At 59.1% G+C, this 57,671-nt stretch carries 41 protein-coding genes and 25 pseudogenes (1 of these 66 running past the window's edge); 14 read left to right on the forward strand and 52 right to left on the reverse strand.

Annotated elements, in window-relative coordinates; all coding sequences use genetic code 11:
• Positions 1-119, forward strand: a pseudogene (locus ACTG27_RS21935) (MCP four helix bundle domain-containing protein); the annotation flags it as partial.
• A gap of 309 nt (positions 120-428) precedes the next feature.
• On the opposite strand, the pseudogene ACTG27_RS21940 reads toward ACTG27_RS21935, so the two are convergent.
• The 8 genes and pseudogenes from ACTG27_RS21940 to ampD form a co-directional block, all read right to left on the reverse strand.
• A pseudogene (locus ACTG27_RS21940) lies at positions 429-1,378 on the reverse strand (diguanylate cyclase domain-containing protein).
• Between the two features lie 122 nt (positions 1,379-1,500).
• Complete coding sequence (locus ACTG27_RS21945; protein ID WP_439980563.1) at positions 1,501-1,686, reverse strand: hypothetical protein; 186 nt, start codon at positions 1,684-1,686, stop codon at positions 1,501-1,503.
• A complete protein-coding gene (locus ACTG27_RS21950) occupies positions 1,667-2,086 on the reverse strand; it encodes an FAD-dependent oxidoreductase (RefSeq protein ID WP_439980618.1) in 420 nt (139 codons plus the stop codon). Before ACTG27_RS21950 ends, ACTG27_RS21945 begins: the two co-directional genes overlap by 20 nt.
• Positions 1,983-2,921 (reverse strand): dihydrolipoyl dehydrogenase family protein, encoded by a 939-nt coding sequence (locus tag ACTG27_RS21955; RefSeq protein WP_439980564.1) that lies wholly within the window; start codon positions 2,919-2,921, stop codon positions 1,983-1,985. The genes ACTG27_RS21950 and ACTG27_RS21955 overlap by 104 nt, the downstream gene beginning before the upstream one ends.
• Positions 2,922-3,066: 145 nt before the next feature.
• The gene (gene aceF / locus ACTG27_RS21960; RefSeq protein ID WP_052814469.1) at positions 3,067-4,962 is read right to left on the reverse strand and encodes a pyruvate dehydrogenase complex dihydrolipoyllysine-residue acetyltransferase; all 1,896 of its coding nucleotides are present in this window, start codon (positions 4,960-4,962) and stop codon (positions 3,067-3,069) included.
• A gap of 120 nt (positions 4,963-5,082) precedes the next feature.
• On the reverse strand, positions 5,083-7,743 hold the full coding sequence (gene aceE / locus ACTG27_RS21965) for a pyruvate dehydrogenase (acetyl-transferring), homodimeric type (RefSeq protein WP_439980566.1): 2,661 nt from the start codon (positions 7,741-7,743) through the stop codon (positions 5,083-5,085).
• Positions 7,744-7,825: 82 nt separating this feature from the next.
• The gene (gene pdhR, locus ACTG27_RS21970; RefSeq protein ID WP_439980620.1) at positions 7,826-8,584 is read right to left on the reverse strand and encodes a pyruvate dehydrogenase complex transcriptional repressor PdhR; all 759 of its coding nucleotides are present in this window, start codon (positions 8,582-8,584) and stop codon (positions 7,826-7,828) included.
• A gap of 282 nt (positions 8,585-8,866) precedes the next feature.
• Positions 8,867-9,439: a 1,6-anhydro-N-acetylmuramyl-L-alanine amidase AmpD gene (ampD, locus tag ACTG27_RS21975; RefSeq protein WP_439980568.1), complete on the reverse strand. Its 573-nt coding sequence runs from the start codon at positions 9,437-9,439 to the stop codon at positions 8,867-8,869.
• A gap of 147 nt (positions 9,440-9,586) precedes the next feature.
• Between ampD and ACTG27_RS21980 the strand changes: the two genes are divergently transcribed.
• The 9 genes and pseudogenes from ACTG27_RS21980 to yacG all read left to right on the forward strand — a co-directional run bounded on the left by ACTG27_RS21980 (position 9,587) and on the right by yacG (position 17,228).
• The gene (locus ACTG27_RS21980) at positions 9,587-10,057 is read left to right on the forward strand and encodes a retropepsin-like aspartic protease family protein (protein WP_024944772.1); all 471 of its coding nucleotides are present in this window, start codon (positions 9,587-9,589) and stop codon (positions 10,055-10,057) included.
• A 5-nt stretch (positions 10,058-10,062) separates the two neighbouring features.
• Positions 10,063-10,920: a carboxylating nicotinate-nucleotide diphosphorylase gene (gene nadC / locus ACTG27_RS21985; RefSeq protein WP_439980570.1), complete on the forward strand. Its 858-nt coding sequence runs from the start codon at positions 10,063-10,065 to the stop codon at positions 10,918-10,920.
• A 320-nt stretch (positions 10,921-11,240) separates the two neighbouring features.
• Positions 11,241-11,672 (forward strand): pilin, encoded by a 432-nt coding sequence (locus ACTG27_RS21990; RefSeq protein WP_041213550.1) that lies wholly within the window; start codon positions 11,241-11,243, stop codon positions 11,670-11,672.
• A 3-nt stretch (positions 11,673-11,675) separates the two neighbouring features.
• Complete coding sequence (gene tapB, locus ACTG27_RS21995; RefSeq protein WP_439980572.1) at positions 11,676-13,379, forward strand: PilB family type IVa pilus assembly ATPase TapB; 1,704 nt, start codon at positions 11,676-11,678, stop codon at positions 13,377-13,379.
• A 115-nt stretch (positions 13,380-13,494) separates the two neighbouring features.
• The gene (locus ACTG27_RS22000) at positions 13,495-14,736 is read left to right on the forward strand and encodes a type II secretion system F family protein (protein WP_439977108.1); all 1,242 of its coding nucleotides are present in this window, start codon (positions 13,495-13,497) and stop codon (positions 14,734-14,736) included.
• 22 nt (positions 14,737-14,758) lie between these two features.
• Positions 14,759-15,631: a prepilin peptidase gene (locus ACTG27_RS22005; protein WP_286041690.1), complete on the forward strand. Its 873-nt coding sequence runs from the start codon at positions 14,759-14,761 to the stop codon at positions 15,629-15,631.
• A gap of 19 nt (positions 15,632-15,650) precedes the next feature.
• On the forward strand, positions 15,651-16,265 hold the full coding sequence (coaE, locus tag ACTG27_RS22010; RefSeq protein WP_286041691.1) for a dephospho-CoA kinase: 615 nt from the start codon (positions 15,651-15,653) through the stop codon (positions 16,263-16,265).
• 37 nt (positions 16,266-16,302) lie between these two features.
• Positions 16,303-17,024, forward strand: a pseudogene (gene zapD / locus ACTG27_RS22015) (cell division protein ZapD).
• Between the two features lie 9 nt (positions 17,025-17,033).
• Positions 17,034-17,228 (forward strand): DNA gyrase inhibitor YacG, encoded by a 195-nt coding sequence (gene yacG / locus ACTG27_RS22020; RefSeq protein WP_005305661.1) that lies wholly within the window; start codon positions 17,034-17,036, stop codon positions 17,226-17,228.
• A 60-nt stretch (positions 17,229-17,288) separates the two neighbouring features.
• Here yacG and mutT read toward each other — a convergent pair whose 3' ends face one another.
• The 21 genes and pseudogenes from mutT to ACTG27_RS22125 form a co-directional block, all read right to left on the reverse strand.
• Entirely contained in the window at positions 17,289-17,702 is a 414-nt protein-coding gene (gene mutT, locus ACTG27_RS22025) for an 8-oxo-dGTP diphosphatase MutT (protein WP_016352173.1), read from the reverse strand.
• A gap of 8 nt (positions 17,703-17,710) precedes the next feature.
• Positions 17,711-18,894, reverse strand: a pseudogene (locus ACTG27_RS22030) (tetratricopeptide repeat protein).
• 74 nt (positions 18,895-18,968) lie between these two features.
• The gene (gene secA / locus ACTG27_RS22035; RefSeq protein ID WP_011707576.1) at positions 18,969-21,689 is read right to left on the reverse strand and encodes a preprotein translocase subunit SecA; all 2,721 of its coding nucleotides are present in this window, start codon (positions 21,687-21,689) and stop codon (positions 18,969-18,971) included.
• Positions 21,690-21,746: 57 nt separating this feature from the next.
• Positions 21,747-22,652: a peptidoglycan DD-metalloendopeptidase family protein gene (locus ACTG27_RS22040; protein WP_439980574.1), complete on the reverse strand. Its 906-nt coding sequence runs from the start codon at positions 22,650-22,652 to the stop codon at positions 21,747-21,749.
• Between the two features lie 140 nt (positions 22,653-22,792).
• Positions 22,793-23,719, reverse strand: coding sequence for a UDP-3-O-acyl-N-acetylglucosamine deacetylase (lpxC, locus tag ACTG27_RS22045; protein ID WP_439980576.1), 927 nt, complete (start codon positions 23,717-23,719; stop codon positions 22,793-22,795).
• 101 nt (positions 23,720-23,820) lie between these two features.
• Positions 23,821-24,973 (reverse strand): annotated as a pseudogene (ftsZ, locus tag ACTG27_RS22050) (cell division protein FtsZ).
• A gap of 40 nt (positions 24,974-25,013) precedes the next feature.
• Positions 25,014-26,273 (reverse strand): cell division protein FtsA, encoded by a 1,260-nt coding sequence (ftsA, locus tag ACTG27_RS22055; RefSeq protein WP_005305690.1) that lies wholly within the window; start codon positions 26,271-26,273, stop codon positions 25,014-25,016.
• Positions 26,254-26,726, reverse strand: a pseudogene (locus ACTG27_RS22060) (cell division protein FtsQ/DivIB). Before ACTG27_RS22060 ends, ftsA begins: the two are co-directional and overlap by 20 nt.
• Positions 26,724-26,936: pseudogene (locus tag ACTG27_RS22065) on the reverse strand (FtsQ-type POTRA domain-containing protein); the annotation flags it as partial. The pseudogenes ACTG27_RS22060 and ACTG27_RS22065, both read right to left, overlap by 3 nt.
• A 166-nt stretch (positions 26,937-27,102) precedes the next feature.
• Positions 27,103-28,558, reverse strand: a pseudogene (gene murC, locus ACTG27_RS22070) (UDP-N-acetylmuramate--L-alanine ligase).
• Positions 28,559-28,564: 6 nt separating this feature from the next.
• Positions 28,565-29,643 (reverse strand): annotated as a pseudogene (murG, locus tag ACTG27_RS22075) (undecaprenyldiphospho-muramoylpentapeptide beta-N-acetylglucosaminyltransferase); the annotation flags it as partial.
• Positions 29,643-30,822 (reverse strand): annotated as a pseudogene (ftsW, locus tag ACTG27_RS22080) (cell division protein FtsW). The pseudogenes murG and ftsW, both read right to left, overlap by 1 nt.
• A 3-nt stretch (positions 30,823-30,825) precedes the next feature.
• Positions 30,826-32,100: pseudogene (murD, locus tag ACTG27_RS22085) on the reverse strand (UDP-N-acetylmuramoyl-L-alanine--D-glutamate ligase); the annotation flags it as partial.
• 4 nt (positions 32,101-32,104) lie between these two features.
• Entirely contained in the window at positions 32,105-33,187 is a 1,083-nt protein-coding gene (gene mraY, locus ACTG27_RS22090) for a phospho-N-acetylmuramoyl-pentapeptide-transferase (RefSeq protein ID WP_005355120.1), read from the reverse strand.
• Positions 33,181-34,536 carry a UDP-N-acetylmuramoyl-tripeptide--D-alanyl-D-alanine ligase gene (locus ACTG27_RS22095; RefSeq protein WP_439980174.1) on the reverse strand — a complete coding sequence of 452 codons (1,356 nt, stop codon included), beginning with the start codon at positions 34,534-34,536 and terminating at the stop codon, positions 33,181-33,183. Before ACTG27_RS22095 ends, mraY begins: the two co-directional genes overlap by 7 nt.
• Positions 34,533-36,017, reverse strand: a pseudogene (gene murE / locus ACTG27_RS22100) (UDP-N-acetylmuramoyl-L-alanyl-D-glutamate--2,6-diaminopimelate ligase). The gene ACTG27_RS22095 and the pseudogene murE overlap by 4 nt, the downstream one beginning before the upstream one ends.
• Positions 35,998-37,677: pseudogene (locus ACTG27_RS22105) on the reverse strand (penicillin-binding transpeptidase domain-containing protein). The pseudogenes murE and ACTG27_RS22105 overlap by 20 nt, the downstream one beginning before the upstream one ends.
• 76 nt (positions 37,678-37,753) lie before the next feature.
• Positions 37,754-38,069, reverse strand: a pseudogene (ftsL, locus tag ACTG27_RS22110) (cell division protein FtsL).
• 3 nt (positions 38,070-38,072) lie between these two features.
• A pseudogene (gene rsmH, locus ACTG27_RS22115) lies at positions 38,073-39,012 on the reverse strand (16S rRNA (cytosine(1402)-N(4))-methyltransferase RsmH).
• Entirely contained in the window at positions 39,013-39,471 is a 459-nt protein-coding gene (gene mraZ, locus ACTG27_RS22120) for a division/cell wall cluster transcriptional repressor MraZ (RefSeq protein WP_005305730.1), read from the reverse strand. It abuts the pseudogene before it with no gap.
• 239 nt (positions 39,472-39,710) lie between these two features.
• Positions 39,711-40,007, reverse strand: coding sequence for a hypothetical protein (locus ACTG27_RS22125; protein WP_017409426.1), 297 nt, complete (start codon positions 40,005-40,007; stop codon positions 39,711-39,713).
• Positions 40,008-40,362: 355 nt separating this feature from the next.
• Between ACTG27_RS22125 and ACTG27_RS22130 the strand changes: the two are divergent.
• The 3 genes and pseudogenes from ACTG27_RS22130 to ACTG27_RS22140 form a co-directional block, all read left to right on the forward strand.
• Positions 40,363-40,440: pseudogene (locus ACTG27_RS22130) on the forward strand (hypothetical protein); the annotation flags it as partial.
• 74 nt (positions 40,441-40,514) lie between these two features.
• Complete coding sequence (locus ACTG27_RS22135; RefSeq protein WP_439980622.1) at positions 40,515-40,730, forward strand: transglycosylase SLT domain-containing protein; 216 nt, start codon at positions 40,515-40,517, stop codon at positions 40,728-40,730.
• Positions 40,731-40,845: 115 nt separating this feature from the next.
• Entirely contained in the window at positions 40,846-41,007 is a 162-nt protein-coding gene (locus ACTG27_RS22140) for a hypothetical protein (RefSeq protein ID WP_439980578.1), read from the forward strand.
• A gap of 499 nt (positions 41,008-41,506) precedes the next feature.
• On the opposite strand, the gene lafU is transcribed toward ACTG27_RS22140, so the two are convergent.
• The 14 genes and pseudogenes from lafU to lafA form a co-directional block, all read right to left on the reverse strand.
• On the reverse strand, positions 41,507-42,454 hold the full coding sequence (lafU, locus tag ACTG27_RS22145) for a lateral flagellar motor protein LafU (RefSeq protein ID WP_439980170.1): 948 nt from the start codon (positions 42,452-42,454) through the stop codon (positions 41,507-41,509).
• A pseudogene (lafT, locus tag ACTG27_RS22150) lies at positions 42,454-43,312 on the reverse strand (lateral flagellar motor stator protein LafT). The gene lafU and the pseudogene lafT overlap by 1 nt, the downstream one beginning before the upstream one ends.
• 50 nt (positions 43,313-43,362) lie before the next feature.
• Positions 43,363-44,077: pseudogene (gene lafS / locus ACTG27_RS22155) on the reverse strand (lateral flagellar system RNA polymerase sigma factor LafS).
• Positions 44,078-44,084: 7 nt separating this feature from the next.
• Positions 44,085-44,543, reverse strand: a pseudogene (gene lafF, locus ACTG27_RS22160) (lateral flagellar basal body-associated protein LafF).
• 29 nt (positions 44,544-44,572) lie between these two features.
• Positions 44,573-44,818 (reverse strand): annotated as a pseudogene (locus ACTG27_RS22165) (hypothetical protein); the annotation flags it as partial.
• Complete coding sequence (locus ACTG27_RS22170; RefSeq protein WP_439980580.1) at positions 44,806-45,000, reverse strand: flagellar hook-length control protein FliK; 195 nt, start codon at positions 44,998-45,000, stop codon at positions 44,806-44,808. The pseudogene ACTG27_RS22165 and the gene ACTG27_RS22170, both read right to left, overlap by 13 nt.
• Positions 45,001-45,076: 76 nt before the next feature.
• Positions 45,077-45,307 (reverse strand): hypothetical protein, encoded by a 231-nt coding sequence (locus ACTG27_RS22175; RefSeq protein ID WP_439980582.1) that lies wholly within the window; start codon positions 45,305-45,307, stop codon positions 45,077-45,079.
• Between the two features lie 80 nt (positions 45,308-45,387).
• Entirely contained in the window at positions 45,388-45,654 is a 267-nt protein-coding gene (locus tag ACTG27_RS22180; protein ID WP_439980584.1) for a hypothetical protein, read from the reverse strand.
• 22 nt (positions 45,655-45,676) lie between these two features.
• The gene (locus ACTG27_RS22185; RefSeq protein WP_439980586.1) at positions 45,677-45,982 is read right to left on the reverse strand and encodes a LafX; all 306 of its coding nucleotides are present in this window, start codon (positions 45,980-45,982) and stop codon (positions 45,677-45,679) included.
• A 123-nt stretch (positions 45,983-46,105) separates the two neighbouring features.
• Positions 46,106-46,499: pseudogene (gene lafC, locus ACTG27_RS22190) on the reverse strand (lateral flagellar export chaperone LafC).
• A gap of 46 nt (positions 46,500-46,545) precedes the next feature.
• Positions 46,546-47,829, reverse strand: a pseudogene (gene lafB / locus ACTG27_RS22195) (lateral flagellar capping protein LafB).
• 114 nt (positions 47,830-47,943) lie between these two features.
• On the reverse strand, positions 47,944-48,204 hold the full coding sequence (locus tag ACTG27_RS22200; RefSeq protein WP_439980588.1) for a flagellin: 261 nt from the start codon (positions 48,202-48,204) through the stop codon (positions 47,944-47,946).
• A gap of 121 nt (positions 48,205-48,325) precedes the next feature.
• Positions 48,326-48,802 (reverse strand): flagellin N-terminal helical domain-containing protein, encoded by a 477-nt coding sequence (locus tag ACTG27_RS22205; RefSeq protein ID WP_439980590.1) that lies wholly within the window; start codon positions 48,800-48,802, stop codon positions 48,326-48,328.
• 195 nt (positions 48,803-48,997) lie between these two features.
• Positions 48,998-49,861, reverse strand: a complete 864-nt coding sequence (lafA, locus tag ACTG27_RS22210) for a lateral flagellin LafA (protein ID WP_019444804.1) — start codon at positions 49,859-49,861, stop codon at positions 48,998-49,000.
• A gap of 162 nt (positions 49,862-50,023) precedes the next feature.
• Between lafA and fliB the strand changes: the two genes are divergently transcribed.
• A complete protein-coding gene (gene fliB / locus ACTG27_RS22215) occupies positions 50,024-50,758 on the forward strand; it encodes a flagellin lysine-N-methylase (protein ID WP_439980593.1) in 735 nt (244 codons plus the stop codon).
• 535 nt (positions 50,759-51,293) lie between these two features.
• On the opposite strand, the gene ACTG27_RS22220 is transcribed toward fliB, so the two are convergent.
• From ACTG27_RS22220 to lfgF, 9 genes and pseudogenes are all read right to left on the reverse strand, one after another.
• Positions 51,294-51,593 carry a hypothetical protein gene (locus tag ACTG27_RS22220; protein WP_439980595.1) on the reverse strand — a complete coding sequence of 100 codons (300 nt, stop codon included), beginning with the start codon at positions 51,591-51,593 and terminating at the stop codon, positions 51,294-51,296.
• Positions 51,594-51,953: 360 nt separating this feature from the next.
• Positions 51,954-52,298 carry a hypothetical protein gene (locus tag ACTG27_RS22225; RefSeq protein ID WP_439980597.1) on the reverse strand — a complete coding sequence of 115 codons (345 nt, stop codon included), beginning with the start codon at positions 52,296-52,298 and terminating at the stop codon, positions 51,954-51,956.
• Positions 52,299-52,316: 18 nt separating this feature from the next.
• Positions 52,317-53,234, reverse strand: coding sequence for a lateral flagellar hook-associated protein LfgL (gene lfgL / locus ACTG27_RS22230; protein WP_021231865.1), 918 nt, complete (start codon positions 53,232-53,234; stop codon positions 52,317-52,319).
• Positions 53,235-53,244: 10 nt separating this feature from the next.
• A pseudogene (gene lfgK / locus ACTG27_RS22235) lies at positions 53,245-54,563 on the reverse strand (lateral flagellar hook-associated protein LfgK).
• Positions 54,563-54,961 (reverse strand): rod-binding protein, encoded by a 399-nt coding sequence (locus ACTG27_RS22240; RefSeq protein WP_439980599.1) that lies wholly within the window; start codon positions 54,959-54,961, stop codon positions 54,563-54,565. The pseudogene lfgK and the gene ACTG27_RS22240 overlap by 1 nt, the downstream one beginning before the upstream one ends.
• An 8-nt stretch (positions 54,962-54,969) precedes the next feature.
• Positions 54,970-56,075 (reverse strand): annotated as a pseudogene (gene fgIL / locus ACTG27_RS22245) (lateral flagellar basal body P-ring FlgIL).
• 7 nt (positions 56,076-56,082) lie between these two features.
• Positions 56,083-56,751 (reverse strand): flagellar basal body L-ring protein FlgH, encoded by a 669-nt coding sequence (gene flgH / locus ACTG27_RS22250; protein WP_439980601.1) that lies wholly within the window; start codon positions 56,749-56,751, stop codon positions 56,083-56,085.
• Entirely contained in the window at positions 56,751-57,536 is a 786-nt protein-coding gene (gene lfgG / locus ACTG27_RS22255) for a lateral flagellar basal-body rod protein LfgG (protein ID WP_005336212.1), read from the reverse strand. Before lfgG ends, flgH begins: the two co-directional genes overlap by 1 nt.
• 78 nt (positions 57,537-57,614) lie before the next feature.
• Positions 57,615-57,671 (reverse strand): annotated as a pseudogene (gene lfgF / locus ACTG27_RS22260) (lateral flagellar basal-body rod protein LfgF) (it continues 677 nt past the right edge of the window).

Here is a 57,671-nt window from a genome sequence, read left to right on the forward strand (position 1 = left end):
ACATCAACCAGCTCACCATGGAAACTGCTGACATTGCCCACCAGCTGACCGATGCCAGTCGCGGCCTGCAGCAGCTCTCCGGCGAGCTGGACAAGCTGGTCGGCCACTTCCGCCTGTAGATAGCATTGACGGCCTGATGACTCCCCCAGAGGGCGCTGCTGTCGCCACTCACGGCAGGCCGCTACGCAGGGCTTTTTGTGCTGCCTCCACCCGCTGCTGAAAATGCCCCATAATCAGGAAAATGAGAGGAGAAGTTATGGGCAAGCTGGTAGTGATGATGTCCTCGCCGAAGCCGTTCAGCGCCGCACAGCGGGTGAACGGTACACGGCGCCGATGAGCGTGGACGATACCCGGATCCGGGTCAGCGACGGGGATCGAGGGGGTTACGGTACCTTCTGTCCACCGGGACAAGCCAAGAAAGGGCGCTGCTAGCGCCCTTTTTTACAGTCATACATCTTCTGGTCCGCCTGCTGCAGCAGCTGTTCCAGCGCAGGCGGCGAGCGTCCGTCATAATGTCCCACGCCGATCGAGCAGGCCAGCTGATAGGGTTTGCCACCCTCCTGATCGAAGACAGTCAGAGCCTCGGCAAAACGGGCCAATACCCTTGTTATCTCAAGAGGCCCTGAACCCAGCAGCAGCACCGCAAATTCATCGCCCCCCAGCCGGGCAAAAATATCCGCCTCCCCAAACCCGGCACATCAGACCGGCCATCTGTTGCAAGGCATCGTCACCCACATCGTGCCCAAGCTGGTCGTTGATCTCCTTGAAACGGTTGAGATCGATGAACAGCAGGGTAGCCTCCCGCTCCTGCCGGTGAACCAGTTGCAGACATTTTTGTGCCAGCAGCATGAAGCCGCGTCGATTGGTAATACCGGTCAGTTCATCGAGCGTAGCCAGCTGGATCGCGGCCAGCTCGCGCTCCACCATGCCGGCCAGATCCGTCAGCAAGCCCTGTTGGCGCGAATCCAGCAGTCGCGGCTTGCGGTCAATGATGCACAGAGTGCCCAGCTTGTAGCCTTCGCCAATCTGTAACGGACAGCCTGCATAGAAGCGGATATGGGGTTCACCGGATACCAGCGGATTATCGGCAAGCGCAGATTCTGCTGTATCCTCCACCACGAACAGACCATCACCGAGAATGGCATGCCCGCAGAAAGAGACGTCGCGCGGTGTCTCCTGCACCGGGCAACCACAGACGTTCTACCACTGCCGGTTTTCATCCACCAGCGACACCAACGAGATGGGCACATCAAACATGCTGCGCGCCATCCTGGTGATCCGATTGAAACGCTCTTCGCCGGAACTGTCGAGAATGGGATATTTGGCGCAATGCGTCGAGGCGCAATCTTTCATTGTCAGGGATAGCCGGTGTTTGCATGGCTGACTCCAGCAAGTGATATGGAAGTCATTAGCATAGCAGTTAGTCCCGAACAAATCTCAGCCATATACAAAAACAAAAAAGCCGCTCGATTGAGCGGCTTTTTTACAGGCAGAAGCGAATTACTTCTTCTTCTTGGCCTTGGCGTTCGGCAGGTCGGTGATGGAGCCTTCGAACACTTCGGCAGCCAGACCCACGGACTCGTGCAGAGTCGGGTGAGCGTGGATGGTCAGCGCGATGTCTTCGGTTGCACCGATCTCGATGGCCAGACCGATTTCACCCAGCAGTTCACCACCGTCGGTACCCACGATGGCACCACCGATGACGCGGCCGCTCTCCTTGTCGAAAGATCAGCTTGGTCATGCCGTCGGAGCAGTCGGACGCGATGGCGCGACCGGAGGCCGCCCACGGGAAGGTGGCCACTTCGAAGTTCAGCCCTGTTGCTTGGCTTCCTTCTCGGTCAGACCCACCCAGGCCATCTCCGGTGTAGGCGATGGACGGGATCACTTTCGGATCGAAGTAGTGCTTCTTGCCGGCGATGACTTCGGCAGCCACGTGGCCTTCATGTACACCCTTGTGGGCCAGCATCGGCTGACCAACGATGTCACCGATGGCGTGGATGTGGGCCACGTTGGTGCGCAGCTGCTTGTCCACCTCGATGAAACCGCGCTCGGTGACGGCAACACCGGCCTTCTCGGCATCCAGCATCTTGCCGTTCGGCACACGACCTACGGCAACCAGCACGTTGTCGTAGCGAACCGGCTCGGCCGGCGTGCTCGCCTTCATAGGAGACGTACAGACCGTCTTCACGGGCTTCAACGGCGGTGACCTTGGTCTCCAGCATGATGTTGAATTTCTTGGCAACGCGCTTGGTGTAGATCTTGACGATGTCTTTGTCGGCAGCCGGAACCAGCTGGTCGGCAAATTCCACCACGTCGATTCTGGAGCCCAGGGAGGAGTACACGGTACCCATCTCCAGACCGATGATGCCGCCACCGATGACCAGCAGCTTGCCCGGAACGGTAGTCAGTTCCAGCGCATCGGTAGAGTCCCATACGCGCGGGTCGTCATGGGGGATGAACGGCAGTTTCACCGGACGGGAACCGGCGGCGATGATGGCGTTGTCGAAGGTGACGGTGGTCTTGCCGTCGGCGCCTTCCACTTCCAGGGTGTTCGGACCGGTGAACTTGCCGAAACCGTTAACAACCTGGACTTTACGCATCTTGGCCATGCCAGCCAGACCGCCGGTCAGCTGGTTGATGACCTTCTCTTTCCACAGACGCACCTTGTCGATGTCGGTCTGCGGGGCACCGAAGACGATGCCGTGCTCGGCCAGCGCCTTGGCTTCTTCAATGACTTTGGCGACGTGCAGCAGTGCCTTGGACGGGATGCAACCCACGTTCAGGCAGACGCCACCCAGGGTGGAGTAACGCTCGACGATAATGGTATCCAGACCCAAGTCAGCCGCACGGAAGGCAGCGGAATAACCGGCAGGGCCAGCACCCAGTACTACGACCTGGGTTTTGATTTCTTTACTCATCATGACCTCTTTGTCGTTCTTATATCCCCGGACAGCACAGTCTTATGCCAAACAAGGCCGCTGCAGCCGTGAAAAAAACGGGGCAAGTTTACAATCCTGTTAACGAAATGAGAAGCAAAAAGGGCGGGCTCTGGGCCCGCCCTCTCACTTACAGGACCAGTCGACGAATGTCGGACAACACACCACTCAGGGTGGTGATGAAGCGGGCACCGTCGGCGCCATCGATGACGCGGTGGTCGTAGCTCAGAGCCAGCGGCAGCATCAGGCGCGGCACGAACTCTTTACCGTTCCACTTCGGCTTCATCTCGGACTTGGAGACGCCCAGGATGGCCACTTCCGGCGCGTTGACGATCGGGGTAAAGCTGGTACCGCCGATGCCACCCAGGCTGGAGATGGTGAAGCAACCGCCCTGCATGTCGGCAGCGGTCAGCTTGCCGGCACGGGCCTTCTTGGAGATCTCGGCCAGATCGCGGGACAGCTCGTGGATGCCCTTCTTGTTGACGTCGCGCACCACCGGAACCACCAGGCCGTTGGGGGTATCCACCGCCACACCGATGTGGATGTACTTCTTCATGATCAGCTTGCTGCCGTCTTCGGACAGGGCGCTGCAGAAGCGCGGATGGGCTTCCAGGGCCTTGGCGGCCGCCTTCAGGATGAACACCAGCGGGGTGATCTTCACGTCCAGCTTCTGCTTCTCGGCCAGGATGTTCTGCTCTTTGCGGAACGCTTCCAGATCCGTGGTATCGGCTTCGTCGAACTGGGTGACGTGGGGGATCATGGCCCAGTTGCGGTGCAGGGCAGGACCGGAGATCTTCTGGATCCGGGTCAGTTCCAGCTCTTCGACAGGGCCGAACTTGCTGAAATCAACCTTCGGCCAGGCCACGACGCTCATGCCGTTGCCAGTGCCGGTGCCGGCAGCCGGAGCGGACTCGGCGCGCTTGACCGCATCCTTCACGTAAGCCTGCACGTCTTCTTTGACGATGCGACCCTTGCGACCGGAGGCTTTCACCTTGGCCAGGTTGACGCCGAACTCGCGCGCCAGACGGCGTACTGCCGGGGAGGCGTGAACGTAGGCGTCGTTGGCCACGAAATCGGAGGCGGCAGCAGCCTGGGCAACCGGCGCAGGAGCGGCGGCAGCCGGCGCGGCAGCAACGGGCGCTGCGGCAGGAGCCGGAGCAGCCACGGCAGCCGGAGCGGCACCCGCCACTTCGAATACCATGATCAGGGAACCGGTGGAGACCTTGTCACCCGCCTTCACCTTGATCTCCTTGACCACGCCGGCGAACGGCGCAGGCACTTCCATGGAGGCCTTGTCGCCTTCCACGGTGATCAGGGACTGGTCGGCTTCAACCTTGTCACCCACGGCGACCATGATTTCGGTCACTTCCACTTCGTCACCACCGATGTCCGGCACGTTGACGTCTTTGGCACCGGCGGCAACCGGAGCAGCGGCAGCCACGGGGGCAGCAGCAGGAGCCGGCGCGGCAACAGCTGCCGGGGCAGCGCCCGCCACTTCGAAGACCATCACCAGGGAGCCGGTGGAAACCTTGGCGCCGGCGGCGACCTTGATCTCGACCACGCGGCCCGCGAACGGTGCCGGCACTTCCATGGAGGCCTTGTCACCTTCCACGGCGATGATGGACTGGTCGGCTTCAACCATGTCGCCCACGGCAACCATGATTTCAGTCACTTCGACTTCGTCACCACCGATGTCCGGCACGTTGACGTCCTGACGAGCGGCAGCGGCAGGGGCGGCGGCCGGTGCGGCAGCAACCGGGGCAGCAGCCTGGGCCGGAGCCGGTGCGGCAGCGCCCTCGGCTTCGAAGACCATGATCTGGGAACCGGTGGCAACCTTGTCGCCCACCTTGATCAGGATCTCTTTGACGATACCGGCGGCGGGGGCCGGGACTTCCATGGAGGCCTTGTCACCTTCCACGGCAATCAGGGACTGGTCCAGTTCGACCTTGTCACCCACGGCCACCATGATCTCGGTGACTTCAACTTCATCGGCACCGATATCCGGCACCATAATCTGTTTGGACATTGCGCTTTATCCTCTTGCGTGCATCCGCGTGGCTGCCTGAGCATCACCACGCGCATCCCGCGTTATCCGTTTAAACCCAGGCAAGGTCGCGCCGGATACCCGGCGCGACACTCAATCCTCTTACGCGTACAGCGGGTTGACCTTGTCGGCATCGATGCCGTACTTGGCGATGGCCTCAGCCACAACCTGCTTGTCTACCTCGCCGCGCTTGGCCAGTTCGGTCAGGGCAGCAACCACTACGTAGAACTCGTTCACTTCGAAGTGACGACGCAGGTTGGCACGGCTGTCGGAGCGGCCGTAACCGTCGGTACCCAGTACACGGTAGTTCTCGGTCGGAACGAAGGCACGCACCTGATCGGCGAAGGACTTCATGTAGTCGGTCGCGGCGATGGTGGCTTCGGAACCCAGTACCTGAGCGATGTAGGGCACACGCGCTTCGGCGGTCGGGTGCAGCATGTTCCAGCGATCCGCGTCCTGACCGTCACGAGCCAGTTCGTTGAAGGAGGTGACGCTGAACACGTCGGAACCCACGCCGTACTCGCTGGCCAGGATTTGAGCGGCAGTGCGCACGTGACCCAGGATGGAGCCACAACCCAGTAGCTGTACCTTGGCCTTGGTGCCGGCCACGGTTTCCAGCTTGTAGATACCCTTGCGGATGCCTTCCTCGGCGCCTTCCGGCATAGCCGGCATGGCATAGTTCTCGTTCAGGGTAGTGATGTAGTAGAACACGTTTTCCGGGTTCTCACCGTACATGCGGCGCAGGCCGTCCTGTACGATCACCGCCACTTCATAGGCGTAGGACGGGTCGTAGGAGATGCAGTTCGGGATGGTGTTGGCCAGGATGTGGCTGTGACCATCTTCGTGCTGCAAGCCCTCTCCGTTAAGAGTGGTACGACCGGAGGTCGCGCCCAGCAGGAAGCCACGGGCTTGCTGGTCACCGGCTGCCCACGCCATGTCGCCGATCCGCTGGAAGCCGAACATGGAGTAGTAGATGTAGAACGGGATCATCGGGCAGTCGTTGGTGCTGTAAGAGGTGGCAGCAGCCAGCCAGGAGGACATGGCGCCCAGCTCGTTGATACCGTCTTGCAGAACCTGACCCTGCTTGTCTTCCTTGTAGTAGGAGACGATGTCGCGGTCTTGCGGGGTGTACTGCTGACCGTGCGGGCTGTAGATACCAATCTGGCGGAACAGGCCTTCCATACCGAAGGTACGGGCTTCGTCAGCCAGGATCGGGACGATGCGCTTGCCGATGGACTTGTCTTTCAGCATCACGTTCAGGGAACGCACGAACGCCATGGTGGTGGAGATTTCGCGCGCCTGTTCACCCAGCAGCGGACCGAAGGCATCCAGTGCCGGAATTTCCAGCTTGGTGGTGCTCTCGCGCAGACGGGTCGGAACATAGCCCTTCAGCGCGGCACGACGGGCGTGCAGGTACTTGTGCTCTTCGGTACCCTCTTCGATCTTCAGGTACGGCAGGTTTTCCAGCTGCTCGTCGGTCACCGGCAGGTTGAAACGATCGCGCAGGTGACGCACGGAGCCCAGATCCATCTTCTTGACCTGGTGAGCGATGTTCTTGCCTTCGGCCGCTTCGCCCATGCCATAGCCCTTGATGGTCTTGGCCAGGATCACGGTCGGCTTGCCCTTGGTCTGTGCGGCTTTGGAGAAGGCGGCAAACAGTTTGCGAGGGTCGTGACCACCGCGGTTCAGGGCGAAGATCTCCTCGTCGGTCATATCTTTGACCAGCGCGGCGGTTTCCGGGTAACGGTTGAAGAAGTGCTCGCGCACGTAGCCGCCATCGCGGGACTTCATGGTCTGGTAGTCACCATCCACGGTCTCGTTCATCAGCTGGATCAGCTTGCCGGAAGTGTCTTTCTTCAGCAGCTCATCCCACTTGCGACCCCAGATAACCTTGGTGACGTCCCAGCCGGCGCCGGCGAACAGGCCTTCCAGCTCGTTGATAACCTTGCCGTTGCCGACAACCGGACCATCCAGACGCTGCAGGTTGCAGTTGACCACGAACACCAGGTTGTCGAGCTTTTCACGCACGGCAACGGTCAGGGCGCCCTTGGCTTCCGGCTCGTCCATCTCGCCGTCACCCAGGAAGGCATAAACGGTCTGCTCGGAGCAATCCTTGATGCCACGGTCGGTCAGGTACTTCAGGAAGCGAGCCTGATAGATGGCGGCGATGGGGCCCAGACCCATGGAAACGGTCGGGAACTGCCAGAAGTCCGGCATCAGTTTCGGGTGCGGGTAGGAAGGGATACCCTTGCCATCCACTTCCTGACGGAAGTTGTCCAGCTGCTCTTCGGTCAGACGACCTTCGGCGAAGGCACGGGCATAGATGCCCGGGGAGATGTGACCCTGGAAGTAGACCAAGTCGCCACCGTCCTTCTCGCTGCGAGCGCGGAAGAAGTGGTTGTAGCAGACTTCGTAGATGGTCGCGGAAGAAGCGAAGGAAGACATGTGACCACCCAGGTCCAGGTCTTTCTTGGAAGCGCGCAGCACGATCATCATGGCGTTCCAGCGGATGATGGCGCGAATGCGGCGCTCCATCTCCAGGTCGCCCGGGTAGTCCGGCTCTTCGCTGGACGGGATGGTGTTGATGTAATCGCGGTTTGCCTTGGCAGCCACGTCCACACCGCTTGCGCGGGCTTTCTCGGCCAACTGTTCAAGGATGAACTGAGCGCGTTGCGGACCCTCTTCACGCAGCAGGGATTCCAGAGAGGCAAGCCACTCCAGCGTTTCTATCGGGTCCACATCGTTCTTCAGGATATCAGACATGGCTGGTTCCTATGTTGTTGTGATTGCACGGCATTGCACGGCGAAGGGCGCAAGCATTCGACAATTAAGAAAGCCTTGTGGATTAGTTTTCCTGCTGACGGATCCGACGCATGGATCGCTGGATCCGGCTGTCTTCCCTCTGCATATCCAACAAGGTGTCCTCGATAAAGGCCAGGTGCTCATGACAAGCAGCCCTGGCCCGCTCCGGAGCCCCCGACAGGATAGCCTCGATCAGATGCGCGCGATGGCGACGGATCTTGGCGACCACTCCCGGACGGCGATTCAAAATTTCGTTATTGCGTAAAATGTTCTGCTCGAGCATGGGGCCCATGGCCCGCAGCAGATGCAGCAGCACCACGTTGTGGGACGCCTCGGCCACCGCCAGATAGAACTGGGTGACGGCAGCGGATTCGCTGACCAGCGACCCTTGCTGGCCGGCTTCCTCGATGGCGGACTGCACCTGACGGATGCGCTCGAAATCGGCGTCGGTGCCCCGCAACGCCGCATAGTAGGCGCAGATGCCTTCCAGTGCGTGGCGAAACTCCAGCAGGTCGTACTGGGCTTCCGGGTGAGTGCTGAGCAGTTCGAACAGGGGGTCGGCAATCCCCTTGCTCAAGGCGTTTTGTACGTAAGTGCCGCCGCCCTGACGACGATACAAGAGTCCTCTTGCCTCGAGGCGCTGGATGGCTTCGCGCAGCGAGGGGCGCGACACCTGAAACTGGATGGCCAGTTCCCGCTCAGGCGGCAACTTCTGGCCCGGCTGCAAACTGCCTTCCAGAATCATCTGTTCCAGCTCGGCGACAATGGCGTCGGCCAGCTTGGGTTGAGTTAATCTTGAGATAGGGCATGAGGCTGCTTTGTTAAATTGGTATTACCAATTTTATGGTTGGGGCGAAAATTAGCAGAGGGCATGGGAAAAGTCCACCCAAAAGATGATCTGAATCAAGAATCAACCTTGCCACTTAAGGGGTAAAGAGAGGGATTTATGATTTAGCTCATAGAAATTGGTCAGACCAATATTTTTGACTCGCTCACCGGCAACATTTGATCAACAGCCAGTAAAAATGGCCTGCCATAAAGGCAAGCCATTGATTCTAAAAACACAAAATTATTTTTAGAATAATTACTTAAAGTTGAGTGCCTGACGGTAGCGCGGCCATTCGAAACTGTCACCCGGATCCGTCTTGCGCCCCGGCGCTATATCGCAATGGCCGACGATGCGATCCGCCGTAATGGCGGGGTAATGGCTGGACAAGGTTCGGCTGAGCCCGACCAATGCCTCGTATTGTGCGTCGGTGTAGGGCTGCTCATCGGTCCCTTCCAGTTCGATCCCGATGGAAAAGTCGTTGCACGCCTCGCGTCCCTGCCAGCTCGAGACCCCCGCATGCCAGGCTCTGGCACCAAACGGCACATATTGCACCAGCTCACCGTCGCGCCGGATCAGGCAGTGTGCCGAGACCCGCAGCTGATGAATACCGGCAAAATAGGGATGAGCGTCGGGATCGAGTCGCCCAAGGAAAAGATCATCGATGAAGGGACCGCCAAACTCGCCAGGCGGCAGGCTGATGCCATGCACCACCAGCAGGGAGATATCCTCCGGGGTGGCCCGCTCGTTGTGGTGCGGTGATGGCACCTTGCGGGCCTGCTCACACCAACCGTCTGAATCAATGGAAAATACTATTTTTGGCTGAGTCATTGTCTACTCGCTCTGCAATGGAATGGCGCATCTGGCAACACTGGACGGGCAACAAGGCGATCCACCTCTCAGGCTCATCGCAGTCGCCTCATGACAACGGGCAACTGTGGTAGGCTGGGCCATCTTCCGCTCGACTCAGGAAAGGATATGCACCCGATGGCACGCCGCTTCTGGTTGCTGGCCTGGCTCTCCCTGATGGGATTGCTGACCCTCTATTTTCATGCCCGCGAACAACCATCAGTCACCGCCAGCGGCGACCTGCTGCTCAAGGCCGATGCCAGCGGCCACTATCGTCTGGAGGGTGCCATCAACGGTCAGCCGGTGCAACTGCTGCTCGATACCGGAGCAACCCGCATTACCGTGCCACAACAGGTCGCCGAGCGGCTTGGCCTGACCGCCCGCGGCAGCAGCCAGGTCAATACGGCAGCCGGCTTTATCCGGGTCGGCAACGGCACCATCGAAACGCTGGCGATGGGACCGCTGACCTTGTACGATCTGGCCATCTTTATCAATCCGGCAGCGGCTGGCGACGAGGTGCTGGTAGGCATGAACGCCCTCGGCCGGCTGGAGCTGGTTCAAAAGGAGCGGCAGTTGCTGCTCAGACCTTTGCAGGAATAAAAGGCATGCTACAACAGGACATCCGCCGCGCCGTGCGCGCCGCACTACTCGAAGACTTGGGCGATGCCCTCACCCCTTTGGATCAACCGGATGCCGGTGCCGACATCACGGCCCAGCTGATCCCGGCGGATCGCCTCGCCAGCGCCAGGGTCATCACCCGCGAGGCTGGCGTATTTTGCGGCCAGCCCTGGGTCGATGAGGTGTTTGTCCAGCTTGGTGGCGAAGTCAGAGTTGAATGGCTGGTACAAGATGGCGAAGTGCTCTCCCCCAATCAAGAACTGTTTCGCCTGCATGGCCCGGCCCGCGTGTTGCTGACCGGTGAGCGCAATGCCCTCAACTTCGTGCAGACCCTCTCCGGGGTAGCCACCCTGACCGCCCGCTACGTAGCCGAGCTGGCAGATACCGACTGTCGGCTGCTCGATACCCGCAAGACCCTGCCAGGGCTGCGCAGCGCCCAGAAGTACGCAGTCACCTGTGGCGGTGGCAAGAACCACAGGATCGGCCTGTTCGACGCTTACCTCATCAAGGAGAATCACATTCTCGCCTGTGGCGGCATCGCTGAAGCAATCAACGAAGCGCGCCGTCTCAACCCGGGTAAACCGGTAGAGGTAGAAGTCGAATCCCTGGTCGAGCTGGAGCAGGCATTGGCTGCAAGCGCCGACATAGTGATGCTGGATAACTTCGACATTCCCATGATGCGCGAGGCGGTTGCCCTCAATCAGGGTCGGGCCAAGCTGGAAGTCTCTGGCAATGTCACGCTGGATACCCTGGCGGACTATGCCGCCACCGGCGTCGATTTTATCTCGGTCGGCGCCCTGACCAAGCATGTCCGCGCCTTGGATCTCTCCATGCGATTCATCTAGCCGCAGAGGCATCATCCCCCCGTCTTGTCGCTAACATATAACAAGCTCGAAGGACTTGCAAAAGGCGCCACGGGCGCCTTTTCTTTAAGGCAGGATCCCTCGGCAAAGGAGTGTGAAGATGGGCCCTCCCGCCTCATGACAAGAGTCGATGGAAGCCATTTAATCTTTGATTTTATCTAAAATTTCACTAAATGACAGAAAGATTGTTAACAAAGTCCCCGGCCTCTGTTGCCAAGTCAAACAGCTCGGATAAGATACTGACGTGTGGATAGTTTTCCACCGGCACTTCCCAGGAACCAAGGACAAAAAGGATATTTGAAATGAAGAAACAATCAGGCTTTACCCTTATCGAATTGATGATCGTGGTCGCGATCGTCGCTATCCTGGCCGCCATCGCGCTGCCGGCTTATCAGACCTACACCAAACGGGCAAAATTCTCCGAAGTAATTGCCGCGGTAGGACCAGCCAAAACAGCTGTTGAGGTGTGCGTTCAGGGTTACACCGGTTCCAGCCTCGCATCAGACTGCGCCGCAGCAGGTAATGCTGCTGTCAGTGGCGCCTTCAACACTGCAATAGTCAATGCCGTTGCCGTTGACACATCTACATTAGCTATAACTGGAACAGGGCAATCTGCTGTTTTCGGTCAGGCAACAACCTATGAGCTTGCTGTATCTGGTGGTACCGTGCCCTCTGCAGGTTCCAATATAATCTGGCAAATATCTGGTTCTTGCAGAACTGATGGTCTTTGCTAACGCATGACCTCTAGCCCCAATAGCGGCCTGGCGCTAAGCCTGGCCGCCTCTTCCCTGCTCAGTGAGTCCGACTCACAACGCTATCTGAGTCAAGCCAAGGCCCAGCGCAAACCTTTTGTGACCTTTCTGATCGAAAATGAAATCCTGGACAGCAAAGCACTGGCTGACTTCTGTGAGCTGGAGTATGGGGTACCTCTGCTGGATCTTGCCGCCTTCGACCTGGCCGAGATCCCGCAGAAATACCTCAATCAAAAGCTGATTGAAAAACATCACGTCCTGCCCATCTACACCCAGGGACACACCCTCTATATCGCCATGTCAGACCCGACCAATGTGTCTGCACTGGAGGATTTTGGCTTCAGCTTCGGGTTGCATACCGAGGCGCTGCTGGTCGAAGAAAACAAGCTCACCACGGCCATCGGCAAGCTGATGGAGAGCGATCAGGATGCCCTCGGCATGGAGGACATCGACGAGTCCGAGATTTCCGAGCTGGAAGTGTCAGATGAGGGATCGCGACTCGACGAAAGTGTCAACACGGCCGACGACGACGCGCCCATCGTCAAATACATCAACAAAATCATGATGGATGCCATCAAGCGCGGAGCCTCCGACCTTCACTTCGAACCCTATGAGACCAAATATCGCATCCGCTTTCGGATAGACGGGATCCTGCATGAAATAGCGACTCCGCCAGTCAATCTGGCCAACCGCTTCTCGGCTCGCCTCAAGGTGATGGCACAGCTGACATCGCCGAGCGGCGACTACCCCAAGATGGCCGCATCAACTCAAGCTGTCGCGCAACAAGTCGATGGATATGCGGGTCAATACCCTGCCCACCATGTGGGGCGAAAAGATCGTTATCCGTCTGCTCGACTCCTCCGCCGCACGCCTCAATATCGAGCAGCTCGGTTTGACGATCGCCAGAAGGCGCAATATCTGCGAGCCCTCTCGAAGCCGCAAGGCATGATCCTGGTGACCGGCCCTACCGGTTCGGGCAAGACGGTTTCACTCTATACCGGTCTCAATATTCTCAATACCACCGAGGTCAATATCTCCACCGCCGAAGATCCGGTGGAGATCAACCTGCCCGGCGTCAATCAGGTGCAAGTCAATCCCAAGGCAGGACTGACCTTCGCCAGTGCCCTGCGTTCTTTCCTGCGACAAGACCCCGATGTGGTCATGGTGGGTGAAATCCGGGATCTGGAGACCGCCGAAATCGCCATCAAGGCCGCCCAGACCGGCCACTTGGTGCTATCAACCCTGCACACCAACTCGGCGGCGGAGACGCTGACCCGGATGATGAACATGGGGGTACCCGCCTTCAATATCGCCTCCTCGGTCACCCTGATCATGGCTCAGCGGCTGGCGCGTAAACTGTGCGATCACTGCAAAGCCCCCGAAGTGGTGCCAGAGGCTGAGCTGCTTGAGCTGGGTTTTACCCAGCAGCAGCTGGCCGCAGGTTTGCGGTTGTTCAAACCGGTTGGCTGCAAAGAGTGCTCAGGTGGGTACAAGGGCCGGGTCGGCATCTACGAAATCATGCTAATGTCTGAAAACATCGCAAAATTGATCATGCAAGGGGCCAACTCTCTGCAGATTGCCGCCATCGCCCAGAAGGAAGGCATGCGTACCTTGCGTACCTCCGGCCTTGAGAAGGCCCGCTTGGGGGTGACCAGTCTGGCAGAGATAAACCGGGTAACAACCAACTGACAGAGTCTATCGCTGAGCCGGTTCATCCAGGTGCCGCCGGCCCGATGACCTTCCATCAGGCCGAGGCTGCTTCTCCTCATGACGAGCAACCCGAGCCCCATTGCAGGACGCAGTGATGGCCACGCTAACCCAGAAACAGAATGCCCCCAAGAAAGTCTTCGCCTTTCGCTGGAGCGGGGTGAACCGCAAGGGCCAGAAGGTCTCTGGCGAATTGCAGGCCGACAGCATCAACACGGTCAAGGCAGAGCTGCGCAAACAGGGTGTCAACGTCACCAAGGTGAGCAAGAAGAGCCAGGGGCTCTTCTCCAAGGGCGGCGCCAAGATCAAGCCGATGGACATCGCCGTCGTTTCCCGCCAGATCACGACCATGCTGTCAGCCGGTGTACCTCTGGTCCAGAGCTTGCAAATCATCGCTCGCAGCCACGAGAAGGCGGCCATGCGCGAGCTCATGGGGCAGATTGCCGCCGATGTGGAGACCGGCACGCCTATGTCCGAGGCACTGCGCCGCCATCCCCGTCACTTTGACGATCTCTACTGCGATCTGGTGGAGGCTGGCGAGCAGTCCGGCGCCCTCGAGACCATCTACGATCGCATCGCTACCTATCGCGAGAAATCGGAAGCACTCAAGTCCAAGATCAAGAAAGCCATGTTCTACCCCACCATGGTCATCCTGGTGGCCATTGTTGTTACCTCCATCCTGCTGCTGTTTGTCATTCCCCAGTTCGAGGACATCTTCAAGAGCTTTGGTGCCGAGCTGCCCATCTTTACCCAGTTCGTCATCGGCATCTCCCGCTTCATGCAGCATTGGTGGTATGTGATCTTTGGCGGCATAGCGCTTTCCATCTTTCTCTACGTGCGCGCCTGGCGCGCCTCCCAGAAGGTCAAGGACAACACCGACAAGTTCATACTGACCATCCCGGTGGTTGGCATGATATTGCACAAGGCCGCCATGGCCCGTTTCGCCCGAACCCTCTCCACGACCTTCTCCGCCGGTATTCCACTGGTGGATGCCTTGGTCTCTGCGGCAGGTGCCTCCGGCAACTATGTCTATCGCACTGCCGTCATGGCCATTCGCAACGAGGTGGTGGCCGGCATGCAGATCAACGTGGCCATGCGCACCGTCGATCTGTTCCCGGACATGGTGATCCAGATGGTGATGATCGGCGAGGAGTCTGGCGCCATCGATGATATGCTCTCCAAGGTCGCCACCATCTTCGAGCAGGAGGTGGACGATCTGGTCGACGGCCTCACCAGCCTGCTGGAGCCTCTCATCATGGTGGTGCTGGGGGTTCTGGTCGGCGGCATGGTGGTCGCCATGTATCTGCCCATCTTCAAACTGGGGTCGGTGATCCACTGATCCCCGACCAATCCGAGACTCAATGTTGCTGATCACTGACGTTTTTCACAGCCTGCCCTGGCTCTATTTCTCGCTGGTATTCCTCTTTTCTCTGATGATCGGCAGTTTTCTCAACGTGGTCATCCATCGCCTGCCCATCATGCTGGAGCGGGAGTGGCAGGCCGAATATCTCGGCTATTTCAATCCAGAAACACAGCCGCAGCAGGAAGAGCGCTACAACCTGATAGTGCCGCGTTCTGCCTGTCCCCATTGCGGCCACGCCATCACGGCCATGGAGAACATCCCCCTGCTCAGCTGGCTCTGGCTCAAGGGGCGCTGCCGTGAATGCCAGGCCCCCATCTCGGCCCGTTATCCTCTGGTGGAATTGCTGACGGCCCTGCTCTCGCTGGTCGTCGCCGCAACATTCGCACCGGGCTGGGGCTTGCTGGCCGCCCTGCTGCTCACCTGGGTGCTGGTGGCACTCACTTTCATCGATCTGGACAAGATGCTGCTGCCTGACCAGCTGACCCTGCCACTGCTGTGGGGCGGTCTGCTGTTCAATTTGGCAGGGGGATTTGCACCGCTGGCCGATGCGGTGATCGGCGCTATGGCCGGCTATCTGGTGCTCTGGAGCCTCTACTGGGCCTTCAAGCTGCTGACCGGCAAGGAAGGGATGGGCTATGGCGACTTCAAGCTGCTGGCGGCGCTGGGCGCCTGGCTCGGCTGGCAGGCACTGCCCATCGTGCTGCTGCTCTCGTCGCTGGTGGGCGCTTTCATCGGGATTGGTCTCATTCTGCTGCGCAACCATCATCAGAACAAACCCATCCCCTTCGGCCCCTATCTGGCCATCGCCGGCTGGATCGCGCTGCTGTGGGGCGATACCATCACCCGCTGGTACCTCACGACGTTTCTCTGATCAAAGGCAGCACTGACCCATGTATGTAGTCGCAATCACCGGCGGAATTGGCAGCGGCAAGACCACGGTTGCCAATCAGTTTGCAGAGCTCGGCATCGAAGTAGTGGATGCGGACGTCATCGCCCGCGAGGTCGTCGAGCCCGGTACCCCAGCCCTGGCCGCCATCGCTGCCCATTTTGGCTCAGCAGTCATCACCCCCGCTGGCCAGCTCGATCGACGTCGGCTGCGTGAGCGGGTCTTCACTGACCCGCAGGCCAAGGGCTGGCTCAACGCCCTGCTCCACCCTCTCATTCGCACCGAGATGCAGCGCCAGTGTGCGGCTGCTCGCTCCCCTTATTGCTTGCTGGTAGTGCCCTTGCTGGTGGAAAACCGGCTCACTGCCCTGGCCAATCGGGTATTGGTGATCGACGTGGACGAGGCGACCCAGATTGAGCGTACCTGCCGCCGGGACGGCGTGAGCCGCGAGCAGGCCCAAGCCATCCTGGCCGCCCAGGCGAGCCGGGCCCAGCGGCTGGCGGCAGCCGACGATGTGCTGGACAACCAGAATGGCACGCCCGAGGCAATAAAGAGCCGAATTTTAGCGCTGCACGAGACATATCTGGCATTTGCCTCTCAACAAGCCAGCCAACTGTGAGTACACTAGGCCGGTTTATGGCTGGCCAGGATTAGGCATGATTTACGATTTTCCCCTCAATGAAAAAAGCCGGACCTATCTTCGTCTGGAGTCCCTGTTTTCCCAGATCCGCGACAATCTGGAGAGCGACCAGTCCTGGGCACATATCGCCTTTTTCAAGGGTCTGTTCGACCTGCAGGAGTTGCTGGAACGCGGCGACCTGCGCGCCGACCTGATCAAGGATCTGGAGCGCCTCGGCCAGCGCCTGAGCCACTGGGCTAGCCTGCCCGATGTTGACCTGGAGCAGATCAGCCAGATGCAACAGGAGAGCGCCCAGCTCTCCCGCAACCTGCTGAGTGCCCCGCGTCCCGGTGCCCGCCTCAAAGAGGATCGGCTGCTCGGCTCCATTCGCCAGCGCTTCTCCATTCCGGCGGATTGTGCGCCTTCGACGTGCCGCAACTGCACCACTGGCTCGCTACCCCGGCCATCGCCCGTCATCAGCAGATGCAGCTGTGGCTGAGCGACATCAATCTGTTGATGAACGCCATCTCCCTGCTGCTGCGGCTGTGGCGTGAGTCCGGCAACTTCAGCGAGCAGGTTGCCGTCAACGGCTTCTTCCAGGATACCGCCGAGAGCGCCGAGCTGATCCGCATCCGTCTGACCGGCACCCAGCAGTGCTACCCCACCCTGAGCGGCCACAAGAACCGGTTCGCCCTGCGTTTCCTGCCCACCACGGAGCAGCAGATCGGTGATGTCCCCTTCCAGCTTGCCTGCTGCTGAGGAGCATTCATGGTGACCAAAGTAAAGTGCCCGACCTGCCAAACCGAGCTGGAATGGGGCCCGCAAAGCCCGTTTCGCCCGTTCTGCAGCAAGCGCTGCCAGCTGATCGATCTCGGCGAATGGGCCGACGAGGAGAAGCGGATCCCGGGGGAAATAGACCCGGAGCTGCTGCCCTACCCCGAAGAAGGGGAGCAGTGGCAGTAAGCCAGCAAGCAAAAAGGGCCGATACGGCCCTTTTTGCTTTGGTATGCACTGCGGCTCACATCAGCCCTGTGCGGCCAGCGATGCCTGCAGGCGCGTCACGATTGGGCCATTGGCGTCGGGAAAGTGGTACTCGTGCAACGAAGCCAGCGGCACCCAGCGACACTCCTGCCCCTCCTTGCCAAACGGCTCGCCGCTGAAGCGGGTCACCTTCCAGATATCCAGCAGTACCTGCTTGTCCGGGTAGTCGTGGTGCAGTTCCATGAAGGGGGCGCAATCCTGCACCCGGATCCCGATCTCTTCCCACAGTTCGCGATCCAGCGCGGTAAGCAGATCCTCCCCGGCTTCCACCTTGCCGCCAGGAAACTCCCAGCGATCCCCCTGATGGCGATCGGCGGAGCGTTTGGCGATGAAGATATCGCCCCGTTCGTTCTCGATGACGCCGACCGCCACCCAGATCCGTTTCTTCTGTTCCATCATTGTCCTCAACGTAAACACGGCAAACGGGCAATCCAGGGCGCCAGCCGACGGGCCTGCGGCTCCCTTGTGCCGTAAAGATATCCTGCCCCACATGTTCGCTCCCGCCAGGGGCGGGCTGCGGCCAGGGAATGGCACCGGGCGGCGTGAAGCAGCGATCGTGCACCAGACAGCTCTGCGAGAGATAACCCCAGAGCCGGTCGCGCAAAAACCATTGGTCGATATTCGGCGTCTCCATCACGTCGGGCTGATAGCCTTCGAGCAGGGGTGCCAACGGCGGCAATACGCCGGCCACCCCGCCCCACATCCCCGCCAGCACCAGATCGGTATGACTCCACCAGTCGCGCATGATATGAAACCAGCGCGTCGATGCAAGCCACTCCTGTACCGCCAGTCGCTCGCGCACGCCCGGTACCGAATCCACATCCCGCACCAGGAAGCGCCCCACCAATGGATCATTGGCCACCTGGAAGCGCCAGCACAGACGCTGACGCAAAGGCTGACCGGCAGGTTGCAACAAGAGCTCTGCCCCCAGTTCGCGCAACGCAACGAGCAACTCGGCCGGCACGCTCTCATCCACGTAGAAACGCACCCACCAGCCCGGGTAGAGATAGGCCGCTGCCAGCACATTGTCGATGGCCCCCCGCAGATAGCGAGGCTCGCTGCCCCACAGGGAAAAAGCGATGACATCCAGCTTGCAACTGCCATCGGCCAACAAGACGGCCGGTTCTGCCGCAGGCAATGACCAGGATGGTGGCGCCTTGCTCGCCGACCGGGCCTTCAGGGTCAGTGAGCGAGTTCCCGCCAGGGCGGCCTCATCGTAGCGATCCAGCTTGGCCAGCGAGGCGCAGAGGGCGTCCAGCGCATGGAAATCGTCGGGGGCGCGCTGCAGCAAGGTTTGCAAGCGTGCCACTGCCAGCTCGTACTGGCCGGCCCGCGACAGGCAAGCGCAGAGGTTGCGCAGCACCTCGTCATTGCCGGGTTCGGCCTTGTGGGCCATTTCCAGCACCTGCGCCGCGGAAGCCGGGTCATCGCACAGAAAGAGGTAATAGGCAAACTGCAGCTGCAAGGCTACCGGCTTGGCCGTGCTGCCGTTGAGCCGGGCCAGCAGTTGCTGGATGGCAACCTGGCGCTGGCCGGCCAGCCAGCTGTTGTGGGCAGTAGTATCCCATCCTGTCGGCATCTTGCTCATCGCACGGCTCTCCTTCTTTGCCTGCCGGAAATGAATGCACCGCCCGGAGGCGGTGCATCATCGTCATTGCGCTATCAGGTCAACTGACCGTGGCAGTGCTTGTATTTTTTGCCTGAACCGCATGGGCAGGGGTCATTGCGTCCCACCTTCTGCTCGTCCCGCACGAAGGTAACCGGTGCCGCTTCGGCCTGGGCCTCATCGTCAGCCAGCTGGTTGTCGGCCGCGGCATGGGTGTAGGTGCGGGGAGCGGCTTCGGCCTGCTGGCGCTGCTGCTCTTCCATCGCCTCCACGTCGCGCTCCTGAACCTGTACCCGGCTCAGGATGCTGACTACATCGCGCTTGAGGGTTTCCAGCATCTGGGTGAACAGATCGAAGGATTCGCGCTTGTACTCCTGCTTGGGGTTCTTCTGGGCGTAACCACGCAGATGGATGCCCTGACGCAGGTGATCCATGGCCGCCAGGTGCTCTTTCCACAGGCCGTCCAGAGTTTGCAGCATTACCGCCTTCTCGAAGTTGCGCAGCACCTCCTTGCCGACCAGCTCTTCCTTATGGGCATAGAGTTTGGTGGCTTCATCCAGGATGCGCTCGCGCAGCTTCTCTTCATAGAGCTTGTCGTCTTCCGCCAGCCACTGCTGCAACGGCAGATCCAGCGCGAAGTCGGACTTCAGGCGAGCTTCCAGACCCGGCACGTCCCACATCTCTTCCAGGGACTGCGGCGGGATGTACTCGTCGATGATGGCGCCATAGACATCGTCACGGATGACGTGGATGGTCTCGGAGATGTCGCTGGTGTCCAGCAGCTCGTTGCGCTGCTCGTAGACCACCTTGCGCTGGTCGTTGGCCACGTCATCAAATTCCAGCAGGCTCTTGCGGATGTCGAAGTTGCGACCTTCCACCTTGCGCTGGGCATTTTCGATCGCCTTGGTCACCCACGGGTGCTCGATGGCCTCGCCCTCTTCCATCCCCAGCTTCTTCATCATGCCGGTGACGCGATCGGAGGCGAAGATCCGCATCAGGGTATCTTCCATGGAGAGGTAGAAACGGGAGGAGCCCGGGTCGCCCTGACGACCGGAACGGCCGCGCAGCTGGTTGTCGATACGACGGGATTCGTGGCGCTCGGTACCTATGATGTGCAGACCACCGGCGGCCAATACCGCATCATGACGCACCTGCCAGGCCGCTTTCAGCTCGGCGATTTGTGCCTCGGTCGGGTTCTCCAGCTGGGCGATCTCTGCCTGCCAGTTGCCGCCGAGCACTATGTCGGTACCACGACCGGCCATGTTGGTGGCGATAGTGACGGCGCCAGTCTGGCCTGCCTGGGCGACGATCTCCGCTTCCATGGCGTGGAACTTGGCGTTCAGCACCTTGTGCGGGATGTTTTCCTTGGTCAGGATGCCGGAGAGCAGCTCGGAGTTCTCGATGGAGACGGTACCGACCAGCACCGGCTGGCCGCGCTCGACGCAACCGCGAATGTCTTCGATGATGGCGGCATACTTCTCGTTGGCGGTCAGGTAGACCAGATCGCCCATGTCCTTGCGCACCATCGGCTTGTTGGTCGGGATAACCACGGTATCCAGGCCATAAATTTGCTGGAATTCAAAGGCTTCGGTATCGGCAGTACCCGTCATGCCCGCCAGCTTGTCGTACAGACGGAAGTAGTTCTGGAAGGTGATGGAGGCCAGGGTCTGGTTCTCGTTCTGGATCTTGACCCCTTCCTTCGCCTCGACCGCCTGATGCAGACCATCGGACCAGCGACGACCCGGCATGGTACGGCCGGTGTGCTCGTCGACGATGACGATCTCGTCCTTCTGGACGATATAGTCGACGTTGCGCTCAAACAGGGTATGAGCGCGCAGGCCGGCGTTGACGTGGTGCAGCAGGCTGATGTTGGTGGCGGAGAACAGGGAGTCGTCCTCGGCCAGCAGCCCCTCTTTCTTGAGCAGCTCTTCCACGAAGATCTGGCCGTTTTCGGTCAGCAGCGCCTGACGGTTCTTCTCGTCCACCGTGTAGTGACCGTCGCCGGTGTACTCTTCAGAGTCTTCCTTGTCCTGCTTGACCAGCAGCGGGATCAGCTTGTTGACGCGGATATAGAGCTCGGAGCTGTCTTCGGCAGGGCCGGAGATGATGAGCGGGGTACGGGCTTCATCGATGAGTACCGAGTCCACCTCATCCACCAGCGCGTAGTTGAGCGGACGCTGCACGCGCTGCTCGGGCGAGAACGCCATGTTGTCGCGCAGGTAGTCGAAACCGAATTCGTTGTTGGTACCGTAAGTGATATCGGCGGCATAGGCATCACGCTTCTGGGACGCGTCCATGCCGGGCACATTGCAGTCGACTGTCATGCCGAGGAAGGCGAACAGCGGGCGGTTCGCCTCGGCGTCACGCTTGGCCAGATAGTCGTTCACGGTCACCACGTGCACACCGCGACCGCTCAGGGCGTTCAGGTAGGCCGGCAGGGTCGCGGTGAGGGTCTTACCTTCACCTGTCTTCATCTCGGCGATGCGGTTGGAGTTCAGCACCATGCCACCGATCAGCTGGACGTCGAAGTGACGCATGCCGAACACCCGGCGAGAGGCTTCACGCACGGTGGCAAAGGCCTCCGGCAGCAACTGCTCCAGTGTCTCACCCTGCTCCAGACGCTGACGATACTCGGCCGTCTTGGCCTGCAGCTGTGCATCGGACAGAGCTTCGAACTGAGGCTCCATCGCATTGATCTGTTTTACAATTTTGCGCAGAGCCTTGAGCGTTCTGTCGTTCCGGCTGCCGATAATCTTGGTAAGCAGTGTGCTAATCATGGGTACCAACTATTTCTGGTTATATAAGTGTTCCGTCACTGGAACCTGGAGAAAAACCTAACCCCGTCTGGCATTGAGAAAACGCGCGGGGTCCACCTGACGACCATCTTTCAACACTTCGTAATGCAAATGGACCCCGGTCGCGCGACCGGTGCGTCCCATCAAGGCAATTTTCTGGCCCTCATCGACCAGGGTGCCCACTTCGACCAGCAACTTGGAGTTGTGGGCATAGCGGGTCACCAAACCATTGCCGTGGTTGATCTCCACCATGTTGCCAAATTCCGGATGACGGCCCGCCCAGCTCACAACCCCTGGGCCCGTCGCCAGAATGGGGGTGCCGGGCTTGCCACGGAAATCCACCCCTTTGTGCATCTTGGCGCGACCGTTGAACGGATTGACCCGGCCACCGAAGCCAGAGGAGACCCAAACCCGCTCCTGCTTGACCGGTGTTCCGGAAATAAAGCCGGCATCGGTTATATGGTGATTCATGATGAAAGATTCAAGTACCGACAGCTGCTCTTCACGACTGCTGAGCTGCTGGCTGAGATGCTTCATGGAGTCCTGCAGCTCGTTGAGGCTGACTTCCAGATCCGCATCATAGGAGGGGCCACCCATGGGAGGCAGCTCCTTGAAATTGAACTCTTCGGGATCGAGGTCAGCCTTTTCGGTCAGCCGCTCGCCGAGCGCGTTGAGACGACCCAGCTGCCCCTGCATGGTGCCCACCTGGGCGGCCAGCATGGCAAGCTGTTCGCGGGCTTCATCAGCCCCTTGCGTGGATTTTTGCTGTTCGGCCATGGCCAGCGCGACTTCCAGCGCCTCCATTTTTTGATGCCAGCTCTGCCAGAGCCAGCCACCACTCAGGGCCAATACAGTGAAGAAGATACCGCCGACCCAGGCCAGACGTTGTTTCGGTAAGTGCAACTTGCGTCGCTGCTTGCCATTGAGGATCAGGGTAATGCTCATAGAAATCAGTCTGCTCGGTCAGGTGTGGCCATTGGCCCGCACGGGAAATAAAACCGGGAGATAATCGGTATTACAGAATGGAGTAAACAAATGACGGAACGTCGGTGCGGAGAGAGGACCGACGTTCCGTTGCACAGCTATCAGGCCAGAACCAGACCGTTATCGTAGTAAGCGATGGGCGCTTTGTCGCCCTCACCCTCGAAGGTCACCAGTTCCCAGGCCTCCTGCTTGGCCAGCAAGGCACGCAGCAGCTTGTTGTTCAGGGCATGGCCGGTCTTGTAGGCACGGAATTCGCCGATGATGCTGCGGTTACACATGTAAAGGTCACCGATCGCATCCAACATCTTGTGTTTGACGAATTCATCTTCATAGCGCAGACCATCTTCGTTCAGTACCCGGTAGTCATCCAGCACCACGGCGTTTTCCAGGCTTCCACCCAGTGCCAGGTTCTGGGAACGCAGGTACTCGATGTCACGCATGAAACCGAACGTACGAGCACGACGGCTGATCTCTTTCACGAAAGAGGCACCGGAGAAGTCAAGCACGCAACGCTGGTTGCGTCCTTCAAATACCGGATGCTGAAAGTCGATCTCGAGATCCATCTTGAAGCCGTTGCGATAGGGGTGGAATTCCGCCCACTTGTCGCCGTCTTCAACCCGGATGCTCTGCTTGATCCGCACAAACTGCTTGGGTGCATTCTGTTCACGGATACCGACTTCTTGCAGCAGGTAAATAAAGGGGTGCGCACTGCCGTCCATCACCGGGATCTCGGGCGCATCAACCTCGACATAGAGGTTGTCGATGCCCATCCCGGCCAGCGCGGCAGAGAGGTGCTCAATGGTAGAGACTCGGACACCGGCTTCATTGACCAGAGCGGTACAAAGCACGGTATCACGCACCTGATCGGCATTGGCTGGCAGCTCTACCACAGGATTCAGATCGGTACGCAAGTAAACGATCCCTGTGTTAACAGGCGCCGGACGGAACGTCATTGTGACTTTCCGGCCCGAATGCAGGCCGACACCGGTGGCCTGGACACTCGTTTTCAAGGTTCTTTGTCTAATCATGGGCGTATCCGCTTAACAGCTCAAATTCCTGACCAGATGGTCGTTGCCGGGCCATCTTAGCACATTCCTTAAGCAACAAACAAACCAGCGTCATTGGAGGCTTAGTCAGCTTGCTTGCGCAGGAACGCAGGAATATCGAGATAATCCGGTTCGCGACGAGCTTGCGGCTCGGCGTTGACCACCTTGGCCGGGGCCTCTTCCATCACGCGAGACTGCAGGGCTTCGCTGATCAGGGGCTGACGGGCCGGACGCTCTTGTACCATGTTGTTCTTCACCAGCGTGATGTCCGGCTTGCGCTCGGCACCGATACCGGTGGCAACCACGGTCACGCGCAGTTCGTCGTGCATTTCCGGGTCGATTACGGTACCCACCACCACGGTGGCGTTCTCGGAGGCGAAGGCCTTGACCGCGTTACCCACGGTTTCGAACTCTTCGATGGTCATGTCCATGCCGGCGGTGATGTTGACCAGGATGCCGCGGGCACCGGCCAGTATCCACGTCTTCCAGCAGCGGGCTGGAGATGGCTTTCTCGGCCGCTTCTTCGGCACGGTCATCACCGGAGGCGGAGCCGGTACCCATCATGGCGGTACCCATTTCACGCATCACGGTACGCACGTCCGCGAAGTCGACGTTGATGAAGCCCGGGCGGGTGATCAGCTCGGCAATGCCCTGTACCGCGCCAAGCAGTACGTCGTTGGCAGCCTTGAAGGCGTCCAGCAGGGAGATGCCGCGGCCCAGCACCTTCAGCAACTTGTCGTTGGGGATGGTGATCAGGGAGTCGACGTTCTTGGACAGCTCTTCGATGCCGTGAGCAGCAAAGCCCATCCGCTTCTTCCCTTCGAAGGAGAACGGCTTGGTTACGACAGCAACTGTCAGGATACCCATCTCGCGGGCCACTTCGGCCACGATCGGTGCAGCACCTGTACCGGTACCACCACCCATGCCAGCGGCGATGAACACCATGTCGGAACCGGTCAGCAGCTCGCGCAGCGCTTCCCGATCTTCCATGGCCGCATCACGACCCACTTCCGGGTTGGCCCCGGCACCCAGACCCTTGGTGATGCCACCGCCGATCTGCAAGGTGGTATTGGCGCTGGAGTTGCGCAGTGCCTGGGCGTCGGTGTTCACGGTGATGAACTCAACGCCTTCGATGTTTTGACGAACCATGTGCTCGACTGCGTTGCCGCCGCCGCCACCCACACCTATCACCTTGATGACGGCTTCGTCAGTGTGGCTATCCATAAATTCAAACATGTTGTCTCTCCGCTTTATTTGCCTGACTCAGCAAAATCTTTTAGAACTCGCCACGCAACCAGTTGCTGACCCGTTTGACCAGCCCACCTACGCTTGCCTTGGCGGCATATTCCTTGCTACTGCCGGTGGATTGATGGGTGCGGCCATACTGCAGCAACCCGACCGCGGTCGAGTACACAGGCGCCTGCACATAATCACTCAATCCCCGGATATTCATGGGCTCCCCTACCCGGACCTGGCTCTGGAAGATCTGCTCTGCGCACTCCACAATGCCTTCGATCTGAGCAGCGCCGCCGGTCAAGACCACACCGGCGGCCAGCTGATGCTTGACCCCCTGCGCTTTCAATTCGCTTTGTACCCGCACCAGCTCATCATTCACCATGGAGAGCAACTCGGTGTAACGGGGCTCAATCACTTCAGCCAGTGTCTGCCGCTGCAGGCTGCGCGCCGGACGACCGCCGACACTGGGTACTTCGATATTGTCTTCCTTGCTGACCAGCCGGCCGAGGGCGCAGCCATAGCGCACCTTGATCGCCTCCGCGTCCAGCGGCGGGGTGCCGAAGGCATAGGCGATATCGCTGGTCACCGTGCTGCCGGCGTACGGGATCACCTTGGTGTGACGCAGGGCACCGCCGGTAAACAGCGACATGTCCATGGTGCCGCCACCGATGTCCACCACGCAGACACCCAGCTCCTTCTCGTCCTCGGTCAGCACGGCGTAGCTGGACGCCAGTGCGGAGAAGATCAGCTGATCCACCCGCAGCCCCACCTTCTCCACGCATTTCTCGATGTTGCGAGCCATGTCGTTGTGGCAGGTGATCAGGTGCACCTTGGCCGCCATCCGCACGCCGGAGAGGCCGACCGGGTTCTTGATCCCTTCCTGGTAGTCGATGGCGAACTCCTGGGGCAGCACGTGCAGCACCCTCAGCTCATCGGACAACCGTACCGACTTGGCGGTGTGGATGACGTTGTCCACGTCTTCCTGGGTCACCTCTTCATCGGAGATGGGCACCATGCCGGTTTCATTGCGACAGTCGATATGCTTGCCGGACAACCCCAGATAGACGGAGCTGATCTGGCAGTCAGCCATCATTTCAGCCTCTTCCACCGCGCGACGCAGGGACTTGACCACGGAATCAAGATCGTTGACCCCGCCCTTGTCCATGCCGCGAGAGGCGTGACTGCCCATGCCGATGACATTGAGTTCACCGTCTGGCAGCACTTCGCCAACCAGAACCGCCACCTTGGTTGTGCCGATATCCAGCCCGACAATCAGATTTCTATCTGCGGTTTTGGTCATTCACTTTCTCTTCGTTCTTCTTCCAGCCAACTGCCATTCCGGTGTCGTATCGAAGATCCACGTAAGCAACCCGCTCACGAGGTTCGATGACCGGAAAGGCATCGATAAACCGCTGCAGTCGAAGCGCGATATCCGAGCGCCCCAAAAACAGCTGAATGTTGCCATCCAGGGTCAGTTCCCAGGCATGGCGGGGGTCAGATTCACCCCCAGCAGCTTGTACCCTCTGGCCGCCAGCTGCGCCTCGTACTGGCGGCTGGCCTCCAGCACCTTGACGGCCTGATCTTCTGGCCCGGACAGCTGCATCAGAGGGGTCTTCACCCTGTCCGGCGCACTGAACACCTCACCCTTGGTGTTGACGAAGCGGTTGCCATTCCAGCGGGCCGCGACCGCCTGTTCGGTGAGGTAGACCTTGATCTTGTTCGGCCACTTCTTGCGTACCGAGACCTGGGCCACCCAAGGCAAGGCGTTCAACCGCGCCTGCAATTCGTTCACATCCAACTCGAAGAAGTTGCGCAACTCGGCGCCATCCAGCACGGCGCTGCGCAGTTCATCGGTTTGCAAATACTGGTGTTGCCCCTGCAGCAACAGCTCGCTCATGGGCAACCGATTGGCATCCGTCAGCCAATCTTTAACATCCAGCGCGGTCTGGTAGAGGCCCCACATGACCAGGATGAAAAATCCCACCCCGGCGATGAAGCCCCCCTTGGTGCGCCCTTGTGCCCTTGCCTCCACCCGATCGATCCCCGTTTAACGCGCCATGCCGGCCCTTTGCAGACCGGTTCGCCATTATATAGGCCCCGGCTTGGCGGTCAAAATACTCATTGGGCCCTCAGGCGCCGGATTTCATGCTCTCGATGCTCAATTTCATCTCGCCGAGACGGCGAGCCAGTGCGCCGACGTTCCCTGCCCCCTGGGTCAGTACCAGATCGCCCTCGCCGACCAGCCCGGCCAGCACCGCCGGCACATCGTCCGGCGTCGCGACAAAGATGGGCTCCAGGCTGCCGCGGGAGCGGATGGAACGGCACAGGGCGCGGCCATCGGCGCCCGGAATCGGCTCTTCACCGGCGGCATAAACCTCCAGCATCACCAGCACATCCACCTTGGAGAGCACGTCCGCGAAGTCTTCGTAGAGATCGCGGGTACGGGTGTAGCGGTGCGGCTGGAACACCATCACCAACCGCTTCTCGGGCCAGCCGGCGCGAGCGGCGTTGATGGTGACCTTGACCTCGCTCGGGTGGTGACCGTAGTCGTCCACCAGCATGGCCTTGCCGCGACCGGTCTCGAACTCGCCATATTGCTGGAAGCGGCGACCTACCCCTTCAAACTTGGCCAGTGCCCGGATGATGGCATCATCGCCGATCCCGTCCTCGGTGGCGACCGCAATCGCCGCGGCGGCATTGAGCGCGTTGTGGATGCCGGGCAGATTGAGGGTCACCTCCAGCTCGCCGGCATCTTTGCGGCGCACCCGGAAGCGACTGCGGTTGCTGGTCTGCACGAAGTCCAGCACCTGCACATCGGCATCATCACTCAGGCCGTAGGTGATGGTGGGACGGGCGATCTCCGGCAACATGCCGCGGATCACCGGGTCATCCACGCACACCACGGCCAGCCCGTAGAACGGCAGGTTGTGCAGGAAGTCGATGAAGGTGGCCTTCAGCTTGGAGAAGTCGCCACCATAGGTGTCCATGTGATCCGCTTCGATGTTGGTCACGATGGAAACCATCGGCTGCAGATGCAGGAAGGAGGCGTCGCTCTCGTCCGCCTCGGCAATCAGATAGCGGCTGCTGCCCAGGCGGGCATTGGTGCCGGCGCTGTTGAGCAGACCACCGATGACGAAGGTCGGATCCCGGTCCGCTTCGGCATAGATGCTCGCCACCAGACTGGTGGTGGTGGTCTTGCCGTGGGTGCCGGCGATGGCGATGCCGTGGCGGAAGCGCATCAGCTCGGCCAGCATCTCGGCGCGGCGCACCACGGGGATGCGCAGCTCGCGGGCGGCCAGCAGCTCGGGGTTGTCCTGCTTGATGGCGGTGGAGACCACCACCACGCTCGCCTCGTTCACGTGTTCGGCACTGTGACCGACGAAAATGTGGGCGCCCAAGGGACTCGAGTCGCTCGGTCACCGCATTGCGGGCCAGATCCGAGCCGGTTACCTGATACCCTTCGTTGGCAAGCACTTCGGCGATACCGCCCATACCGGCACCACCGATGCCGATGAAGTGGATGCGACGCACGCGGCGCATTTCAGGGATAACGGTACGCAGTTTTGCCAGTTCAACCTTGGTCATAGTCTCTCTCTCAATCTGCCCGGTCGCCAGGCGTTTGCACTCGGTGTCGGCAACCCGCTCGGCGGCATCGGTAATGGCCACGCGACGGGCGGCCTGGGCCATGTTCAATAGGGTTTCCCTGCGCCCGGCGAGCCAGGAGAGACGCGCGGCCAGCGAGGCCGTCGTCAGCTCGGATTGGGGCAGGAATTCAGCCGCACCGCCGTCGACCAGGGTCAGGGCGTTGCGGGTCTGGTGATCATCCACCGCGTGAGGCAGCGGTACGAAAATGGCGGCGACCCCGGCGGCAGCCACTTCGGAGACGGTCAGCGCCCCCGCCCGGCACACCACCAGTCGGCCCAGGCATAGGCATCGGCCATGTCCTTGATAAATTCGCTCACTTCGGCCGCAACGCCCTCTTTGGCGTAGGCTTCGGCCACGGCATCGCGATTGCCCTTGCCACACTGGTGACGCACCTCGATGGGCACGCCGGCCGCCGCCACCGCTGGCGGCACCTGCTCGTTGAGCACCCGGGCCCCCAGGCTGCCACCGACGATCAGCAGCCGCAGTGGCTCAGCGCCGCTGCGCAGTTGAGGATCCGGCAGCGCCACCACTTCGGGGCGTACCGGGTTGCCCACCACGGCGGTGCGATGGCTCGGCGCGAAGGCGCCCGGAAATGCCATCAGCACCCGCTTGGCGAGGCGAGCCAGCAGCTTGTTGGTCAGGCCGGCCGCAGCATTTTGCTCGTGCAGCAGCAGCGGGATGCCGGACAGCCAGGCCGCCACGCCACCCGGGCCGGAGGCAAAGCCACCCATGCCGAGCACCACGTCGGGGCGAATGGTCTTGAGCACCCGGCGCGCCTGCAGCACTGATTTGACGATGCGATAGGGCGCGACCAGCAGACGCTTGATGCCGTTGCCACGCACCCCCTGGATATCGATGAAGGAGATGGGGTAACCATGGGCAGGCACCAGCTCGGCCTCCATCCGGTCGGCGGTGCCGAGCCAGTGAATGGTCCAGCCCTGGGCCTTGAGGCGATCAGCCACGGCCAAGCCGGGGAACACATGGCCCCCGGTACCGCCTGCCATCACCAACAGCGTCTTGCTCACTAAACCTCCCGCACGCGCGCCTGGGCACTGGCCTGGCGCAACTCGAAATCGATACGAATCAACATGCTCACCGCCACCATCATGATGATGAGGCTCGAACCACCATAACTGACCAGCGGCAGGGTCAGCCCCTTGGTCGGCATCATGCCGCTGGCTGCGCCCACGTTGACGAAGGTCTGGAAGCTGAACCAGATGCCGATGCCGATGGCCAGATAGCCTTCATACAGTCGCTCGGCCACCAGCGCCTGGTGCCCCAGCTTGAGCGCCTTGATTGCCAGCGCAAAGATGAGAAACAGCGCGCCCAGCACGCCCACATAGCCCAGCTCTTCACCCAGGATGGCGAACACGAAGTCGGTGTGCGCCTCCGGCAGGTACTCCATCTTCTGGATGGAGTTGCCAAGCCCCTCGCCAAACCAGCTGCCACGGCCGAAGGCCATCAGCGACTGGGTCAGCTGGTAGCCGCTGCCGAACGGATCGGCCCAGGGGTCGAGGAAGGAGGTCACCCGCCGCATCCGGTACGGCTCGGCGATGATCAGGGTCACCACCGCGCTCACCCCCACCAGGATGAGACCGATGAACTGCACCAGGCGGGCGCCGGCCAGGAACAGCATGCCGAGCGAGGTGACGAACATCACCACCACCGAGCCCAGATCGGGCTGGGCCAGCAGCAGGATGGCCACCACGAACAGCACCGCCATCGGCTTCATGAAACCGATGAAACGCTCGCGCACCTCGCTCTGACGGCGCACCAGGTAGCCGCCAGATAGACGAACAGCGCCAGCTTGCCGAACTCGGCCGGCTGCAGGTTGAAGGGGCCAAGCGGCAACCAGCGCACCGAGCCGTTGACGCTGCGGCCCACCAGCAGCACCAGCACCAGCATGACGATGGCCAGCAGCAGCATGGGGCCGTTGTAGTGCTGCCAGCGCGCCATCGGCACCTGCAGCACAAACCAGGAGATGCCGAGCGCCATCAGCAGAAACAGGCCGTGACGCTTCACGAACATGAAGGGATCGTTGTTGATGGCGATCCCTTCGGGATCGAGGCGGAGGCCACGATGACCAGACCCACCGCCATCAGCGCCAGCGCCAGCACGACCAGCTGCCGGTCATAGAGACCGGCAGGGCGCGCCGGCAACAGCCAGCGCTGCAAGAAGCCTGCGACTGCGCGAAGGGCGTTCATAACCTGTACCAGCTCGGTGAAACGATCACCGCGCGCTTCGAAAGACTTGAACTGATCGAGGCTGGCGCAGGCCGGCGCCAGCAGCACCCAGTCGCCGGGTCTGGCATCGGCGGCCGCCTTGGCGACCGCGGCATCCAGATCCGCGACCCGTTCGGTCTGCTCACCCAGCGCCAGCAGCACCTCGGCATCCTGGCCGAAACAGTACATGTGATCGATCTGGCTGCCGAGCAGCGCCTGAACCGGGCCGAAATCCTGGCCCTTGCCCTGGCCACCGGCCAGCAGCAGCAGACGGCCCTTCACCGACTCGCGCACACCGGCAACGGCAGCCAGGGTCGCCCCCACGTTGGTGGCCTTGGAGTCGTTGATCCAGCGCACCCCGTTCACCTCCCGCACGAAGCGGGCACGGTGAGGCAGCCCCTCGAAACGGCGCAGCACTCGCAGCTGCGGCTCGCACGGGATACCGACCGCATCGCACAGGGCCATGGCGGCCAGCGCGTTGGCCTGGTTGTGGGCGCCGACGATCTTCATCTCGTCCACCGCCAGCAACGGTTCGCCGTGCAGGGTCAGCCAGTGACGGCCATCCAGCTCGCAACGACCGTAACCGTTGCAGTCAAGGCCAAAGCTCTGCCACACCTGGCCCACATCGGGCAGGGTCTGGGCATCGTCGCGATTGATCAGAATGTGTTTGGAGTGCTGATGGATCTCCATCTTGGCGGCGCGATAGTCGGCCATGCCCTGATAGCGATCCATGTGATCTTCGGAGAGGTTCAATACCACGGAGGCGGCGGCGCGCAGGCTGTGAGTAGTTTCCAGCTGGAAGCTGGAGAGCTCCAGCACGCACAGATCCATCGGCTGCTTGAGCAGCTCCAGCGCCGGCGTGCCGATATTGCCGCCCACACCGACCTTGAGGCCGGCTTCGGCAATCATCTCGCCCACTAGGGTGGTGACGGTGCTCTTGCCGTTGGAGCCGGTGATGGCGATGACCGGCACCTGGGTCTCGCGCACAAACAGCTCGATGTCACCGACGATCTGCACCCCGAACTCGGCAGCGGCTTTCAGTTCGGGGGTCGCCAGCGCGATACCCGGGCTCGCCACTATCATGTGCGCCTGCTTGAGCAGCTCGCCATCCAGCCCGTGGATGAGCTCCACCTCGGCAGGCAGTTGATCCCTGCCGGGCGGGTTGGCGCGGGTATCCATCACCAGCGGCGTCACGCCACGGCCGAGGAAGTAATCGACACAGGAGAGTCCGGTTTTGCCGAGTCCGATGATGATGACCATGGCCTTACCTCACCTTCAGGGTGGCAAGACCCAGCAGCACCAGCACGAGGGTGATGATCCAGAAGCGCACGATGACGCGCGGCTCCGGCCAGCCCTTCTTCTCGTAGTGGTGATGGATCGGTGCCATGCGGAAGATCCGCACGCCGCGCAGCTTGTAGGACCCCACCTGCAGGATCACCGAGACGGTCTCCATCACGAAGACGCCGCCCATGATCACCAGCAGGAACTCCTGACGGACCAGCACGGCGATGGTGCCGAGCGCGCCGCCCAGCGCCAGGGAACCGACGTCCCCCATGAAGACCTGCGCCGGATAGGTGTTGAACCAGAGGAAACCCAGACCCGCCCCGACGATGGCGGTACAGACGATCACCAGCTCGGAGGTATAGGGCACGTAGGGAATGTGCAGGTAGTTGGCAAAGTTGACGTTGCCGGTGGCCCAGGCGATCAGGGCAAAGCCCCCCGCCACCATCACGGTCGGCATGATGGCCAGGCCGTCGAGACCGTCGGTCAGGTTGACCGCGTTGGAGGTGCCGACGATGACAAAGTAGGTCAGCACGATAAACATCAAGCCAAGCTGCGGCATCACATCCTTGAGGAAAGGCACCACCAGCTGGGTCTGCCCCTCATGGGTTGCGGTCGCATAGAGGAACACAGCCACCGCCAGCGCTACCGCGGATTGCCAGAAATACTTCCAGCGCGCGATCAGGCCGTCGGTATTCTTGCGCACCACCTTGAGGTAGTCGTCGGCAAAGCCGATGGCGCCATAGGCACCCAGCACAAACAGCACCAGCCAGACATAGGGGTTGTCGAGGCGGCACCAGAGCAGCACAGACGTAAAAATCGCAGCAATGATCATCAGGCCACCCATGGTCGGGGTACCCCGCTTGCTGAGGTGGGACTCGGGACCGTCGTTGCGGATCACCTGACCAAACTTCAGGATCTGCAGGCGACGTATCAGGCGTGGCCCCATCCAGAGGGCAACCCCCAGTCCGGTGATGATCGACAGGATGGCGCGAAACGTCAGGTAGGAGAAGACGTTGAAGAAGGTGAAGTGCGGGGTGAGCAGTTCGGCCAGCCAGACTAGCATGTGGCTGACTCCTGACGGTCTTTGACCATCTCGACGATATCTTCCATGCGGGAGCCACGTGCCCCCTTGACCAGAATCGAAATTTCCTGATGTGTATTTATCATTTGCGCAAGCACTTCAAACAACGACGCCTTGTTATCGAAATGTCGGCCCGCCGCGGCATCTGCGGTATGGCGACTCTCTTCTCCCACTGTCAGCACGGCATCCAGACCGCACTCGCGGGCATGACGGCCAACCCGGGCGTGTTGCTCGGCAGACTCCTCACCCAGTTCCCGCATATCACCAAACACCAGCACCTTGAAGCCGCCCATGGCGGTCAGGGCATCGATGCCCGCCAGCACGGACTCCACGCTAGCATTGTAGGTATCATCTACCAGGGTCAGACCGCCCCAGCGCTGCACGCAGAAGCGCCCCTTGACCGGAGCCATCTGCTCCAGCCCCGCCTTGACACCGGCGAGGGATGCGCCGAGTGCCAGACAGCCCGCGGCGGCAGCCAACGCATTGGCCACGTTGTGGCGACCCGGGATCGCCAGAGTCAGGCTCAGCTCGCCTTGCGGGGTCACCATCACGAACTCGGCGCAGCCTCGCTCGTTGAGCACAAGGTTGCGCGCGTGGAACGGCTGGCACTGATCTTCGATGGTGAAGGCGCACTGAATGCCGCGTTCCCGCCACTTCGGCCAGAATTCGTTGTCGGCATTGACGATGGCGGTGCCGCCTTCGCTCAGCCCCTCAAAGATTTCGCTCTTGGCGTGGAACACCCCTTCCAGCGAGCCGAAGCCCTCCAGATGGGCCGCCGCCACGTTGTTGATGATGGCGGCATCGGGTTTGGCCAGCGAGGTAGTCCAGGCGATCTCGCCCGGATGGTTGGCACCCAGCTCCATCACCGCAAACTTGTGTTGCGGCTCGAGGCGCAGCAGGGTGAGCGGCACGCCCACCTCGTTGTTGAAGTTGCCAGCGGTGGCCAGCACTTCCCCTTCGTTGCGCAGGATGGCGGTTGCCATCTCCTTCACCGTGGTCTTGCCGCAGCTGCCGGTAATGGCCAGCACTTTCGGGTTGATGCGCTCGCGCACCAGTTTGCCGAGGCGGCCCAGTCCTTTCAGAGTGTCGGTCACCACCAGCTGGGGGATGGCCAACGGCAGCTCACGCTCGACCAGCAGGGCAGAGGCCCCTGCCTGAACGGCCTGCTCGCAAAAATCGTGGGCATCGAAGCGCTCGCCGCGCAGGGCAACGAACAGGGCACCCGCGCCCAGTGTGCGGGTGTCGGTACTGACGACGGTGATCTCGCCATCGTTACCAATCAGACGGGCATCGAGTACCTGCGCCAGCTCGGCAAGCCTGAGGGTCATCATTTGAATGACTCCAATAATGTGTGCAAGGCGGCCGCAACGGTTTCCCGGTCGCTGTAGTGCCGCTTGTCGGTTCCAATGATCTGATAATCCTCGTGACCCTTACCGGCCACCAGGATGATGTCCTGTTTGCTCGCCTGACCGATGGCCAGCGCAATCGCCTTGACCCTGTCGTGCTCCACCTGCACCGCAGCAGGATCGCGAAGACCCGCCACCATGTCGGCCATGATCCGGGCCGGCTCCTCGGTACGGGGATTGTCGTCGGTCAGGATCACGCGATCCGCATGCTGCTCGGCCATGGCGGCCATCATGGGGCGCTTGCCGCGATCCCTGTCGCCACCACAACCCACCAGGCACCAGAGCCGCCCTGTCACAGTGCACCCGCAGGGCCTGCAATGCCTTCTCCAGCGCATCCGGGGTGTGGGCGTAATCGACCACGGCGAGCGGCGTATTGCCGCCACCGAAGCACTCCATGCGGCCGGTTACCGGCTGCAGTTGCGGCGCGCTGGCCAGCAACTCGTCGAAGTCATAACCGAGCACCAGCATGGCGCCCATCGCGGCCAGCACGTTGCTGACGTTGAAGCGCCCGAGCAAGGGGGCGGATAATACACCATTCCCCCAGCTGGAGTTAATCTGCGTGCGAAAACCTTGCTGGTGGAAATGGGGATCCTGCGCCGTCAGCTGTCGCCCCGGGTGACTAGCCACCGGACCGTGCACACTGAACGCCACCGCGGCCGGATAGGCGGCCAGCCATTGGCGACCCAACCGGTCGTCGGCATTGAGCACGGCGCAGGGTTCGTCCACCAGTTTCAGCAGCTCTTCCTTGGCGGCGCCGTAGGCCTCCATGGTGCCGTGATAGTCCAGATGATCCCGGCTCAGGTTGGTGAATACGGCGGCAGCAAACGGCAGGGCCGCCACGCGATGCTGTACCAGGCCGTGGCTGGACACCTCCATCGCCACCAGATCCGCCCCCTGCGCTTGCAGAGCGGCCAGATTGGCCTGCACCTGCACCGCGCTGCCAGTGGTGTTTTCCGCTTCCACCAGTTCGCCGAACAGACCGTTGCCGATGGTGCCCATCACCCCGGCCTTGCCACCCAGCAGGGTACGCCAGTTGGCCACCAGCAGCGCCGTGGTGCTCTTGCCGTTGGTGCCGGTGATGCCCACCAGATCCAGCTTGCTGGCCGGCTGGTCGTAGAATAGCCAGCCAGCAGAGAGCCTGGCGGGCAGATCCGGCATCCCGAGACAAGGCACGCTCAGAGCCGGTGCCACGAATTCACCGTCCTCTTCAAACAGTACGGCGGTCGCTCCCTGAGCCACCGCCTGTTCGATAAACCGTCTGCCATCCACCTGATGCCCGCGAATCGCCACGAAGAGACAACCGGGCCCGACCCGCCGACTGTCCAGCTGGATGTCGGTAAGCGCGAGCGCCAGCGCCTGGAATGCCGAAGGGGCGCATCAGTTGCATCAAGTGCGCGGGACAACATTGGAAGCCTCCGTACGGGCAAGTTTGGTGGGCACCGCAGGCGGCACCGCGTCGGGACGAATATTGAAGAGCTGCAGCACCCCGCCCATGGCTTCGGCAAACGGCGGTGTCGCCACGGCGCCGCCATAGTAGGCGTCGCCCTTGGGCTCGTTGATCACCACCACCATGACGAAACGGGGATTGCTGGCCGGGGCGAAACCGGCGAACCAGGCCATGTAGTCCTTGCCATAGCCACCCGCGACCGCGACCTTGGCGGTACCACTCTTGCCACCGACGCGATAACCGGGGATCTGTGCTTTCGGAATGGCACTGCTGACCACGTACTCCAGCGCCTGCAACATGGCAGTGGCGTTGTTGTGATCGATGACCTGCTCACCCTTGGGAGGCGTCGGTCACCTTGACGATGGAGAGCGGCACCCGCTTGCCCTTGTTGGCCAGGGTGGCATAGGCGGAGGCCAGCTGCAGCGGGGTGACCCGCAGGCCATAGCCGAACGACAGGGTGGCTCGCTCGATATCGGACCAGCGCCGACGCTGGGGCAGCATGCCGCTGCTCTCACCCATCAGGCCGCTGCCGGTATCCATGCCGAAGCCCACCATGCTGAGGGTGTTGATCATCTCCTGCGCCGGCATCCGCAGCGCGATGCGCGACATGCCGATGTTGGAGGAGTAGCGCAGGATGTCGTACAGGTTGGTCGCCTTGTGGATACTCACGTCGCGGATCTGCTTGGCCCCGATGAACAAAGGGCCACCCGGAATGGTGTCCTTCCAGCTGGTGACGCCGGCCTGCAGGGCGCTGAGCAGGATCAACGGCTTGACGGTGGAGCCCGGCTCATAGGTATCGGTCACCACCCGGTTGCGCACCCGGAAACTCTGGTACTGGCCGCGGTTGTTGGGGTTGTAGGAGGGGGTGTTGACCATGGCGAGCACTTCGCCGGTCTTGACATCCAGCATCACCATGGAGCCGGAGGTCGCCTTGTTCTCGTCGGTGGCCCGCTTGAGGGCCCGGTAGGCCAGCGCCTGCACCCGCTGATCGATGCTCAGCTGCAGGTCGTTGGCGTTCTTGCCCTCTTTCACCAGGCCAAGCCGCTCGATGACGCGGCCCTGTCTGTCCTTGCGCACCCGCATCTCGCCAGGGGTTGCCGTCAGCCACTCGTTGTAGCTGCGCTCGATCCCCTCGATACCGCTGCCATCGATGTTGGTCACCCCCACCAGGTGGGCGCTGATTTCGCCGGTCGGGTAGAAACGGCGCGCCTCGGGGCGCAGATAGATGCCACCCAGCTTGAGCCCCTTGATGTATTCCGCCACCGCAGGCGTCACCTGACGCTGCAGGTAGACGAAGCGCTTGCTCGGGTTGGAGATACGGTGCTTGAGGGTGTTGATGTCGAGCTTGAGCACGGCGGACAGGGCCAGCCAGGCCCGCTCGTTATGGATGGCGCCGGATTCATGCACCGTCTTGGGATCGGCCCAGACAGCCTCAACAGGCACCGAAACCGCCAGCTGCTCGCCGTTGCGATCGGTGATCATGCCGCGCACCGCCTGGGTGGAGGTGGTACGCAGGGAGCGCATGTCCCCTTCCTGGCGCAACCGATCCGGGTCGATCACCTGGATCCAGGCCAGTCGCAGGATCAGCCGGCAAACGCAATGCCGATGAAGAACACCAGCGTGCGAAAGCGCCACGGATAGAGTGACGGAGCTTTGACCTTGGGCTTTGGCCAGCCTTTGGCGGAAGCCTTGCGTTCATGGTTGTGTAATTACCTTCTCGGTGGTCACCAGCGGGACGAGCCATCTGCAACTTGTCCATGGCCAGACTCGCCACCCGGGAGTGCTCGGCCAGCGTGCCCTGCTCCAGCAACAGGTGCCGCCATTCGATGTTGAGGCGATCCTCCTCCGCCATCAGGTCGTTCTGCTTGGCCGTCAGACCGCGGGTCATGTTGGTCACCAGGATCACCGCAAAGGCGGTGATCAGCACGGCGATGGCCAGCACCACCTGCAGCTTGTGCCGCCAGAGATCGGCAACGATCTCCCTGGCCAGATGAACGCGCACCTCGCTCATGGCTTACTCCGCCAACCGCTGGGCGACCCGCAGCACCGAGCTGCGGGATCGGCTGTTTTCGCTGACTTCGTGTTCGGAAGGCTTGAGCGCCTTGCCGACCGACTTCAATTTGCGACCGCCGGCCAGCTGGGCCTCGGTCAACGGAATGCCGTGCGGCACTTCCGGCCCTTTCTCGTGCTTGCGGATGAAATGCTTTACCAGCCGATCTTCCAGCGAGTGGAAGCTGATGACGGAGAGACGACCTTCCGGAGCCAGCACTTGCAGCGCGCCGTTGAGCGCGGTTTCGATCTCGTCCAGCTCGCTGTTGATGTAGATGCGGATGGCCTGGAAGCTGCGGGTAGCGGCGTGCTTGCCCTTCTCCTTGCTCGGATTGACCCGGGCAATCATCTCCGCCAGTTGACGGGTGCGGACATAGGGCTCGGTCACCCGATCGTGCACGATGGCGCGGGCGATCTTCTTTGGCGAAACGCTCCTCGCCGAAGGTCTTCAGCACCCAGGCGATGTCGTCCACATCGGCGCGAGCCAGCCATTCGGCGGCGCTCTGACCGGAGGTGGGGTCCATCCGCATGTCGAGCGGACCGTCCTTCATGAAGCTGAAACCGCGCTCGGCATCGTCCAGCTGGGGAGAAGAGACCCCCAGATCCAGCAGGAAACCGTCTACCTTGCCCAGCAAGCCGCGTTCATCCAGATAGGAGGCAATGCCGGAGAAGGGGCCGTGCACGATTTCGAAACGGGGATCCTGGATCTTGGCCGCTTCGGCAATGGCCTGGGGATCCCGGTCGATGGCGATCAGCCGGCCGTTGGGGCCAAGCTGCTGGAGAATGAGACGAGAGTGACCACCCCGGCCAAACGTACCGTCGACGTAGATGCCGTCCGGCTTGATGGCCAGCCCTTCAACGGCTTCGTGCAGCAGCACTGTGATGTGTTCAGCGGCTTGGGTCATTTATAAAGAGAAATCCTGTAGTCGTGGCGAGCTTGCCCAGTCGTCTTCGGGCAGGCCCTGAATGTCGTCATTGACCTGTTGTTGCCAGCGGGCTTCATCCCACAGCTCAAACTTGTTGAGCTGGCCCACCAGCATGATCTTCTTGTCCAGCCCGGCATGGCTGCGCAGTGGCTGGCTGAGCAGCAGACGGCCATTGCCGTCCAGCTCGCATTCGGTCGCATGCCCGAGCAACAGCCGCTGCAGGCGGCGCTCAAGGGGATTCATGCTGGAGAGCGTCTTGAGCTTGCGCTCGATCTCTTCCCATTCGTTCAGGGGGTAAAGCAGCAGGCAGGGATGGGCAATATCGATGGTGCAGACCAGCTGGCCCTCGCTTTCGTCGCGCAGCCAATCACGGTACTTGGTCGGAATCGCCAATCGCCCCTTGCTGTCGAGGCTGATGGCATGCGCACCACGCAACAAATTGCAGTCCCTGAAAATGAGTTAAAGGGGGCAAATTGCCGATAAAAACCACTTTGATCCACTTTTCCCCACCTTGAAGTTTAAGGACGTGCTGAGGGCTTTTCAAGCGAGGATCTCGGGCATGGGGAACATATTGACGCAGCGTTTCAGCCGCGAGAATTAAATGAGTTGATTTTCCACAAGTTATTTGCGAAAGAGGTGTATCGATTAATTAGCTGTCGACCTGAATGCCGACTCTGTCAGGGGGAAATAATGAAGCGGAACAACACCACGGCACACAAGATGATGCTAACACCGACCACGGGATAAATGATGTAGCCATCCCCGGCACGTCGAGCCCGCAGGCAGACCAGCTGGCAAAGCAGCAGATTATAGATAATCAGCAGGAACGTCAGCAGGATATTGGTACCAAATGCCAGCTCTCCGGCATGCACGACATAAAGTCCCATCAATACAAAATTGGCGAGAATCAAATACAGTAGAAATTTCTGGATCGCCTTGCCCGCTTTTGGGGTCTTTTTTACTCGTGCTATCATGCTTATCACATCCTGGATTCCACATGAACAGTCGACAAAAACTATCGAAAACTGTTGAGATACATCATGTTTTTATTTTTTAGCGCTGCTTGATCTTTCAACCCCGCATCATGACTCGAGCTATCCGCTGGCTAGTTAGCGTACTGCTAATGACTATCTCCTTATTGTTATGCCTATCATAACTATCATTGGCAGGCTGGTTTTCCTACCCCAATACAAGGAAAAGGAGCTGACTTGGTCACTCAGCAAACCCAGTTTCTGTTGAAGCAACGAGATCATCTGCAACAACGTCTTGCGCAATCCCAGCCAATGATTCGCTGGGTGGAACAACAGGTTAGAACGCAAGTTGCCCAGTATGCTGGCCTTTTTGCCACTGATTGAGAGCAGTTATCGGCTGGATGTGGTATCGACAGCAGGAGCCGCAGGCCCCTGGCAGCTGATGCCGGACACAGCCGCACGATTTGCCATTCCCATGATGCCAAGCTTTGATGGCCGCTACTCCTGCCCCTGGCGACCGATGCTGCGCTTTCCTATCTCAGCTGGCTTCATCAATTCTTTGGGCAGGACTGGTTACTGGCGCTGGCGGCCTATAACGCAGGGGAGGGCCGAGTACTGAAAGCTGTGCTCAATGCGGGGACACGTAATGTATGGGAGCTGCAGTTACCCACGGAAACACGCTTCTATGTGGCTCGCTTTATCGCGCTGGCCAATTGCTTGATATGAGCAGAACAACACCAGCTCACCCTTCCGCCATGGCACAGCGGCAATGACTTGCAAATATTCCATGCATCCGGATGGCTGCTCACTGTTGCAGTGGGCCATGGCAAAGGGGGTAGCGATGAATGAAGCAAGCCGCTGGAATCCGGCGTGGCAGCTCCCGATGCTCAAGGGATCACCAACTGTCCCGATCGTCTACAGCAAGGGGAAAGCCCCCACCAACACACCGGAACAGCAAAGCGACCGCCATTGTCAAAGCAGTATCACTGGAAAGCTTGCATGACCCCTTGTTGCTGCAAGCAGCAAGAGGATTGGATATGAGTCGAGGCGAGATCAGGCTGGAACGCTTGCCTGATCCTCTTGGGATTCAGCAGAAGCGGCCGCTGATTGCGGCACCATGAAACAGTGGCGCCAATGGCTCAGTACCGGAGCCAAATCGACCTCTTCCGGATATGACCAGCGAGCACCATAAAAGCAGAGCTGCCGGCCAATGGCGCGACGATGAGTGATGTTGCAATCCAGCGCAATTCGCGGCAACAGGGAGAGTGTCACCGTTTCGGGTAATTCAAATCGAGCAGGAGCAAGGAAACCAACCCGCCCGGACCAATGTCTTTGATCACTGCGCGGCCAATGCTCTTGTCAAACAGCAAATCCGGAAATCAGCAATCTGGCCGCAATACCACAACTCTGTGACTCGAAAGGCGTTGTTCCATCGTGCAGATACCAGCGCGGTACTTTTCTGCGTGGATCATTGTGCGAGGTATGCAGCGGAAACTCTACTCTCAGGGTCGTCCATGGGAAATCATCTCCTTGGCATGGCTGGTTGCCGCTTGCGTTTGGGAGCTGAAAAGTTGCTCCAGATTAGTTTCTGCCTGGGTTGTCATGACCAGCAATTCAATGCGCCGATTACGGCTGCTTTGTGGATTGCGGGTATCTTCCAGCATGGTATCGGCCATCGCGACAACCTGCCCGACCCGTTCAGGTGGCATGCCTCCCGCCAGCAACACCCGTCTTGCCATCATGGCGCGGTCTGACGATAGCTCCCAGTTGCTGTAGTTGTCACCGGCAAACGGTGTGCTGTCGGTATGGCCAGAAATCATGACCCGATTCTCGATACGCTGGAATATGGGGGCCAGCGCCATCAACATATGGCGAAAGAAAGGGCTAATACGGGCACTGCCGCGGCTATACATTTCCCGATCCGCGTCATCACGGATCAGGATCCGCAATCCTTGGGGAACAATTTGAATCTCGAGGTTATTCTTCGCCTGCATCTGCTCAGCAAGATGGTCGATAAAGCTGGCCAGCTGCTTCATCTGGGCTTCCCCCTCAAGCTTGCCTATCAACAGCTTTTCATATCCACCGCCCGGACCGTCAGAAAAAATGCTCTGATTACGGTCCATATGCTTTGGCATCAGCTGACCCTGCTGATCGAACTTGGGGTTCAACTCATCAATCACGGAGGGATTGCCACCGAGATCGGCAGGATAGGGGCTGTTGCGAATATCAAACGGGTTGGCCTCACTGTCCATGATGCTGTAGTCCCGCAGGCGGCTGGCAACGACTTCCCGCTCCTCCTGATTGGACACAGCCAGGATCCAGAGCACCATGAAGAAAGCCATCATGGCCAACGTGAAGTCGGCAAATGCCACCTTCCAGGCGCCGCCCCCTTTGGGACCGCTGTTACGACGCTGCTGGCGCTTGACGATAATCTGTTCGTGATTGCGCATTACATCGCCCTGTTGGTCACCCAATCTTCCAGCTCAAGGAAGCTTGGTTTGACTTCAGGTTCCAGGATCTTGCGACCCGAATCGACGGCAAGCAGCGGTGTCTTGCCACGCAACTGGGCAATCAGGATCGACTTGATGCACATCAACAGGCCGATACGGCGCTTGACCATCTCTTCCATGGCATTGCTGATTGGCTCCAGCAAGCAGTAGCAGAGGAAAATACCGATAAAGGTGCCTACCAGCGCCGCCGCCACATGGACACCGATATTGCTCAGGGGGCCGTCCAGTTGCTGCATGGTGATGATGATCCCCATCACCGCAGCAAGAATGCCGAAGCCCGGGCAGGCCTCGCCGGTTTTGTGCAAGGCATGAGCAGGCTTGAGCATGTCCTCTTCAATGGCCATGATCTCCTGCTCCAGCACGGTATCCAGTTCATGGGGTGTGATCTTGCCCATTCCGAGCAGACGCAGGTTATCGATAATGAAACCAAGCAGTTGGGGATCTTCCGAAATCTGGGGATACATCAAGAAAACCGAGCTCTGCTGGGGATTTTCAATATGCTCGTCGAGCGCCTTCATACCCTTGTTGCGTGTCTCTTCAAGCAGTTGATGCATCAGAGTCAACAGCTCACGATAGACCTCTTTCTCTTCTTTATTCGCTTTGAAGCACATCTTTATCTGCCGCCACATTTCATGCATCACCTCTTTCGAGTTGCCCAGAAACATGGAGCCTACCGCTGCGCCGATGATGATGATGAGCTCGGCTGGCTGCCACAAGGCTGCGAGGTTTGCCCCCGGCCATCATGAAGCCACCCAGCACGCACACTAATATGACGCCGATGCCAATCTGTTTTTGCATGAATGTTCCCGCACGATACAAGAAGGGTCACCAGTAAAGGTGAAGCACTACTATATGGAGTCGACCAATCGCTGCTTTAGCTGAAGTACACATTGTTTGTGCAGCTGACAAACCCGGGATTCGGTTAATCCCAGCACCAGCGCGATCTCTTTCATATTGAGCTCTTGCTGGTAATAGAGGGAAAGCAATAACTGCTCGCGTTTATCCAGAGTGGCCAACACCTTGCTGATGGTCATCGCCATATCGACATCATCAGACTCTGTGGTCGGAGCTTTGCCGCCATTCTCCAGCCACTCTTCCAGACTCTGCAGCGCTTCAGCCTGGCTGGCGTAGGACAACTGACGCACCTCATCCACCGAACAGTCGAGCGCAGCAGCAAGTTCTTGCTCTGAGGGGGCGCCCCAAACGATTGTGCAGTTCACGCTGCGCCTGATTATGGCCGTGTACCTGCTGTCGCAGTTGGCGGGGTCGCCAATCCAGACGGCGCAACTCATCGAGCATGGCGCCACGAATCCGTTTGAAGGCATAACTTTCAAACTGGGCATCGGGCTCGCTGCCATAACGGCGCCACGCCTCCAGCAATCCCATCATTCCCACCTGCTCCATGTCCTCCTGATCAAAACAGGCACTGACCTGGCTGCGCAGATGACTGGCGGCTCGCTTCACCAAGGGTAGATAGCGAGCAAGAATGGCGGGCTCTCCCGTGCGAGGAAGTTGCGGAGTATCGGCAAACTCTTGCGGAGCATCCCAAACGGAATCAGTCATATCGTGGCTACTGCACCAGCACCTTGGTGATCAGCACTTCATCAAGATAGGGCTTGTAGCCATATCCCTGTACCGTAGTGACCAGCTTGTCGCGCAGAGAGACTTTGCAACTTGGAAATATTCTGCAGCTCGACTTTTACGTCATCATGGGTACGGTGACTGAAATACTGCACCATGGCATTGCGGATCAATGGTGTCAGCTCATTGAGCGAATTGAGCTGTGCCGGATTGTGGGTCACCAAAGCCAGCTCGAGCACGAGATAATGGGACTCAAGCCCCCCTCCAGGCTGATGACAAAGCGCTCCATCGGCTTGAACAGCGGAGTGGCGCTGAGCTCTGGCTTTGGCTCTGCCAATCCGAGCCAGACGGCAACCACATCGCGTTTAAGCCATGCGCCATAGGCCAGCATGGCCAGCAGGCACAGAGCCATCACGCCCATCATCAACCACTTAACCACTCGCCGCATAATGTAAAACCACTCTCGCTATTGCCGGGTTAAAAATCAAACCAGGGTGTTGAGCCAGTCGTGCACCGTACCATCGGCAGGCTCGAACTCTTCCTGCCATTGACGTCGTCCGGCCATGATTTGCTGTTGTTGCCACTTACCCTGCCGTCTTGTTCACCCCCCTGCCCCACGTTGACCTCGACTCCCCCGGCATGATGGGGAGCCAGGCTCATCCGCAAGCGTTCCATCGACTGGATCATCGCCTCGCGCACCGCAGGATTGGTTACGTTGAGCTGGACATTGAGCCGGTCCCCCTCAAGACGACAGTCAACTCGAGTCGGCCCAGCTCTGGCGGGTCAAGCCGGATATGGGCCTGCTTCACCTGCTGGTTGACCTGAAGCTCCACCTTGTCTTTCAGCACATCCATCAGCTGCTGTCCCCACTGGCGGGGTTGTCGACCAATTTCACAGGAGCCCATTGATACTCGACCGGACGCAGCGGTGCAGCGGCGAGTTGTCCGACAGCCAGCTGGCGAGCATCTGGCAACCTGTTTTCTACCGCAGCGGTATCTGGCACATTTCCATATCCAAACCGGCAGCCATAACCGGCAAGGTGAAGCGGCCGGGCAATACACCGGTTTGCCCATTTGATTTGACAAGCAACGTAGAGAGCGCCTGTTCTGCAGCGGCAGAGACCGTTTCACGACGCGGCATCACCTCTTGCTCGGGCAGCGTGGTCGCACTCCCCATCAAGGTACGAAGAGAGGGCGGCAATTTGTTATCCACCACCACCTGCTGGCCACCGGTGCTACCTTCAGCTCGGGAAAAAGTACGGCTTACACGAAAACCATCAAGATCGGCATCACTTACTCTGACAAAGAGAGGAGGCATATTGGTAAACGCTGGCAGCTGTTCAGCTGGGTCGCCTTCCGCCCGGCTGTTCTCTCTTTCTGCTCTACCGCAACATCGCTGGCAGCCAGCTCGGGCAAGGGCAATGTAAGCAGAGGGTCAACCACCTCATCCAGCGGTTGATACAGCTCTCCTTCACTGCCAGCTTGGCCGGACAAACGGTTCAAGGCCGTGACATCAGGCGAATGCACAGCGTCAAAACCGCTAAATTGAATCAATCCCATTGCTCTGTCTCACCGTAGGCGGTCAAGCCTTCACGAATCGAAGAAAGCTGCTGCCACTCCTGTTACGAACCAGGGTTTCCTGCTCGCAGAGTTGCAATGCCTGTCGATACAAAATTCGGGCTTTATCTCTTGCTGGTTGCAACGCAGCCCAGAGTTGGGGATTGCGGCTAACTTGAGAGACAAAGTGTGCGAAACGCCCATCGGTTAGCCTGACTGCATCCCACTGGCCAGCTTGCGCTTGTTGCAGCAATAGCGTACCCAACCCCAATAACTGACGCTGGCGAGTCTGCAGTTCGGTCTCACGCAACACGGGAGCAATACCTGACATGACGAGCCCCAAAAAGAAGATAAACCAGCCCACAAGCAAGGAGTGGGCCAGACCGAGAACTAAGAAATTTCAATATGTTGGGCGTGAGGAAGAACAGAGGAAGAAGGAAGCATGACTTCCGCATCAACGAGGATGACGCGCCATTGCTTCCCAACCCTCTTTCAGCTCCAGCAGGATGCGACGCACTTCGGCAAATCCCAGCAACATCGTTGGACACGCTGATTTCGAACAGCCGCTGACCGCAGTAGTCATAAAGACGGTGCAGGTTGGCTGCCAGCTCGCCACCTTTATCCATATCAAGTGCGCTGTCCAACCCGCCAAGAATCTGCAAACACTTGTTGATTGACTGACCCTTTCGCTCAAACTGGCGGGCCAGAATATGGCCTTCGGCTCTGGCCATTTCGTCGAGCAGCCCCTCCATCAGCATCAGTACCAACTGATGCGGATCAGCGCTCGCAGCCTTGGCCTGAGTAGCGGCGAACTGATAAGCATCGTAACCATCTTGATGTTCAAACATGTAAAACTCGCTTGCTCCGGATGAGGCAGCCAAATAGCAAGACCCCTTACAGGGCGCCCATGGTCTGCATCATCTGATTCATGGTGGTAAACTGATTGAGGTAGCGCTTATACGCGGAATTCATACGGCGATCCAGCGCTTCCATCCGCTCATTCACCCGCTTTCTCACTGGCTTCCAAGCCGGTCTTGCGCCCTTTGAGTGCGCCATCGCGCTTGGTGTAGGGATCGAGTGAATTGCTCATCCGCTTGAGCAGACCATCATCGCCCATCAGTGCCTTGCCCAGCAGCTCGGGATCTTTCTCCAGCGCCTTGTTGAAGTCAGTCTCGTTGAAGGATAGCTTGCCGGTCTTGTCGGTCTTGATGCCAAGACTGCTCAGGCTAAGACCATTGGGCAGCTCCCGCACGCTGTTGGCAAGCACGCTCTTGAGGCTGCGTACACCGCTGTCGGAAGAGAGGCTCCCGGAGCCTTGGGGTCACTGGACATCATCTTGGCCAGCTCGTCGATCAGCTCGTTATAACTGTCGACAAACTTCTTGAGAGAGCCGGTGACCGCCTCTTTATCCTGTTCGACAGTAACCTGCAGAGGCGCATCGCCGCTCTTCTGTGCTTTGGTGAGCTGGAGGGTAAGGCCATCGACCACATTTTCAATCTTGTTGCTGGCCGAGGTGATGGTTAGCGGATTGTTCGCCCATCGCAACTTGGCATTCTGGGCCTGGGTGATGTCCGCTCTTGTTGGCAATGGCAGTTCCCAAGGCAAGAGCTTGCATCACCGCTGTAATTCACCGTAATGGCATTCTCTTCACCACTATCCTTGCTGGTCAACACCATGCTGACCTTGCCATCAGTCCGAACCAGTGTGGCTTTCACACCCGGGTTATCCTTGGCATTGTTAATATGGGAAACCAGATCCTTCACTGTCGATCCAGCAGGCAGGGTAGCCAGATCGATGTCGATAGCGTCTTGCCTTGACGGTGAGAGAAAAGATACCATCCGCAGGCAGGGGGGCCGTGTCGCTATCAAGCTGCTAAGACCAACCTGATGAGACTGGGCTAACTGCTCCACGAAGAAGTTGTATTGCCCCGAGCTGGCCTTTCCATTGCTCGTCACCGTCATGAGCCCTTCTTGGGACATGGTGGCCTTCTGGGCTTGTAGGTTGCTGCCTTGTTCAGATCCTTGAGCATGGTCTGGAAGGTCGACAGCTTGGTGGTGAGTGTGCTGATGGCGCTCTGCTGCCCTTGATACTGTCCATCTGCTTCTTCAGCAGCTTATCCATGTTCTGGCGCTCGACGGCTACCAGTTGCATTGCCATGCTGGCCGGATCTACTTGCATCATTACACCCTTATTCGGTGGCATGCCTGTTGGAAAATGTCCTTTAATCCCTTTCCAACCGACAACGGTAATGGCTAAACAAAAGCCGCCCCCATAGGAGCGGCCATATCACCATTAACGCAGCAGGGAAGTCACCATGCCGGTCATCTGGTTGGAGTTGGACAGCACGGACATGCCAGCCTGCATCAGCATCTGGTTCTTGGTCATGTTGGTGCTCTCCTGGGCGAAGTCGGCATCCATGATGCGGCCGTTCGCCATATCGGTGTTCTCTTTCATGTTGGAGAGGTTGTTGACGGTGTGCTCCAGACGGTTGATGTTGGCACCGAAGGTGGAACGAGCCTCACCGATCCCCTCAAGAAAGAGCACTTGTCGCATCAATAGCTTTACTCGCTTTGGTTTGATCACTCACATGCCAGCGACAAGTACCAGCGTCCGCAATACCCTCAGCTCCTCAGGGCAGTACCGGTGTACCTTCATCGTTTCTACATCCAGTTTTTCAGTACTGGATGCACCGATTTGGAAGGTACGTTCCCTTGGAAACCAAAGGAGCCACCCTTGCAGCAAGCAGTTTCTGACCACCAAAAGTGGTATTGTTGGTGATGTTATCAAGCTCAGCACGCAGCTCAGTGAACTCTGCGTTCATTGCTGTGCGATCTCTGGTGCTTGTTCCGTTCGCAGACTGGGTAGCCAGATCCTTCATGCGCTGAACGATATTGCTCATCTCGTCCATGGCACCTTCAGCAGTCTGCATCATGGAGATGGCATCCTGAGAGTTACGCATACCAACTTTCTGACCGCTGGACTGCGCTTGCAGACGAGTAGCCATCTGCAGACCTGCGGCATCATCGGCAGCGGAGTTGATACGCAGACCGGTACCCAGACGCTGCATGGCGGTACCCAACATCTTGTTGGTGTTGTTCAGCTGATTCTGAGTAGTCAGAGAAGCGAAATTGGTGTGAATAGACAAACCCATAACATGATCCTCATTTAAAGCTGCGTTCGCAGCAAATAACCGTACAAAAGTAAGAAGCGACAGCTGTGAGCAAGACTTGAATCAGGAAATAGAAATTAGAGGAATAGAGGCAAAACAGAAGAACATAAGAGCGGGCTGAAGAGAGAAAATAAAAAAGGCACCCACACCAAAAATCAGGATGAGTGCCGCACAGCATTAACGCAGCAGGGAAGTTACCATGCCGGTCATCTGGTTGGAGTTGGACAGCACGGACATGCCAGCCTGCATCAGCATCTGGTTCTTGGTCATGTTGGTGCTCTCCTGAGCGAAATCGGCATCCATGATGCGACCGTTCGCCATATCGGTGTTCTCTTTCATGTTGGAGAGGTTGTTGACGGTGTGCTCCAGACGGTTGATGTTGGCACCAAATGCAGAACGAGACTCACCGATTTTCTGGGAGAAAGTATCCAGCTTAGCCATAGCATCGGTAGCTTTCTTTTGATCCCCGATCCCTGCAGCAATATCAGTGTCCAAGGTACCCTTACCAGTGCCAACGACCTCCGCCAGAGCCTTGGCTAGGGTTCCTGTTTTTTTCAACTCAAGCTTCTCAGCGGAAGTACCGCCTATCTGGAATGTCACATCTTCCTGGAAGCCCTTGCCAGTCTTGAGCAGTTCTTGCCCGCCGAAAGTGGTGTTGTTGGTGATGTTGTCAAGCTCGGAGCGCAATTCGGTAAACTCGGCATCCATGGCTTTACGGTCTTCTGCGGTACTGGTGCCGTTAGCAGACTGGGTAGCCAGATCCTTCATGCGCTGAACGATATTGCTCATCTCATCCATAGCACCTTCAGCAGTCTGCATCATGGAGATGGCATCCTGAGAGTTGCGCATACCAACCTTCTGACCGCTGGACTGGGACTGCAGGCGGGTAGCCATTTGCAGGCCGGCAGCGTCGTCGGCTGCGGAGTTGATACGCAGACCGGTGCCCAGACGCTGCATGGCGGTACCCAGCATCTTGTTGGTGGTATTGAGCTGACTTTGAGTAGTCAGGGAAGCAAAGTTGGTATGAATGGACAAGCCCATGATGTAATCCTCGATATGACGCTGCGGCGCAGCATGTTAGGTTGACATCAGATAGAGACGACAACTTTTCGCGCAGAAATTTAGGGCTCTGTTCTTATATTTTTTCAGGTTGCTCAATGGATAGGAATGGCCGTGATAAACTCGCCGGATTAATTTATAGGCATGTTTATTGCTTTGAAACGCAATCCTTCACTATCGGAAAGCGACATGGCAGCATTTCTATATACCCCTCATGTTTGTCAACATTTCCAATGCATTGGAGATGGCTGCAAAGACAACTGCTGCCATAGCTGGACCATCAGTATCGATAAAGCGACCTTCCGCAGCTATGAAAAACACCCGGACCGTAATACAATCCCTGAGCAAACAACACATCCGCAAGGTAAAGAGAGCAATGAACAGTGGGGTGTCATAACCCTTGACGAGCAGGGAGCCTGCCCTTTTCTTGATGAGAAGCGATTGTGTCAGATCCACGGCAAGGCAGGGCCAGATGCACTGAGCCAGACTTGCAAGACCTACCCCAGAACCCAAACCCGGCTCGCCAACCAGCTCAAGAAATCTCTGGTGCTCTCCTGTCCCGAGGTCTGCCGACACCTGTTGCTAGACCCAATGGCAATGCAGACCGAGGAGACCCCGCTCAGGCAGCCTCTCCCCTTTACCACGCCGCCCTCCACAGCAATGGCAACCCTGCACAGCCTGAGCATCCACGTGCTGACCGCCACGGATCTCCCGTGGCGAACTGCGCCTATGGCTTATCGGACTGCTGCTTCATCGGGATGCAACCTCCTTGTCGCACGAAGCATTTCTCGAGCAGGTAGCGGTAATGGCCGAGCAGGGGGAACTCACGTCATGTTCGACAGTTGCCCTCCATGCCCACATTGCAGTGGTGGGGACTGAGAACCATCACCCATCAGCTGCTGGCATATTCGCAGGGAAGGCGTGGCCGGCAGACCATGCAGTTCTGCCTCGACAAAATAAATCAGGTACTGGAGGGCGTTTATGACGAAAGCAAGCTTGCATTGCTGCAGCAGGTCTGGCTCAACAAGGTAACTCCCTTTCTGGCCACAAGGCCTCACATTCTCAACAACTACCTGCTCTATTACGTCTACAACAACAACTTCCACTGCAGCAGACGACGCCCTTCCAGGCCTATCAGCTCCTGGTTATCGATTACTTCCTGCTGCGCAACTACCTGTGTCTGCTGGCCATGGACAAGGAGCTGGAAGAACAGGATGTCATCAACCTCTTTTCTACAGTTATCACACCATACGCCAGCACAACCGGAACTTTCTCAAGACCATAGAACAGAGGGACTAAGTACCTCAGGTTTTTCATCCGACCTCACCTATACGCCTTGCTGAAACCCTGAAAAAAGACCGCCAGCATGTTGCTGGCGGTTTTCCATCTTGGCGGTGATGTAGCACGTCATCCTTTATGTGAGCAGTGCCACTACATTCTGGCGCGATACGTTGGCCTGAGCCAGCAGACCTGACATGGTTCCCATAAAACCACCCTCCTTGAGCTGCTCACCCAGCTTGCCCTGAAGCTGTTCAAGCTCCTGCTGTTTCATATTCTGGCTACGCGCCTTGACCCGATCGAGCTGCTTGACCATCCGCTGGCGGAACTGCTTCAGCTCCCGCACCGACTGCTCAATCTCCCCAAGCAATCTTCTCAGGCGCTGTTGCTCCTGTCGCAGCTCGCCTTTGTCGATACCTTCGCCCAGCTGGGTCAACTGCCCCGGCTTTGGCCTTGAATTGCACCGGAACAGGGTTGCCGGCGGGAATACGGATGCCTTCCCCACTAAGCAGAACCGGCTCGTCCAGTTTACGTCGATGCAACTCCGGAACACTTAACTCCAGCTTGCCCAACTCGTTGAGGCGCGCCTGAATATGCTCTTTGCGTAGTGCACGATCCAGCCGGGTGACCACTTCCGATTCATTGGCTCCAGCAGGCAGCATCACTTCAACTGCACTGCTGCTCTGTGGGAAAGAGAACACCAGGCGCTCGGCACCCGACTTGGGGGTGAGCAGGTCAAGTCGCTCTGAGCCATAACTCACCCGACTGTCCCCTGCAGATGCCAGCAAACGTGGCTTTAATTCGGTGGTAAGGGAGCTTGGGGTTGGGTCAACTTCTCTTCCAACACTTTCAGGCGTGACACCAGATCGCCGCTCGCCGCCCGATTCTGGCCGAGTTGCTGTTCGAGGCGCTTCAATTCACCCCAAATCTGGCTCAAAGCCTGCTCTCCCCCTTGAGCCTGAGCGATCCGCTGCTGCGCAGTCCCGATCAAAGCCCACCGATCCAGCCGGACGATATTGGGGTGACGCTCAGTTTCGCCGGTTGGCCGGGACGCACTCTGAGCAGTTAGGCGCCCGTGCAATCTGGGCTGGGCAGGTGTTTCGACCACTCCACCCAAACGGGTTTGCTGAATCTGCATCATGGCTCCCTGAACCTGAATTTATGGCATGTAGTTGAAGAGGCTGAGTCCGTTCACCTTGGCAAATGCCTGCTGCTGAACTTGCAAAGCCATCAACACATGGGCCTGCTGGGTAACAGCACTGGCATAGTCGAGGGACTCTATCTGATTGCTCACTTCCTTGCTATAGACCCCTTTCTCGGCATGCCCCTCATCGACCTGATCAAGCAGGTTCATACGTGCACCGATGGTGCTCACCATCTGGCTGATATCGTCCTGCAACACCTTGCTGCGATCCAGCATGCCGCGAGCCTGATCGGCAGCATCGGGGGCTCCGCTCTCCATCGCGGCGACCATGGAATCCAGCTGTTTGAAGAAGTCGCCATTGTCGATAAACAGCTTGTCCGCAGTCTGGTTGAGCCCCACCGTCACACCATTGGCAATGCTGACTTCGCGAACCAGACTATCGCCCTGGTACTTGTAACTGCCGAAGTCAGGATCTGCCGGATCTGTGACCTTGACCAAGGCAGGCTGATCGACCTTGCTACCGGTAAACAGGCTGGAACCACTCTCATTGCGCGCATTGGCAAGATCGAACAAGCCATCTTTGATAATCGCCGCCTCGGTCGCCACGGCACGGCGATCATCTTCGGAAAGCGAGCCGTTTGCAGCAGTCTGGGTCAACTCACGCAAGCGCATCAGCATGTTGGTCATCGACTCCAGCTGGATTTCGCCCTGAGAAAGCTGGCTTTTGGCATTGGCAATATTCTTCTGATACTGCTCCATCGCCACCTGCTCCTTCTTGAGGCCGAGCAGCCGCACACTTCCCACAGGATCATCGGAAGGCTGCAGGATCCGTTTGTTTGAGGAGATCTGGCGATCGAGGCGGGCATACTCGCCGAAACCGTGCTGCAGATTATCAAGCATGCTGAGCTGGATCTGGTTGGTACTGATGCGCATGGTCACTCCGTCAGAACATGTTCAGGATGGAATTGAAGAGCTGATCCGAGGTGCTGATCACCTTGGCATTGGCCTGATAAACCTTGGTGTATGCCATGATTTTGACCCCCTCTTCATCGGTGTTGACCCCACTCACGCTGCTCAGCTTGGTGGCCATCTGCTTCTCCATATTGGCATCAGCCTGCATGGTCGCCTTGGCCTGTCCACTCTGTACCGCAATCCGGCCAAGCAGAGCACTGTACGCGTCGTACTGGCCTTCCTTGATGGTGATGCAGCTCCTGCAAATTGCGGTTGTCACCTTTACCACCGCCGGCCTTTGCAAAGGCGAGGTGATCGCCGGTAAAACCATCGGCAACCTTCAAGGTTCCGGAAGGGTTGAGCGGATCGTAGCTAAACAGGGGTTTACCTGGATCACCATTCAAATCGACACCACCGGCCTGCTTGGCATTGAAGTCATCAGCCAGCTTCTTCGCCATCTGATTGAGCTCGTCGCGAAGCGGACGCAGCACATTGGCGCGATAATCCATCACCCCGCCAGAGACCCGCCATGCAGCTTGGAACCTCAAAGGTTTGCGGACCGAAACTCAGGCTAAGTTTGTCACCGGCCAGCGAAAGGGTACTGCTGCTGCCGGATAGTACCAACGGCTGCCCCTGAGGCAGGCTGATCGAGAACGAACCATCGCTCTGCCGGTTAACCCTCACCTCCATATAGGTCGACAGCTCGCGCACGACCTGTTCGCGGCTGTCTTCCAGTGTGGATGTATTGACCCCTTTGGAAGCCTGTTCGCTGATCTGGGTATTCAGTTCGGCAACCTGCTTCAGATAACTGTTGACCTGAGAAACGGTGCTGTTCAGCTGATCGTCGATCTGCTTCTCCTGGGTCAACATACTCTCGTTGAGCTGACCAAAGCGGTTGGCCAGCGCACCGGCCGAGCTGACGATCTGGCTGCGCTGTGCCGGGGTTTCCGGGCTGTCGAGCGCAGCGCTGAGGGAGGCAAAGAAGCTGTCGAGCCCCTTGGTGATATTCATCGATTCACTACCCAGCAGCTGCTCTGTAGTGTTGATGTACTGGTAAAACGAGTAGGAGGAGCCGGTCGCCGAGCGGCTACGCCAATGCTGGGAAACCAGATAATCATCCGTGATCCTGCGAACACCGGTTACCTCTACCCCCTGGCCATTATCCAGCCGACCAAAACCGGACAGGCTGCCCATCATGGCCTCCTGGCGGCTGTAGCCGATGGTGTTGACGTTGGCGATATTCTGGGCGGTGACATTCAACGCGATCTGGGCCGCGTTAAGTCCGCTAAAACCGATATTGAGCAGCGACATCAGTCAACTTTCCTCATTTTTACCGAGTTGAGAGGCTGGCTGAACGCAGCCAGGGTCTGCTGCTCTGAAGCGACCACCCCGTCCGGATTCTTTAATGACGGAGCCAGCTGGTTGACCATCTGCTCCCGCAGACCGATGCCACCTCGCTTGACCATGCTCATCGCCAACTGGCTGTCATACATATCGCGATAGAGGGATTGCCCCTTGATAATCTTGTCGTCCTCATCCTGCAGGGCATCCGTCGCCGAGCGCATATGTTTGAGCACGGTTTGCAAAAAACTGACTTCAAACTGACCGGCTGCAGCATCCAGCGCGGCACGCTGATCCGGGTTGCTTTTGATCTGCTGCAATTCATTGAGATCCTGATAAAAACTGGGATCCGAGGTAATTCTGGTCATGATAATCCTTAGATAACCACCAACTCACCTTCGAGGGCGCCAGCCTCATCAAGCGCTTGCAAGATGGCCATAACATCATCGGGGGTTGCACCGAGTGAGTTGACAGCCTTGACGATCACTTCCAAGGAGGTGCCATCCGGCCAGACAAACATGTTGTTACGTTCCCGATCGACCTGGATCTTGGAGTTGGGGGTCGTGGTGGTCTGCCCATTGGAGAAGGCGTTGGGCTGACTGACCGTCTGACTCTCGCCAATGGTCACCGTCAGACTGCCATGACTGACGGCAGCCTTGTGAACCTTGACCCCCTGCCCCATCACCACAGTGCCGGTTCGACTGTTGAAGACCACCTTCGGCCGCTCCTGACCCGGATCCACCTTGATATCCTCCAGCAGGGCCATAAACGCGATGCGCTGGCTCTCGTCCCTGGGGGCTGCAACCTGAACCCGCCCGGCACTGACCGCTCGGGCAACCGGCCCCAGCTGATGGTTGATGGCACGCTCCACATTGCGCGCGGTCTTGAAGTTGGGTTGATGCAGATTGAGGGTCACTTCCGGCTTTTCGGCAAAATTGCTGACCACCTCTCGCTCGATGGTGGCGCCGTTGGGGATAATCCCGGCTGTCGGCACGTTAATCGTGACCGATGAACCTGATTGCCCTTCCGCTTTCACCCCAGCGACAACCAGATTGCCCTGCGCCACGGCATAGACTTCACCGTCGATACCGCGCAGTGGGGTCAGCAACAGAGAACCGCCACGCAGACTCTTGGCATCACCAATGGAAGTCACGGTCACATCGAGCAACTGCCCCTTGCCTGCCAAAGCGGGTAGCGTGGCCTGCACCGAAACGGCTGCCACGTTCTTGAGCTTGGGATCGATATCGTCCGGTAACTGCACGCCAAACTGCTTGAGCATGTTGGCCATGGATTGGCCGGTAAATTTGACCTGGCTTTGTCACCGGTCCCGGAGAGACCGACCACCAGACCATAACCCACCAGCTGGTTGGTTCTCAGCCCCTGCACATCGGCAATATCCAGCAAGGCTCGTTTGGCCGGTGCGGCAGCCTGACTAAACAAGGGCAAGCAGAGACACAGCAGGGCGATAAACCATCTGTTCATGAATTCCTCAAAATGGCGCAAACGCCGAGCTGAAGAAGCGGCCCAGCCACCCCATCTGGTTACTGTCGGCGAGGGCACCACGACCGGCATAGGTGATGCGGGCATCGGCAATGCGCTGGGACGAGATACGGTTGCTCTGGTCGATATCCTCGACCCGCACCATGCCACCCAAGCGGATATACTCATCCCCCTGATTGAGGCGGATCCACTTTTCACCGCGGATCCCCAGCACACCGTTGGGCATCACTTCCGCGACCGTCACGGTGATGGAACCTGCCAGGGTATTTTGCTGGCTGGAGGTCGCACCGCCATCAAAATCCCGATCCGCGCTGAGGGGCCCCCCAGTCGGGGCGCAGTTTACCGCCAATGAGGGGGCCGGCACATTCATGCTGCTGTTTTTGCTCATGCTGGTATTGGCTTTCTTGCTCGACTGGGTACGCTCTTCCAGCACCACGGTGAGAATGTCACCAACACGGTAAGCTCGCCGATCCTGAAACAGGGTCATCATGTAGTTGCCACGATAGAGGCCACCATCTTCGCCCTGCGCAGCCGCGGTCACCTTGGGACGGGATGGCGCCCATTTCTCGTCACCTGGCTCGGGCGCCTGCAGCTCATAGGTGGCACAGCCGCCCAACAGCAATACCAACCAGATATAACGCAGCATCGACTTCATCATTACAGTGCCTGAGTGACAAACTTGAGCATCTGGTCGGCGGAAGAGACCACCTTGGCATTCATCTCGTAAGCCCGCTGGGTGGTGATCATGTCAACCATCTCCTCCACCACGTTCACGTTGGAACTCTCCAGCGTGAATTGCTTGACGGCCCCCATCGCCTCTTCACCCGGTACACCTTCAATGGGCTCACCGGACGCGCCGGTTGCACGGTAGAGGTTGCCACCGAGCGCTTCCAGACCGGCCGGGTTGGCGAAATTGGTCAGGGTGATGCGGCCCAGCTCGACGTTCTCTTGCTGACCGGGCAACGAGGCGCTGACAGTGCCGTCGGTACCGATGGAGATCTTGGTGGCGTTATCAGGGATCTGGATCTGCGGCACCATGGGCAAACCATCCGCGTTAACCAGCTGCCCCTCGGCATTGCGATGCCATTGACCATTACGGGTATAGGCCGTCTCGCCATCCGGGCGCTCAACCCCGAAGAAACCGGCACCGACCACCGCCATATCCAGCTCCTGATTGGTATTCTGGAATTGGCCGGAGGTGAAGACCTTTTGGGTACCCACCACCCGCACACCATTACCCATCTGAATACCGATAGGCGCCAAATTCTGCTGATCCTGCTGGGCACCCGGCTGGCGCTGCACCTGATAAAAGAGATCTTCAAACGCTACCCGATCGCGCTTGAAGCCGACCGTGTTCACGTTAGCCAGGTTGTTGGAGATACTGGACATCTTGGCATCTTGTGCCGACAGACCTGTTTTACTGACCCATAATGCTGCGTGCATTGTTATTCCACCTTGTTCATCAAGCCTCATCCACTGGGATGTGGCAAGGCATCGGGTATCTGCCCGATGCCGTCAAAATCAACCCTGACCGGAAATCAATTTGGCCCCTTGACGAGCCTGATCATCCGCCGCTTT

This window comes from Aeromonas sp. 97A (assembly GCF_051919185.1).
Taxonomy (GTDB): Bacteria; Pseudomonadota; Gammaproteobacteria; order Enterobacterales; family Aeromonadaceae; genus Aeromonas; species Aeromonas veronii.

What these genes read in the sequence shown, in the direction of transcription:
- flgH (WP_439980601.1), bottom strand. Translation starts at nt 56,751, where the DNA reads ATGATGAAGTCGATGCTGCGTTATATCTGGTTGGTATTGCTGTTGGGC.
- ACTG27_RS22000 (WP_439977108.1), top strand. Translation starts at nt 13,495, where the DNA reads ATGGCCACGCTAACCCAGAAACAGAATGCCCCCAAGAAAGTCTTCGCC.
- nadC (WP_439980570.1), top strand. Translation starts at nt 10,063, where the DNA reads ATGCTACAACAGGACATCCGCCGCGCCGTGCGCGCCGCACTACTCGAA.
- ACTG27_RS22240 (WP_439980599.1), bottom strand. Translation starts at nt 54,961, where the DNA reads ATGACCAGAATTACCTCGGATCCCAGTTTTTATCAGGATCTCAATGAA.
- lpxC (WP_439980576.1), bottom strand. Translation starts at nt 23,719, where the DNA reads ATGATTAGACAAAGAACCTTGAAAACGAGTGTCCAGGCCACCGGTGTC.
- ACTG27_RS22180 (WP_439980584.1), bottom strand. Translation starts at nt 45,654, where the DNA reads ATGGGATTGATTCAATTTAGCGGTTTTGACGCTGTGCATTCGCCTGAT.
- fliB (WP_439980593.1), top strand. Translation starts at nt 50,024, where the DNA reads ATGTTTATTGCTTTGAAACGCAATCCTTCACTATCGGAAAGCGACATG.
- ACTG27_RS21980 (WP_024944772.1), top strand. Translation starts at nt 9,587, where the DNA reads ATGCACCCGATGGCACGCCGCTTCTGGTTGCTGGCCTGGCTCTCCCTG.
- ACTG27_RS22040 (WP_439980574.1), bottom strand. Translation starts at nt 22,652, where the DNA reads ATGAGCATTACCCTGATCCTCAATGGCAAGCAGCGACGCAAGTTGCAC.
- ACTG27_RS22225 (WP_439980597.1), bottom strand. Translation starts at nt 52,298, where the DNA reads ATGATGCAGATTCAGCAAACCCGTTTGGGTGGAGTGGTCGAAACACCT.
- ACTG27_RS21950 (WP_439980618.1), bottom strand. Translation starts at nt 2,086, where the DNA reads ATGCTGGATGCCGAGAAGGCCGGTGTTGCCGTCACCGAGCGCGGTTTC.
- tapB (WP_439980572.1), top strand. Translation starts at nt 11,676, where the DNA reads ATGACCTCTAGCCCCAATAGCGGCCTGGCGCTAAGCCTGGCCGCCTCT.
- lafU (WP_439980170.1), bottom strand. Translation starts at nt 42,454, where the DNA reads ATGCGCAATCACGAACAGATTATCGTCAAGCGCCAGCAGCGTCGTAAC.
- coaE (WP_286041691.1), top strand. Translation starts at nt 15,651, where the DNA reads ATGTATGTAGTCGCAATCACCGGCGGAATTGGCAGCGGCAAGACCACG.
- aceE (WP_439980566.1), bottom strand. Translation starts at nt 7,743, where the DNA reads ATGTCTGATATCCTGAAGAACGATGTGGACCCGATAGAAACGCTGGAG.
- mutT (WP_016352173.1), bottom strand. Translation starts at nt 17,702, where the DNA reads ATGGAACAGAAGAAACGGATCTGGGTGGCGGTCGGCGTCATCGAGAAC.
- ACTG27_RS21990 (WP_041213550.1), top strand. Translation starts at nt 11,241, where the DNA reads ATGAAGAAACAATCAGGCTTTACCCTTATCGAATTGATGATCGTGGTC.
- ACTG27_RS22170 (WP_439980580.1), bottom strand. Translation starts at nt 45,000, where the DNA reads ATGGGCTCCTGTGAAATTGGTCGACAACCCCGCCAGTGGGGACAGCAG.
- aceF (WP_052814469.1), bottom strand. Translation starts at nt 4,962, where the DNA reads ATGTCCAAACAGATTATGGTGCCGGATATCGGTGCCGATGAAGTTGAA.
- lafA (WP_019444804.1), bottom strand. Translation starts at nt 49,861, where the DNA reads ATGGGCTTGTCCATTCATACCAACTTTGCTTCCCTGACTACTCAAAGT.
- ampD (WP_439980568.1), bottom strand. Translation starts at nt 9,439, where the DNA reads ATGACTCAGCCAAAAATAGTATTTTCCATTGATTCAGACGGTTGGTGT.
- secA (WP_011707576.1), bottom strand. Translation starts at nt 21,689, where the DNA reads ATGATTAGCACACTGCTTACCAAGATTATCGGCAGCCGGAACGACAGA.
- ftsA (WP_005305690.1), bottom strand. Translation starts at nt 26,273, where the DNA reads ATGACCAAAACCGCAGATAGAAATCTGATTGTCGGGCTGGATATCGGC.
- lfgL (WP_021231865.1), bottom strand. Translation starts at nt 53,234, where the DNA reads ATGCGCATCAGTACCAACCAGATCCAGCTCAGCATGCTTGATAATCTG.
- ACTG27_RS22140 (WP_439980578.1), top strand. Translation starts at nt 40,846, where the DNA reads ATGAATGAAGCAAGCCGCTGGAATCCGGCGTGGCAGCTCCCGATGCTC.
- ACTG27_RS21955 (WP_439980564.1), bottom strand. Translation starts at nt 2,921, where the DNA reads ATGATGAGTAAAGAAATCAAAACCCAGGTCGTAGTACTGGGTGCTGGC.
- ACTG27_RS22200 (WP_439980588.1), bottom strand. Translation starts at nt 48,204, where the DNA reads ATGCGACAAGTGCTCTTTCTTGAGGGGATCGGTGAGGCTCGTTCCACC.
- ACTG27_RS22125 (WP_017409426.1), bottom strand. Translation starts at nt 40,007, where the DNA reads ATGATAGCACGAGTAAAAAAGACCCCAAAAGCGGGCAAGGCGATCCAG.
- lfgG (WP_005336212.1), bottom strand. Translation starts at nt 57,536, where the DNA reads ATGCACGCAGCATTATGGGTCAGTAAAACAGGTCTGTCGGCACAAGAT.
- yacG (WP_005305661.1), top strand. Translation starts at nt 17,034, where the DNA reads ATGGTGACCAAAGTAAAGTGCCCGACCTGCCAAACCGAGCTGGAATGG.
- ACTG27_RS22005 (WP_286041690.1), top strand. Translation starts at nt 14,759, where the DNA reads ATGTTGCTGATCACTGACGTTTTTCACAGCCTGCCCTGGCTCTATTTC.
- ACTG27_RS22185 (WP_439980586.1), bottom strand. Translation starts at nt 45,982, where the DNA reads ATGTCAGGTATTGCTCCCGTGTTGCGTGAGACCGAACTGCAGACTCGC.
- ACTG27_RS22205 (WP_439980590.1), bottom strand. Translation starts at nt 48,802, where the DNA reads ATGGGTTTGTCTATTCACACCAATTTCGCTTCTCTGACTACTCAGAAT.
- mraY (WP_005355120.1), bottom strand. Translation starts at nt 33,187, where the DNA reads ATGCTAGTCTGGCTGGCCGAACTGCTCACCCCGCACTTCACCTTCTTC.
- ACTG27_RS22095 (WP_439980174.1), bottom strand. Translation starts at nt 34,536, where the DNA reads ATGATGACCCTCAGGCTTGCCGAGCTGGCGCAGGTACTCGATGCCCGT.